Genomic DNA, 57260 nt, shown 5'->3' with positions numbered 1-57260 from the left:
TCGGCGAGGTGTAGCCGAGCCCGGCGGCGATGGTCACCCCGCCGATCCAAGCGCCCAGCGCGTTGCCGAGGTTGAACGCGGCGATGTTCGCGCCGGACGCCAGGGTCGGTGCCTGGTGCGCGTAGTGCATGATCCGCATCTGCAACGGCGGCACCGTGGCGAAGCCGAACCCGCCCATCAGCACCAGCGAGACGATGGTCAACACCGGGCTCGTCGCGGTCAGCGCGAAACCGACGAGCACGACGGTGAGCACCGCCAGGACGGTGACCAGGGTGCGCGACAGGGACCGGTCGGCGGCCCGGCCACCGAGCAGGTTGCCGGCGAAGAGTCCCACTCCGAAGAGGACGAGCAGCCACGGCACCGTGCTGCTGGCGAAGCCGCTGACCTCGGTCAGCGTGTAGGCGATGTAGGTGAACGCGCCGAACATGCCGCCGAAGCCCAGGACCGTGATCACCAGGGAGAGCCAGACCTGCGAGTGGGTGAAGGCGCGCAGCTCACCACGTAGCCCGGCGGCCGGGCGGTCGGCGCTGGCGGTGTCGCGACCCGGGATGAGCAGGGCCAGCCCGATCAGCGCGACGACGCCGATCGCGGTGATCGCCCAGAACGTCGATCGCCAGCCGAAGTGCTGCCCCAGGAAGGTGCCGAAGGGGACGCCGAGGACGTTCGCGATGGTCAGGCCGGCGAACATCATGGCGATGGCGCCCGCCCGGCGGGCCGGTGCGACCAGGCCGGCGGCCACCACGGCGCCGATGCCGAAGAACGCGCCGTGGCAGAGGGCGGCGACGATCCGGCCGGCCATCATCACGGCGTAGTCGCCGGCGACGGCGGAGAGCAGGTTGCCGATGATGAAGAGCACCATCAGGCCGAGCAGCACCGGCTTGCGGGGCAGTCGGGTGACCGCCGCGGTGAGGGCCACCCCGCCGACGGCCACGCTGAGCGCGTAGCCGGAGATCAGCCAGCCGGCCACCGGCTCGGTGACCGCGAAGTCGGCGGCCACCTCGGGCAGCAGGCCCATGATCACGAATTCGGTGAGCCCGATGCCGAAGGCGCCGATGGCCAGCGCGATCAGGCCGGGCGGCAGGGACTGTTGGCGTACGGACATGGTCTTCCCATCGGGGAGGGGTCAGATAAACGGCGCGTGCAACTACACGCGTCAGCAACGAAATACTTGCACGCGCTTTATGTCAGCGCAAGCGTGGTAGCCTGGGGCCGTCCAGATCACACCCGAGGAGGGCCGCATGGGCATCGCCGACGACGCCGTCGAGATCCGCGCGCAGGGTTGGCGCACCCTCGCCGCCCTGCACGGGCTGATCGAGGCTTCCCTGGAGCGGGCGTTGCAGGCCGGTCACGAGCTGTCCGTCGTCGAATACACGGTCCTCGACGCGCTCTCGCGCCAGCACGGTTGGCACATGCGGATGAGTCAGCTCGCCCGCGCCGCCGCGCTCTCCGGCAGCGCCACCACCCGACTGGTCACCCGCCTGGAGCAACGCGGCCTGCTCACCCGCATCCTCTGCGCCGACGACCGGCGCGGCATCTACACCGAACTGACCCCGGCCGGCTCCGAGCTGCTCGGCCAGGCCCGGCCCACCCACGACCGGGTGCTCGGCGACGCGCTCGCCGAGGCCGAGGCCACCCCCGAGCTGGCCCCGCTGGTCGACGCCCTGCACCGGCTGCCCGCCGCCCGCTGACCGCCGGACGCGGTGCAGCGGTCGATGGGCAAGATGCGCCGTATCGTCGACCAACGACCGGCGGCGGTCTGACGGACGGCGACCGCGACGGTTCGGCGATGTCCCCTGTGGAGCGGTGCCGGCCCGCTCAGGTGTGCGTGCGAGGGCCCGCCTCGACGGCGGTGAAGACATAGGATGCGGCCCATGCGCGTGCTGGTGGTCTCCGCCCCTCTCGTCGGGCACGTCTTCCCGTTGGTGCCGCTCGCGGTCGCGCTGCGCGACGCCGGCCACGACGTGCTGCTGGCCACCGGCGGCGATGGTCTGGCCGCCGCCGACGCCGGGCTGGCCGTCCACGACATCGCACCGGGCTTCGACTTCGGCCGGATCGCGCTGCGCGTCTTTCCCCGCCACCCGCTGATCGCCCGCGCCGAACTGGCCGGCACCGCCGGCACCCGGGGCGCCGGCCTGCTCTTCGGCGCGCTCAACGACCAGCTCACCGATCCGGTGGTCGCACTGGCCGCCCGCTGGCGGCCGGACCTGGTGCTGTACGAGCCGTTCGCGGTCGCCGGCGCGGTGGCCGCCGCTCGCCTCGACGTGCCGGCCGTACGCCAGGAGAACGCCCTCTTCGACGGCCGCGACCTGGTCCGCGCGACCACCGCCCGGCTCGGCGCCGCACTGCGCCGGCACGGTCTGACCGAACTACCGCCACCTGCCGCCGCCCTCGCCGTGGCGCCTCCCAGCGTCACCACCCAGGCCGGTTGGCCGATGCGGTACGACTCCTACATCGGCGGCGGCGAGCTGCCGGCCTGGCTGCGCGAGCCGGGCGAGCGTCGGCGGATCCTGGTCACCCGCAGCACCCTGACCGGCCCCGGCGACCGAGGGCCGATGCCCGCCGTGGTGGCCGCCGCCGCCCAGGTGGACGCCGAGATCGTGCTGGTCCGACCCGACGAGCGGTCGGCCCGTTCGCTGCCCGGCAACGTGCGGGTGGTCGACTGGATCCCGCTCGACGCGGCGCTGCCGGCGAGCGCCGCGCTGGTCCACCACGGTGGGGCGGGCAGCGTCTTCGGCGCCCTCGCCGCAGGTCTGCCCCAGCTCGCCACCACCGGTCCGGGGGACCGGCGGCACAACGCCGAGCTGGTCGCCCGCCGCGGCGCCGGTCTGGCGCTGCGCCCCCGGGACATCACCGCGCAGGCGCTGACCCGCCTGCTCACCGACGACGCCCTGCGTACCGCCGCCGGTCAGGTCAGCCGGGAGATCGCCGCGATGCCGCCGCCGGCCGACCTCGTCGCGCGGCTGGCGGCGTTGGTCTGACCGCCGCCCCGCGTGGCCACCCTTGTTGCTCGGCCGGTTGCGGCAGGATGACGTGATGCGACACGTCGTGCTGTTCCACTCCGTGTACGGGCTGCGGCCCGCCGTGCGCGCCGCCGCCGACCGGTTGCGCGCCGCCGGGCACCAGGTCAGCACCCCTGACCTGTACGGCGTTCCGAGCGCCGACACCGTCGAGGAGGGATTCGCGCTGCTCGACAAGGTCGGTCACGAGGTGGTGCTCGACCGGGCCCGGAACGCGCTCGACGACCTGCCACCCGAGACGGTTCTCGCCGGCTTCTCGATGGGCGCCGGCGTGGCCGGGGCGCTGCTGGCCGAGCGACCCCACGCGGGCGGGCTGCTCCTGCTGCACGGCACCGGCGGCGCGCCGGACGCGGTCCGGCCCGGGTTGCCGGTGCAGCTGCACATCGCCGACCCCGACCCGTACGACACCCCGGACGAGGTCGACGAGTGGCAGCAGGCGATGACCGACGCCGGAGCCGACCTGACGGTCTTCCAGTACCCCGGCGTGGGTCATCTGTTCACCGACCCGGAAGCCGGTGAGTATTCGCCCGATGCCAGCGCGACGACCTGGCCGCGCGTGCTGGAGTTCCTGGCCACCCGGTGAGCATCAAGGCCCGCGGAGCACCACGACCGTCGATGGTTGCCGCGCCTGCCTAGCCTGAGGACAGGCTCCCCTCCTCGAAGGGCACAGGCGTGAACGAGACGGTCCTGAACGTCATCGGTCTGATGCTGGTCGCGATATCGCTGTGCTTCTCCGCGCTGCAGACCCGAGAGGTGGCGAGGCAGAGCCGGATCAACAACGGCATCGGCTCGGCCACCGCGCTCGTCGAGGTCAACAACCTCATCCGTTCCTGGCACGAACGCCTGCTCCAGGACCCGTCGGCGCGGCCGTACTTCTTCGACGGGAAGCCCTGCGCGCCGGACGACGCGGAGCGGCCGAGGGTGTTGATCTTCGCGGAACTCCTCGGCGACGTGCTCGAGTGCAATCTTCAGATGGCCTCGCTGCTGCCCGCCTTCGACTTCGCCCACTCGTGGCATCACTGGCCGGCCGAGATGCTGCGGCAGAGCCCGATCCTCGACGAGGTGGTGGCGAGTCACCCCGAGTGGTGGCCGACGCTCCACCTGCTCCGGCAACAGATTCGCGCCGGCGTACCGCAGGCCCATCCCCTCCTGCGCGCGCCCACATCCCGGTGGCGACCGTCGCGCGCCCGTGCCGGGGCAGGCGGCCGTCTGGACCGCGACGCCCTCGCCGGGACGGCCGTCCCGGTGGGCGACGAGGCCGCGATCCCACCGCAACGATGAGGCCCGGGGCCGGGCTCCCGCGCGATCTGCGACAGCGCCGCCCCCACGGGGTACCCGAGCCCGGCAGGCCCGACGTCGGGTCGGATCGCCGGGCCTGACGGGTCGGTCGTTGACCGCGCTCAGCGGGCCCCGGCGCCGATGCGTGGGGGAGTGGCGGTGCCGTGCACCCGCTTGGCGTGGCTGGCGAACAGCCGGGGTCCGATGATCGGCATGAGCAGCCGGGCCGGCAGCGGGGCGTGCGCCAGCACCGCCTTGATCACCTCCGGGTCGCCCTCGTACATGGCGAGGCCGAAGGCCAGCGGCAGCTGCTTCTTTGGGGACTGGCTCATGCCGTGCTCGCCGAGTTGCATCCACTCTCGGGCGGTGACGTACCGGGCTGCCAGGGGCAGGATCTCGGCCTCCTCCATGGCCATGTGCTCGATCAGCGCGACGCGCAGGTGCTCGAACGCGTCAGCGAGCTGGTCACCGCCGAGACCGGTACGACGCCAGGCGGGCAGCAGGGCGACCACCGCCGTGTGGGCCTCCTCGATGGCGTGGTGCTGCTTCTCCATGGTGGGCACGATGGCCGCGGCCGCCTCCCCGCCGCGCTCGACGAGCCGCGGCCACAGCAGCAGATCCTCGCCCTCGTGGTGCACGTGCAGCAGGTGGCAGAGCAGTTCGGCGTGGGCGCCGACGATCTCCGCCCGCTGGACGTCACCCGGTGTGACGTCGCGGACGAGCTGCGGCAGCAGGGTGAACTCGCGACGGAACGTCGCGTGGGCCATGTACATGTCGCGCACGTCCGCCATGGCTTCGCGGTGGTTCTGGTTCACGGTGACCTTTCCGAGGATCAACTGGCACAGATCTGTTGATCATTCTTGGTGCCACTTGGAACCGGCTTGGAATCCACCAACCGCGACCGTCAGCCGGCCAGCGCCGCCGTGGCCGCGGCCAGCCAGTGCGGCGACTCCCACCGGCGGGCCACCCCGGCCGCCAGCGTGAAGTGCCGCGCCGCCTCCTCGGTGTGCCCCAGCAGCTGGAACAGTTCCCCGAGCGTCAACGCGACCGGACGCACCACGGCGGCGGTGGTGGCGAAACCGGCCAGCTGGTCACGTACCGGCAGCAGGGCGTCGATCACCGGTGGGGCCAGATCCCGTCGACCCAGGGCCACGATGACCATCCCGCGCACGCTGAGCAGCGCCGACTCGAAGTAGTCGGGGCGGTAGGTGTGCCTCCCGAGTGGCATGGCCCGCGCCTCGTCCACCCGTCCGCTCCCGATCAGCGCCAGCGCCAGCAGGTCGTCAACGATCGGTCCCAACGACTCGCGTACCCGCCGGGTGGCGTCCACGTGCTCGCCGATGCGTCCCTGGCTGATCAGCAGGGTCGCCACGGAGAAGTAGTGGAAGGCCTCGGCGTGCAGCGAACCCTGCCGCCGCATCTGCACGGCGACCTCGTCGTAGTGTCGCCGCGCCGCGACGAAGTCACCGGCGACGTGGGCGAGGGCGCCCAGGGCACACAGGTGGATCACCTGAGCCTCGTTGAGCTGGTACGTCCCGGCCAGCCAGCCGTGTCGGGCGACGCTGGCGCGCAGTTCGTCCGGCTCGTTGAGCGCGGCGGCGCAGTGGCCGAGCACCTGTTCGGCGACCGAGCGGTAGGTCACCAGCCCGTTGTCGTCGGCGAGGTCACGCAGCTCCAGGGCCAGTTCCCGACGGTGCGTCGCGTCGCGTTCGTAGCTCATGGTGCGGACCCGCGCGGCCAGCCCGAGGGCACGCAGTTCCGGATCGCCCAGTCGCCGCGACAACGCCAGAGCCTCCCGCCCGGACGCCGCGCCCCGAGGGTCCGCCTCGCCGTCCAGCTCGGTGGCCAGCGCGTCGAGCAGGCGGCAGCGGGCGACCGGGTCCAGATCGTCGGTACGCAGGAGTCGGGTGAGCAGCTCCACGACCCGGTGGTCCACCACGCCGTACGCGTGCGTCAACCACGGTGTCGGGACGCTCCACGCGGTGAACGCCGCGACCAGCAGATCGTCGCGACCGGACGCGGCGGCGACGTCGATCGCCCGGGCGCGGGTCGCCCGGGCGGCGGCCACCGCACCGGCCCGGGCCTGGGCACGCAACAACCGGCCGAGCAGGTCGACCCGCAGCGCGTCCCGGTCCCCGGCGACCGTCGCGGCGGCGTCGAGCGCGTTGCCGAGCACCTCGATGGCGGTGTCGTACGCGTACCGCCGCTCGGCCAGCTCGGCGGCGCGGATGGCGTAGTCGACGGCGAGCGGAGCGGTGTCGGCCGACGCGGCGCGGGCGTAGTGGTAGGCCAGCGACGGGTAGTCGGCGGGTGCCAGTCGGCGGGTGGCGTCCGCGACCCGGGCGTGCAGGCGGGTCCGCCGTAGGTGGGACAGATCGGTGTAGATGGTGTCGCGGACCAGGCCGTGCACGAAGCGCACCCGCCCGGCGGCCGGTTCGGTGAGCAGGCCGGCGGTCAGTCCGACCTCCACGGCTTCGAGGGTGGACGCCTCGTCGACGTCGGCGGCGTCGACAAGTGTCGGTAGGTCCGCCTCCCGCCCCAGCGTGGCGGCGAGACGCAGCACCGAGACCGCGGACGACGGCAGGCGGGCCAGTCGGCGGCGCAACACGTCGCGTACCCCCTCCGGCACGTCGGAGGTGGCGACGAGCGTGCCCTCGGCGGCGAGCAGCCGCGCCGACTCCCGGACGTAGAACGGGTTCCCGCCGGTGCGTTCGGTCAGCGCGGCGACCGTGTCCGAGTCGAGGGTGGTCCGGGCCAGCGCGCCGAGCAGCCGTTCGACCTCGGCCGTGCTCAGGCCCCCCAACTGGATCCGGTGGGGTGACCGACGGGCCAGGACGGCCATCGTGTCGGCGAGCCGCTCGCGGTTGTCCGTCGGTCGCATCGCCGCGACGAACAGCACGGCGCCGGTGGTCAGCTCCGTGACGCTGTTCAGCAGGAGCAGCGTCTCGGCGTCCGCGGCGTGCAGGTCGTCGAGGACGACAGCCACCGGCCGGCGGTCCGCTGTCGCGTTCAACCACCCGCCGACGGCATGGTGCAACCGGAACCGGCCGGCGGCGACGTCACCACCCGACTCGCCGTCGCCGCCGCCGAGCAGCGGGGCGAGCGCCGACGCGAAACCCTCCGGCGGCGCCTCCTCGGCGAGCTGCCGCAACGCCTCGACCCACGGCCAGGCCGGCGGTGCGCCCTCGACCTCCGGGCAGCGACCGACGGTGACCAGCCAGCCGCGCGAGCTGAGTTCCTCCCGGAACCGGCTGACCACCGTCGTCTTGCCCGCGCCGGCCTCGCCGCTGATGATCGCGACCTGCGGCCCGCTGGCCAGGCACGTGGCGGCCGCCTGCCCGAGAGCCGCCAGTTCGGCCTCCCGTCCGACGAACACCTCCTCGGTCGTCGGTGGCGGTGCGACGATCCGTGCCGCCGTCGCGAGCACCGGCGGGAGCAGGTCGAGACGCTGGGCCAGGATCGCGGACTCCAGCTCCACCAGGACCGGGCCCGGATCCAGACCGAGCTGGTCGGCCAGCGTCGCCCGGGCCCGACGCAGCGCCGCGAGGGCGTCGCCCTGCCGGCCGGTACGCCACAACGCCAGCGCGAGCAGCCGCCAACTCTCCTCCCGCAGCGGCGCCTGCCGGGTCAGCGCCTCCGCCTCCGGCACCGCCTCGGCCGCGTCGCCCCCGCGCACTGTCGCGTCGAGCAGCAGCTCCCGGGCGGCGAGGCGCAACTCCTCCAACCGCAGCACCTCCGGCTGCGCCCACGGCTCCTCGACGAACTCGGCGTACGCGGGCCCGCGCCACAGGTCGAGCCCGGTGCCCAGCAGCCGGCGTGCCCGGCCCGGGTCGGCGGCGTTGACAGCGCGTGCGTCGGCGAGCAGCGCCTCGAAGCGACCGGCGTCGACGGCGTCGGTGGGCACCCGGATCGCGTAGCCGGGCGGGGCGGTGACCAGGACCCGCGCCGGCGCCCGGCGTTCGCGGGCCGGCTCCAACAGGCGGCGCAGGTGCGAGACGTACGCCTGGAGGGAGGCGATCGCCCGTGGCGGTGGGTCGCCCCGCCAGAGATCCTCGATCATCCGACCGACGGAGACGACCTCGCCTCGGGCCGCCAACAGCAGCGCGAGCACGGCGCGTTGGCGGGGGCCACCGAGGTCGACCGGTCCGCCTGTGTCGACCTCGACCTCGAGCGGCCCGAGCACCCGTAGCAGCATGACTGGGCCGATCCTAGTCGCCTGCGTACGGGCTCACCGGCTGCCGGTGGACAATCGACGCCCAGCTCACCGGGGGCCCTGCCCGGTGTCGCGTCGGTGCGGGGGCCGTCCGGAACGTGCCTCCTTCGATATCCTGACGCCGACATCATGATCTCCGTCGACGGGGTGGGGCGATGACGACGACTGCCTACGACGAGCACGTACGGTCGCACTGGTCCGGGCGCGCCGCCGCGTACGACAGCAGCCTCGCCGCGCTCTGCGCCCATCCGGCGTCATCGTTGTTGGACGCCGCACACGTCGGTACGGGCACCCGCGTGCTCGATGCCGGCACCGGTTCCGGGACGGTGGCCGGCTTGGCGAGCGCTCGTGGTGCTGTCGTCGTCGCCGTCGACGCCGAGCCGAGCATGGTGGAGTTGACGCGCCGCCGTGTCCCGTCGGCCGAGGAGGTGCGACTCGCGGCCCTGCCCCGCCTTCCGTTCACGTCCGGATCCTTCGACGCGGCCGTGGCGAACTTCGTGGTCAACCACGTGGGTGATCCGGGTGCGGCGATCGACGAGCTGCGCCGGGTCGTCCGGCCGGCCGGTCGGATCGCGGTGACGATCTGGCCCGACCCGCCGCCCGAGGCGCAGAGCCTGTGGGGGAAGGTCTTCGACGCCGCCGGGGTCGACCGTCCGACCGCGCCGACGGTGGACGCGGACCGGGACTTCGCCCGTACCCCGGATGGCCTCGGGGGTTTGCTCGACGCCGCCGGTCTCGCCGACGTGCGTTGCGAGACGGTCACCTGGGCCCATCGCACCGACGCCGAGGCGTGGTGGAGCGGCCCCGCCAACGGCATCAGCAAGCCCGGCCTGGTGCTGGTCGCCCAACCTCCGGACGTGCTGGCCCGCATCCGGGCCGCGTACGACGAGGTGACCGCTCCCTACCGGGACGCGGACGGTCTGCTCGCGCTGCCCACGGCGGCGCTGCTGGCCTCGGCCACAGTGCCCTGACACCGCCCGGCTGCCCGACGACGCTGCCGACGACCAGGAACGGAGCCTCAGGCCGAGGCGGCCAGGCCGTCCGCCCAGTGGGTCACCGGTGGGCGTGGCAGGGCGCGGACCACCCCGGATGGGCTCCCGACATCGACAGGCGCGGTGCGTTCGGTCGACCCCCGCACGGCGGGCACGACGCGGATCGCCACCGGGGCCCGGTCCGCGCCGGGCGTCCGAGCTCCGCCGGCTTGGGGAGGTGTCGTGGACCCTCGGGTCGGCGGCACGCCGTCCGTCGACGTGTGGGCCCGCAGCCGGCGGACCCTCGGGTCCGTTTCGCGAGTGGGCGCGGCCGGTGAGGTGGTCACTGTCGGGCTGCGGGGGCGGTGGCGCGACACGTCGGAGGCCGGCACCGCGAAGACGGCGTCGAGGCGGTTGGTGCGCGCGACGGCGACTCCGAGCCGGCTGTTCCGGCCACGAACGGAGTCGAGGGGCACGACCTGGGCGCGCGGTACGACCTGGGCGCGCGGTACGGCAGTGCCGCTGAGCGCGGCACGACCGGCGTCAGCCGGGTCGGCGCAGGCGCGGTCGGCATCGATGAGCACGACGTCCGGGTGGACGGTGTCGAGGCCCACGACGTCGGCGACGCGGCGACCGAAGACGGCCCGCAACGCGCGCGGCAGGCGCTCGGCGGCGACCTGACGCAGCGCGGGCGCGGCGAACGTGTACCCGCCGCTGCGGTGGGGGAGCAGGAGCCCGGCAGCGACCAACCCTCCTAGCGCGGGCGCGGACCGGCCGGGCGTCCAGCCGAGGGCCCGGTCGACGGCAGCACCGGAGATCACCCCGCCGAGGGTGCCGGCGGCCATCAGCACCGCCCGCCGCTCACCGTCGAGGTGGTCCAGCTCCGCCCCGACGACCCGGCGTAGCGCCTCGGGCAGGGGGAGCGTCGCCGGGTCCGCACCGTCCACGAGCGAAGCGACGTACGCGGCGGCGTGCCCGGGGCGACCCCCCACCAGCGGCAGCAACCGGTCGGCCAGGGTCACCGGCTGCCCGGCCCGGCTGAGCAGGTGGCGCAGCAGTCGACCGGACTGCACAGTGGCCAGTGGTCCGATCGTCATCCGACGCGCCGGGCTCGGCCGGGTGTCGGCCCACTGCGGTTGGTGCACCGTGATCAGGGCGAGTGGCAATCCGCGCGCCGTCGCCGCGCCGAACAGCGCGTGCAGGAAACGGCTCATCGCGGGCGCCGCCCGGTCCACGTCGTCCACGGCGACGATCAGCGGCTGGTCAGCGGCCAGGCGCAACAGGACGTCCCGGCAGATCGCCGCCCCCGCCAGCGCCGCCGACGAGCTGTCCGGGGTGGTCAGGAACCGCTGCAGGGCCGGGATCGCCGCCGCGACGCGCTCCGGCGGGAACAGCCAGGTCAGGGCGGCGACGAGTCGGTCGTGGACCACGGCCGGGCCGTCGCCGTGTCGCACGCCCGCGAGGCCGCGGAGCAGGTCGGCGGCCGGGGCCAGGACCTGATCGGGGTACGGCTGGCAGGTCGCCACACACCACCGCACCGACACCCCGTCCACCGTGGTCAGTCCCCGGGTCAACTCGTGCAGCAGGCGGCTGCGGCCACTGCCGGTCGGGCCGACCACCGACAGCCACCTCGGGCTGTGCTCGCGGATGGCCGCGCTCACCTGGTCACGGATGGTGGCCAGTTCGCGGCGACGGCCGATCAGCGGGCCGTCGTGGCGGTCGGTGCCGGGGCGTACCAGGCCGACGGCGTGCCAGACGGGCATGGGAGGCACCCGTCCGGCGACCGGTACCGCCGCCAGCTGACGCTGGGTGATCAGGCCGACGGTGGCCCGTGCGGTGGCCGCGCAGAGCGCCACCGAACCCGGCTCCGCGAACTCTTGGAGGCGGGCCGCTGTGGTGATCACCGCGCCGCTGGCCACGCCGTGCCCGCCACTGACGGCGCCGCCCAGGTCGACAACGACCTCACCGGTGGCGACACCGACGCGTACGCGCAGTCTGATGCCGCCGACCATCGGCCGACGGTCCAGCGCCGCCTGGATCTCGAGCCCGGCGCGCACCGCGCGGTACGCGTCGAAGCCGTCCGAGTGCCGCGCGCCGAAGAGGGCCATCACCGCGTCGCCGACGTACTTCTCCACGACTCCCTGCCAGCGGTGCAGCACGCCGGCGACGGTGTCGAAGTAGGCCCGTTGCAGGGCACGGACGTCCTCCGGGTCGAGTTGGTCCACCAGACCCGTGGAGCCGACGATGTCGGCGAACAGGACGGTCACTGTGCGTCTCTCCTCCGGCACCGGCCAGTGTCCGGTCCCGGTTCGCTGCGGGTCGATGACGACGATGCTGCTGGTCATGGGTATCGCACCGGCCCTTCTTCCCGCTTCTGCCTGATCACTCCGGAGATTGGCATCCCTAGGCCCACGGGGGATCTGCAGAACGACGTATGTCGGCCACCCGCAACCTTTAGTCGCAAAGTCGACGCGAGGAGTACCACAAGCGGCGGATGGCCATAGAACGGTGCGGGGCCCTGTGATTAGGCTGCGTGCCATGGCCAGCGATGTGGACACCGCACCGCTCGTGGGTCGGGCCGAGCTGGTGCGGACGGTCCGGTCCGCGTTGCTCGGTGACGCGGCGCACGGGCAGACCGCCGCCGTCTTCCTGACCGGCGAGAGCGGTGTGGGCAAGACCCGGTTGCTGGGCGAGATCGGTGACCGGTTGCGTGACCAGGGCGCCGTGGTGCTCACCGGCAGCTGCCTGGACATCGGCGACGCCTCCCCGCTGCACCCGCTGTTGCAGGCGCTGCGCCGCTACGACGCCGACCTGTCCGCCTCTCGCGCGCGCAGCTCGTCGGCGGTGCGCGGGCTGTTGCAGATGGTCGCCGACGAGACCGCCGGCCCGGACGGCGCGGGCGCGTTGCTGGAGCGGGTCTCGCGCGGGCTGCACCTGATCGCCGAGGGCAGACCACTGGTGCTGATCCTCGACGACCTGCAGTGGGTCGACCGCAGCACCCGCCAGTTGCTGCTCTACCTGTTGGCCGGTCTGGGCGACCTGCAGCTCTCGGTGTTGGCAGCGGTACGCGCCGAGTCGTTGCAGGGCGCGCACCCACTGCGCCGGGTGCTCACCGAGCTGCGTCGCCTGCGGACGGTGCGGGTGCTCGACCTGGCGCCGCTGGGCCGAACCGAGACTGAGGAGCTTGCCGCCGCGGTGGTCGGCCGGCCCCTGTCCGGGGACGCGGCCGACCAGGTGTGGCAGCGCAGCGGCGGCAACCCGTTCGTCATCGAGGAGTTGGCCCGCGACCTGCGCGACGGCCGCGACGGTCTGTCCGAGACACTGCGGGAGATCTTCCTCGACCGGGTCGACGCGCTGCCGCAGCACGCGCACGCTGTGGTGCACGCGGTGGCCGCCGGCGTCGAGCCGGTGCAGCACTGGCTGCTGGCCGAGGTGCTGCGGTTGCCCGAGGACGAGCTGATCGACGCGGCCCGCGCGGCCGTGGCGCACCGGCTGCTGGTCGGCGCCGACGACGGCTACCGGCTGCGGCACCGCCTCGTCGCCGAGGTGCTGGCGCACGAGCTGCTGCCGGCCGAGCGGTCCGGGTTGCACCGCCGCTACGCCGAGGCGCTGACCTCGGCGCCGGGTGAGCTGCACCAGGCCCGGCTGGCACACCACTGGCGACTGGCCGGTGACCCGGCGCGCGCGTTGCCGGCGGCGGTGGCCGCCGCGCAGGAGGCCGAGCGGCTGGGCGGCTACGCCGAGGCGCACCGGCACTGGTCGGCGGCGTTGCAGCTCGCCGCCGACTCGGGTCCGCTCGCGGTGGACCGGGTCGAGCTGCTCGGCAACGCCGCCGAGGCCGCCCACCACTGTGGGGAGCACGCCCGCGCGTTGGCCCTGCTGGAGGAGTTGGCCACGCTCCAGGGCGGCGAACCGAACTGCGCGCTGCACATCCGCCGGGCCCGCTACCTGGCCGCCGCCGGTCGCTCGGCGCTGGCCGAGGAGGAGTACCAGCGGGCGCTGAAGGCGGCGGACTGCTCCCCGCGCGACCGGGCCGCGGCCGCCGCCCGCCTGGCCGAGTTGTTGCTGCACCTGGGCCGGTACGCCGACGCCGGTGAGCGGGCGCGCGAGGCGCTGGCGCTGGCCGAGAACGTGGAGGGGTCCGCCACGGAGGTCGTGCTGGCCAGCTCGGCGCTGGGCTTCAGCGACGCCTTCCTGGAGGACCCGGACGCCGGCCTGGCGGTCATGCGCGACGCCCTCGACACCGCCGAGCGCGCCGGCCAGCCCGAGGACGTGGCCTGCGCGTACCTGCACCTGGCGGAGCTGCTCACCGGGCCGCTGAACATCCTCGAAGAGGGTGTGGTCGTGGCCCGGCGGGGCGCCGAGCGGGTGGCCGAGCTGGGGCTGGGCCGCACCTGGGGCACCCGGCTGCTGGCGATCGCCATCAACGGGTTGTTCCGGGTGGGCCAGTGGGCCGAGGCGGAGAAGGTGGTCGCGGCGGCCCTGCGGCACCGACCGTCCGGTGCGGACGCCGTCGAGTTGCTGCTCGCCCGGTGCCGGCTCTCGGTGGGCTACGGCGACATCGAGGCCGCCGGCCGGGACCTGGACGCCGTCGCGACCCTGCTCGCCGGCGGTGGGGCGCGGCACGTCATTCCGCTGCTCACCCTGCGCTCCGGGCTGGCCATGTGGGAGGGCCGGCACGACGTGGCGCGGGCGGCGGTGCAGCGCGGCCTCACCGAGATCCGCTCTGACGACGTGATGATCCTGTCCGCCCTGGTCTGGCACGGTCTGCGCGCCGAGGCGGAGGCGCACGCCAGCCGCACCGTGGAGGTGGACCCGACGGCCGTGCGCCGACTGCGCGACGTCGCCGACCGGATGGCGCGCAAGAGCGCCGGCGCGGCCCGACCGGTGCGCTCGGTGGTGGAGGGGTTCCTGGCGCTCTGCGCCGCCGAGGTCAGCCGCCTCGACGGCAGCGACCCGGAACTGTGGGCGGCGTCGGTCGCCGAGTGGGACCGGCGTAACCACCCCTATCCGGCGGCGTACTCGCGGCTGCGGCAGGCCGAGGCGCTGCTGGCCCGCCGCAGTCGTCTGGCGACCGCTGGCAAGCTGTTGCGCGAGGCGTACGAGGTGGCGCAGGGGTTGGGCGCGGTGCCGTTGACCTCGGAGATCCGCGAGCTGGCCGGGCGGGCCCGGGTGTCGCTGGAGGAGCGGGAGCCCACCGGCGCGACGCGGGGGGCGTCGACCCAGGCGTCCGACGACGAGCTGGCCGCGCTCACCGCGCGGGAGCGGGAAGTGCTCGCCTTGGTCGCGGAGGGGCTGACCAACAAGGAGATTGGGCAGCGGCTGTTCATCAGCGAGCGGACCATCGGCGTGCACGTTTCGCACATCTTCGACAAGTTGCAGGTCCGCACCCGCGTCCAGGCCAGCGCGATCCAGTTGCGCAACCACCGGGCCTGACCGACCACGACGTATCCCGGCGCGCCTGTGCGTGCCGGGATACGTCGTTCTACTGATCCGGCGCACGGGTGTGGGCTGAAAGGCTGAGCCGCGTCGACGACGGCACGGGGGATGCCGCCGACCACGATGGAGGAAAGATGATCGAACCGGTCTGGGGGCCCGTGCACCGGGACATCGTCGACCTGCTGGCCGACCACCCCGCTGACGTGCCGGCCGTGGTCGATCACCTCACCAAGCTCCAGGACCTGTTGGTGCGGCTGCCTCCGCTGGAGGACAGCTGCCCCCTCGCCGACTTCAACAAGCTCTACCTGACCATCACCAGCAGCGTGCTCGACGGGCTGTACGAGGACCGCTTCGTCGATCCGGCGTTCCTGTCCCGGCTCGACGTCGAGTTCGCCGCACGGTACTTCGACGCGATGCGGTTGTGGACCGACTCCAGCCCGGGCACCCCGAAGGCCTGGTCGTGTCTGTTCGAGCGGATGCGGGGGCCGGACGCCCGTCCGTTGCCCTCGGCGGCGGCCGGGGTGAACGCCCACATCAACTTCGACCTGCCGTTCGCGTTGGTGACGACGTTCGACCACCTGGAGTCGGAGCCGGTCGACGGCAGCGACCAGCACCACGACTACCTGGAGATCAACAACATCTTCGCCGACAAGATCCCCGGCCTGCGCCGGGGCTATCTGGAGCGGTGGCAGCTGCTCATCGACATGCTCAACGGCGACATCGACGACTGGTACCAGGGGGAACTGGTCGAGTACACCCGCGATGTCGCCTGGCGTAACGCACAGAAGATCTGGCGGTGCCGGCACGATCCGGACGCCCGCGAGTGTGAGCGCCTGCGGTTGGACGACAACGCCGCAGCGCTCGGCCGGCTGCTGCTCTCGCCCCTCGGGGCGTTCCTGCAGTAGTCGGGACGGGGGGTCCCCGCGCTCCGCCCCGTGGGGGGCGGCGGAGCGCGGGGGCGCATCCCACCAGCTCCACCCACCCCGCGGGGTCGGCCGAGGTCAGGTCGGCCCGGGGGTACAGCCGGTCGGCCCGGGGGGTGTCGACCGTCTGCCACCGTCGGCCGGCCCGGGGGGTGTCGGCCGGCGGTGGGGCGGGGGCGTCGACGGCGCGGAATTTCCGGGGTGTCGGCGGCCGCGTAACGGGTACGCCCGCGCCATGACCGTCCTGGCCCGGCGGCGGCCCGCCGCCCGACCCCGGCCCGCGCGGCCCGGGCCCCTTCGCCCGGGTGGCCCGGTGTCCCGACCCACCGCCCGGCCGGGTGCCCGGTGACCGACGTCGCGACGCGGTTCCCGTTCCGCTTCGATCCGGTGTTCCGTCCGGTGCTGGCGCTGGTGGGTGTCCGCCCGGCGACGGCCTGGGTCGCCGTGACCGACCGGGACCTGGTGATCCGGTACGGGCCGTGGCGGCTGCGCACCGCCCGGGCCAACGTGATCGCCGTCGAGCTGAGCGGCCCGTACCGCTGGTGGCGGGTGATCGGCCCGCACGTGTCGATGGTCGACCGGGGCGCGAGCTTCGGCAGCAGCACGGCGGGCGGCATCTGTCTGCGCTTCGGCGCGCCGGTGCCGGCCCTGGTGCCCGGCGGGCGCGTACGGCACCCGGCGGTGACGGTGACCGTCGCCGACCCGCCGGCGCTGGCTCGCCTGCTCGCCGTGCCGGACCTGTCCTGAGCAGCGCGTTCACGTCCCCGGTTCGCCCGGCCGGGTGCCCGGCCACCGCCTACCGTCGGGTCAGGACCGGTGAGGGTGGGGACTGACGATGGGTGACGAGCAGCGGGCGAGAGCCCGACGCTGGGGTGGACGCCGCCACGCGCCGACCGGGCCGGACCCGGCGCTGCGGGCGGCCCGTGACCCGGCCCGCCCGCACCCGGGCGGCCGGCCCGGGGTGGTGGTGCCCGAACGCGTGGCCACCCCGGCCCGTTCGGCGCCGCCGCCCAGCCCGTTGCGCCGGTGGCTCTTCCAGCACCAGGTGCAGCCGCCCGGGCCGGAGACGAGCGAGGGGCAGAACCGCCGGCACGCGTGGTGGCAGGTGATGTGCCTGACCGGGGTGGACTACTTCTCCACGCTGTCGTACCTCCCGGGCATCGCCGCGGTGGCGGCCGGCGCGCTCTCCCCGCTGGCAACGCTCCTGATCGTGGCGCTCACCCTGTTCGGCATGTTGCCGATGTACCGGCGGGTGGCCCACGAGAGCCCGCACGGTCAGGGTTCGGTGGCGATGTTGGAGCGGTTGCTGCCGTTCTGGCGGGGCAAGATCTTCGTCCTCGTGCTGCTCGGCTTCGTGGCGACCTCCTGGATCATCACGATCACGCTCTCGTCCGCCGACGCGACGGTGCACCTGTTGGAGAACCCGTACCTGCCGGACGCCCCGGGGGGTGCCCTGGTGCCGGTCGCGGTCACCGTCGTGCTGCTGCTCATCCTCGGCGGGGTGTTCCTGCTCGGGTTCCGCGAGGCGGTGGTCGTCGCCATCCCCCTCGTCGCCATCTTCCTGGCGCTCAACGCGGTGATCGTCGGGGTGGCGGTGACCCGGATCGTCGAGGATCCGGGCATCGTGTCGGACTGGAAGGCCGCGTTGACCACCACCGGCGGCGGACCGGGGCACGTGCTGCTCACCGCCGTGTTGGCCTTCCCGCTGCTGGTGCTGGGGTTGTCCGGTTTCGAGACCGGGGTCAGCATGATGCCGCTGGTGGCGGCCGACGGGCCGGACAAGGAGGCCCGCCTGGCCGCCCGGATCCGCAACACTCGCCGGCTGCTCACCACCGCGGCCCTGATCATGTCGGTGTACCTGATCTCGACGACGTTCGTGACCACGGCGCTCATCCCGGAGGAAGAGTTCCGACCGGGTGGCGGCGCGAATGGGCGGGCGTTGGCGTTCCTGGCGCACACCTATCTGGGCGAGGCCTTCGGCAGCGTCTACGACGTGAGCAGCGTGCTCATTCTCTGGTTCGCCGGTGCGTCGGCAATGGCCGGGTTGATCAACATCGTGCCGCGCTACCTGCCCTCGTACGGCATGGCACCGGAGTGGGCGAGGGCGGTGCGCCCGGTGGTGATCGTCTACACCGTCGTCAGCGTCGGCCTCACGATCGCCTTCCGGGCCGACGTCAATGCACAGGCCGGGGCGTACGCCACGGGCATCCTGGCGATGATGGTCTCCGGCGCGGTGGCGGTGACGATCGCGGCGGCGCGCCGCCACCAGCGCGTGGGCGCGATCGGCTTCACGGTGCTGACGCTGGTGCTGCTGTACGCGCTGTTCGAGAACGTCCTCGAGCAGCCGGACGGGATCACCATCTCGGCGTTGTTCATCCTCGGCATCATCGCCGTCTCGCTGGTGTCCCGGGTCACCCGCACCACCGAGCTGCGGGCCGAGCGGATCGAGTTCGACGAACCGGCCCGCCGGTTCATCACCGAGTCGCTGGCCCATGACGGGCAGCTGCACCTGATCGCGAACAAGCGGCAGAAGGGCTCGGTGAAGGAGTACACGGTCAAGGAACGGGCGCAGCGCGGGATGAATCCGGTCCCCGGGGCCGCCGACGTGCTGTTCCTGGAGATCGACGTGGTCGACCCGTCGGAGTTCAGTCAGGTGCTGCAGGTGCACGGCATCGAGGTGAGTGGCTTCCGGGTGCTGCGGGCCAGCAGCCCGGCCGCGCCCAACGCGATCGCCGCGATCCTGCTGGCCCTGCGGGACGCGACCGGCGTGCGGCCGCACGCGCACTTCGAGTGGTCGGAGGGGAGTCCGATCGCGCACCTGGCGCGCTATCTCATTCTCGGTCGTGGGGACACCCCGCCGGTGGTAAGGGAGATCATCCGCCGGACCGAGCGGGACCCGCTACGACGCCCCGGCATCCACGTCGGCGGCTGATCGGGGTGCCCGTTTAGTGGGTTCTGAAGATGAATAAGGGCACTATTCACGTTCACACCTTCCTGTCCGTATTGCGGATTTATCGTGACGTTTGGTGGTCGACGGTACGTCGAGCGCCCCGCGCCCTGATCGGCGCGCGGTCACGGCAGTACGGCAGGAAGGTAGGCATTCTTGATGTCCACGTACCCAGGAGGAGACCGCGCGACCCGACCCAGGCGGCGGTCCCGATGGTTCCTGGCCAGCGGTTTTCTGGCGGGGAGCCTGGTCGTGGGAGCGGCCGGAGCAGCAGGCGTGGCCGCCGCCGCCGACCGGGCCCTCGCCCTTCCCGGTCTGGGCCGGCTCACCACGGCCGGTAGCGACGACGACCGGCGGGCCGACGACCGGCGCGGCGAGGACCGCGAGCGGGGCGACGGCGAGCGGGACCGACCGAGCACACCCGGCACCGGCAAGCGCGGCGTGGTGTCGGTCCCCTGCGACGCCGCGAAGCTGGTGGCGGCGCTGGTGACGGCCAACGCCGAGGGCGGGGCGGAACTGCGCCTCGCGCCCAAGTGCCGCTACGTCCTCACCGAGGCGTTCCACGAGACCGACCAGTACGACGGCGGGATCCGCGACGCCCGGGAGGCCGCCGACGCCGCCGAGACCCCCGGTGACGCCGAGGCGCCCCCGCACAACCCGGCCGACGACACCGCCGGCCTGCCGGTGATCTACCAGCCCATCACCATCGACGGCGCCGGGGCCACCATCGCCCGCGACGCCCAGGCCGCCGCGTTCCGGTTCTTCACGGTGCGCGACGGCGGGGAGTTGACCCTGCGGGACGTGGAGTTGCACAACGGCCGGTCGGCGATCGAGGGCGGCAGCGTGCACGTGGTGCACGGCGCCACCGCCGTGATCGAGCGGGTCACGGTCTCCCAGAGCACGTCGCTGTCGCCCGAGGGCGGCGGCGGGGGCATCTTCAACGACGGGAACATGGTGGTCACCGACTCCACGTTCGTCGGCAACAGCGCCTCCGGCGCCGCGGGCAAGGGCGGGGGCCTGCTCAACGGTGGCGTCCTGACGCTGAAGCGCTCCGAGTTCCACCGCAACAGCGCCAACGCGTACGGCGGCGGGCTCGGCAACTATCGGGGCGCGGCCGAGGTGGAGAGCGTCTCCTTCACCCACAACAGCGCCGTGCAGGGTGGCGGGCTGGCCAGCTTCTCGGCCCGGACCAAGGTCTCCGACACCGAACTGCTGAACAACACCGCGCAGGTCGGCGGCGGTGCCGCGAACTCCGACGCGGTGCTGGTGATGCGCAAGATGACCATCCGTGGCAACACGTCCACCGTCAACGGCGGCGGCATCTCGACCGTCAAGGGCCTGACCCCGCTCGACGACAGCGTGGTCGACGGCAACACCACCCACGGCCTCGGCGCCGGCATCTACGCCGAGAAGGCGAACCTGCTGGTACGCGGTAGTGACGTGACGCGCAACGAGGCGGTCGGCGCCACGTCCACGGGTGGCGGCATCTACGCGACGGCCGGCTCGGTGGCGATCTACACCAGCAAGATCACCCACAACGCGTCGACGCTGAAGCCGGGCGGGGTCTTCGCCTCGCACGCTCAGGTCAAGATCGACGACGAGAGCGTCGTCGTCGAGAACGAGCCCACCAACTGCGAGGGCAGCCAGGTGCCCATCGCGCACTGCTTCCGCTGAGGAGACCGCGCACCCATCCCGAGCGCGCAGCCGGCCGCCCCGACGACCAGTCGGGGCGGCTCGGCACGTCCGGGTGTTCGCGTGCCGCCGGTGGTCAGCTCACCGCGCGCAGGCGACCGGAGAGGTCATTGGCGAAGAAGTCCAGGAAGCCGTCCGGGTCGGGACCGGCGTTCTGCAGGACGATGTGGTCGAAGCCGGCGTCGACGTACGACCGGACCTTGGCGACGTGCGGCTCCGGCTCGGGGCCGACGGCGAAGAGTTGACGGATGTGCTTCTCCTCGACGTGCGCGCTGGCCGCGTCGAAGTTGACCGGGTTCGGCAGCTCGCTCATCACCTTCCAGCCGGTGACCATCCACCGGCTGGTCTGCAACACCGCCTGCACCGCCTGCTGCTCGTCGGTGGCCCAGGCCAACGGCACCTCGGCGTAGCGGGGGCCCGAGCCGTGCGCGCGCCGGTAGTGCTCGACGATCGACGGGTCCGGGTCGGTGGCGAACAACCCGTCGCCCAGTTCGGCGGCGAGCCGGGCCGACGCCTCCCCGCTGGCCGCCACGGCGATCACCGGCGGGGTGTCCGGCAGGTCGAACACCCGGGCGTCCTCCAGTTGCAGGTGCCGGCCCTCGTACGACTGGTAGCCGCCCTGCCAGAGCAGCCGGATGATCTCCAGTGCCTCGCGGAGTCGCTCGTGGCGCCCTCGTACGCTGGGGAAGCCCTGCCCGACGACGTGCTCGTTGAGTCGCTCGCCGGCGCCCACCCCGAGGGTGAACCGTCCGTCGGAGACCAGCGCCATGGTCGCCGCGGCCTGCGCGATGATCGCCGGGTGGTAGCGGACGGTGGGGCAGGTGACGCCGGTGGCCAGGCGCAGGGTGGTGGTCCTGGCCGCGATGGCGCCGAGCACGCTCCAGGTGAACGACGAGTGGCCCTGCGCGTCGAGCCAGGGGTGGTAGTGGTCGCTCATCTCGACGAAGTCGAAGCCGGCCTGCTCGGCCAGGACGGCCTGCCGGATGATCTCCTGGGGGCCGTACCCCTCCGAGGCCAGCTTGTAGCCGATCTGCATGCCCTGCTCCCGACGCCGTGAGCGTGACTGACGCCGGGTCGTTCCCGACCGGAGCACCGACAAACGCCACCGCGACCGCAAACCAGCCTCCTAGGATGCCGTAGGGGTTGTGGCGGTCCAGTCTGTCGCCAGCAGGGGCTGGGCACCTCCGCGCTCACGCGACAGGGCTCTCGAACATCTCCGAACTGGCCCGTGACCAGGACGAACACCCGGCCGGCTGTTCGAAACAGCAGACACCTCTTCCGGCGGTCACCGGCGGGCCAACAGACTTCTCCTCGTCCGGCGGAGCCACCCGACCGAGGGCGGTCAGGAACCTGATGTCACTCCCGATCGTGGCCCGCCGGACGAGGTCAGGCGTGGATCAGTGTCGGCGGCCGTAGCGGTCGCGGCAGAGCCAACAGGGGAGTCAGGATGACCAACAGTGTGTTCCGTCGTGCCGCCGCCGTGCTCGTGGCGGCCGTCCTCGGGGGCGGAACAGCCCTCACCGGCGCGTCGCCGGCCTTCGCGGGCTGCCTCACGGGCAAGGGCGACGTGCCCAGCCCGACGGGCGGGGCTGGGGCGACAGCGACCGCGACCCTCTGCGTCAACAGCGCCGGCTACGCCTGGCTGGACACGAACCGGACCAACACCGTCACCGACCAGAAGGGCGACGGCTACGCCGCCCGGGTCTACGTCTACTGGAACCAGAGCTACAGCGGGGCGATCGCCGTAGACGACACCTCGTCGTCCGGGGGTACCCGGCTGTACTGGGAGTCCGGCGTGGGCACCCAGTACCGCTGGACCGAGGTCTTCGTCTGCCTGGGCTACTCGAGGCCCGACGACTACAACGGCCGCTGCGACTCGGTCGTCTACAACAGCTGAAGCACGCCGGCCCAGGCCCCCCTGAGGGCCTGGGCCGGAAAGCCTTCGTCCTACTTGGACGGCTCGGGCAGCTTGCAGTCGACCTTGGGGTTGGCGCCGATGTAGTTCAGGGGCCCGGCCACGATGGTGACCAGGATCGTACCGGCCTCCGCGCAGTTGGTGTCGTCGCCGCTGTAGTAACCGCGCTGGCCGGCGGCGACCGCGCCGATCAACAACCAGATCACGACGATGACTCCGAGTATCGAGGTGCCGCGCATCGCTGCCTCCTGAGGAATGTGGTGGATTGCTGAGGTGCAGGCGTTGTACCCAATCGGGTCACGCGGCTAACGGGCCCCGGCAACGACCCCGCGAATCGTCCGTCCGGCCGATGCGGTCCACCGTTGAGTACCGCTCGCGCATCGGCCACCCGCACCCTGTCACACGGGCGCGCTATCGGATCGCCGACCGACCTCGCCGTCGTACGGGCCGGTGGACGTAGAACTGCCTCACGGCCCCGCCGAGGAGGACTCATGGACGCCCCGACACCGCCCCTGTACATCGACCGCCCCGAAGACGTCGCGGTCGCGGCCCGCGCGCTCGCCGGCGGTGCGGTCGTCGCGGCGGCGTTCGCCAACTTCTACGCCATCGTCACCCGCCCCGACGCGGCCACCGTGCGCCGGGTCAACCTCGCCAAGGGCCGTCCGGCCCACCACGTCGGCAGCATCACCACCGCCATCGGACGCATCCCGGGCATGTACGACTGGACGCGGATCTCACCGCGTCTGCCGATCGGGCGGGTGCGGGCGTTGATGGACGCCCTCTACGGTGCGGGGCCGTTCGGCTTCCGGGGGCCGGCGGCGGAACGGATCCCCGAGCACCTCGTCCAGGTCGACAAGGGGTTGCGGACCACCCAGGTGATCGCACCCGGTCTCACCTGTCCGTCCAACGCCTTCTTCGAGCGGGCGCTCGCCGAGACCGGGTCGGACCACCTCTACATCACCTCGGCGAACCGGTCCCGGCACCTCACCGGGGCGGCCGAGGAGCCGGCGCACTGGAAGGCCGGGGCTCTCGCCGCCGACTTCGCCCACCTTGACGACCTGGTGGTGCTCTCGCACCGGGACGAGGCGGCGGCCCGCGCCGCGTACCCGGGATACCTCACCACCTCGGTCACCCTGCTCTCCTTCCACGCGCCGGAAGGCGAGCTCGAAGAGCCACCTGTGCTCACCGTGGACCGGCACGGATCGCTGCACCTCGACGACGTCCGCCGGGCCGCCGCGCCGCTCGGCCTGCAGGTGCGCCTGGCCGGCAGCGCCCGCCAGCGGTTGCAGGTCCGGGGGTACGCCGGGGCGCTGGTGTGAGCGGCGGGCGTCCCGCGTCGACGACTCCACGCCGACCGGGTCGCGCTCGGCCCCCGGCTCAGTGGGGTGGGCTGGGAATCTCCGGCGGCTTGCCGTGGCTTCGCCGGAAGTCCGCGTAGGCCACCGCGACCAGCACCACCAGGGCCCCCAGCGACGTGACCATGGGTGGCACGTACAGCGCGGCGGGCGCGATGGTCAGCAGCGCCAGAATGCCTCCCGGACGGGACCAGGACACCCGGCTGAACACCTCGTACTCGAAGGAGGCCCGGCCGGCCAGGAACAGCGCCGGGCCGCCGAGGATCACCGCCAGCCAGGCCGGCGGGGTCTCCCCGGTGGGTTCGTGCAGCACCAGGTGGAAGCCGGACGCCGTGGTCACCACCCCGGAAATCATCAACAGATGGGTGTACGGCGCGCTGAACAGGAACCTGCTCGGCGACTCGGACGCCTTGATGGCGCTCGGCAGCAGTTCGCCGGACTTGTGCACGTAGATCCGCCAGAGCAGCAGAGTGGTCAGGAACGCCACCGCGAAGGCCGCGAGGTTCTCGGCCTCGTTGTGCTCCAGGCTGAACATGGTGCCGATCGTCAGGATGCAGTCGCCGAGCGCGATGATGAAGAACTGCTGGTAACGCTCGGACAGATGCTCCGCCGTGACGTTGCGCTGCTTCTCCGGCACCACCCCGAGGCCCGGTACCGGGTACGCGAGCCGGAAACCGAGGTAGTCGATGGCGAGCGCGATCGTCCAGCAGATGATCCGGGCTTCCCCACTGACGAACGCGCCGACGAGCCACGGGATCGCCGACACCACGAACCAGATGAAGATTCGCGCCGCCCGACGTTGGGTCTGCGGTTGACGCCGCACCGCCGGCATCAGGAACAGCCCGCGCCCCAGGTGGATCGCCACGTAGGTGCCGGCGAAGACGAACCCACGGTCGCCGAACGCATCCGGAATCGCCGTCGTCATCAGCAGCGCGCCGAACATCACGGCGCTGATCAGCAGCTTGATCTCGGTGCGTTCCGGGTCGTACAGGTCGGTGACGAGGGTGGTGATCGCCCAGGTCCACCAGACGGCGGCCAGCATGATCAGGGCCTGACCGGCGCTGTGCCAGTCGAGTTGCTCGACCATCGTCCGGGAGATGAGCGCCAGCGCGACCACGTACACGAGGTCGAAGAAGAGTTCGAGGAGGGTCACCCGGCGCGGGCCCTCCGGGTCTCGCACCGGGGGGCCGCTGGCCTGCGGCGACGCAGGATCCGGCGCGGGGATGTGCACGGGTTGCTCCTGCGGAACCGGTCGACTCGACGGACCCGTCCGGCCCACCTCAACGGACGGTAACGACCGGCCGGCTGTCCGGCCCCGGAATTGCCGGGTCTTCCCCCGACCGGGTTGGTCGGTCCGGGTACCGGGACATCGGGCGCGTGCGGCCCGAATGGTTACCGCGGGCTTCGTACTGTCGAGTGGGTCGTCCATCCGCCAGCGACGAGCGAGCCCTCGGCCGGTCGTCGCTGCGGACGGCCGGCCGAGGGCTCCAGGTCAGGCGGGTCAGGCCTGGTTGTTGTTCGGCAGCACCGCGGCCATCTGGTCAGCGGCGCCGGCGAGCACGCGGGCCTGCTGCGGCCAGCTGGCCAGCCCGGGTGCGGCGCGCAGGCCGGCGGCCCGGATCAGGTCCCGCAGCGCCGGCTCGTCCAGGTCACCGAGCTGGCCGTACGTGCGCACGCCGGCGTCCTGCAACGCCGCCGCCATCTTCGGTCCGATTCCCTGGATGCGGCGGAAGTCGTCAGCCGGCCCCGTCGGGTCGCCCTCGTAGGCGGCGATCGAGGTGTCGTCGGCCGAACGGACCGGAGGGGTCGCGGTGTCGGTAGGCCGGACCGGAGGGGTCGCCACGGCCACACGCTCCGGCTCGGCGTCCACCGGCTCGGCGATAGTCGCGTCGCTGATCGTCGGGCCCGCGTCGGCGGGTCGGGTGTCCACCGGCTCCGCGTTCGCGGCATCGGTGGGCGCCGGCTCCGGGTCGATCGCCGAGGCCCTAGTCTCCGAGTCGTCGGCCGGGGCGTCCGCGACCGGCTCGTCGGCCGGGGTGACGGCGACCGGCTCCTCAGCGGGAGCGGTGTCGACCGGGGGAAGGTCGTCGGCAGGCTTGCGGGGGGCAACGACGGAGGCCGGGGCGGGCCGCTCGTCGACCGCGACCGGCTCGGGAGTGGACTCCGGCCGCAGCTCGTCCGCCTCGGCCTCGGCGACCGGTACGGGCGGCGGGGGCTCGGTCAGGGCCATGTCGGACGGGTCGACGGTGCTTGATGCGTCCGCCGGAACCGGTGTCGGGGTGGGGGCGTCCGCGTCGGTCACCGAAGCCGGCGCGCTGACCGTGTCCACCGGTACCGGCTCGTCGGCGACGGCGCTCGGCGCCGGGTCGACGGCGGCCGCGGGCCGCAGCTCGTCGGTCGTGGCAGCCGGTGCCGGAGTGGAGATCACGGCCAGTCCGGCGACGGGGTCACCCTCCACAATCGACCTGCCCTGCACGCCCCGCCGGCCGCGCAGCAGCCACCCGGCGGCCAGTCCCAGCAACAGTGCCAGTACCACTATCAGCGAGTGTCCGATAGACCACGCCACGGCGAACCTCCCTCTCACCTCGTTGGAAAAGTCACGAGAAAAACTCGCCGCAGCTTCGCACACGCCCATTACCGATGACAGAGAGGCTCGGCCAGGGGCGTTGTGGGCGGGTTTGCCACGTCAGCCGGTACCCGACGGGTGACACAGCGTCGTATCGGGAGCCGGGGAACCCGCCCGCGCCGCACCCGCACTGCTGCGACGCGGCCGGCACGACGAGACCCGGGCCCGGCGGGTGCGCCGAGCCCGGGTCGACGGGCCGTTGCCCGACTCAGTCCCGATCGCCCTCGTAGGTGTGGAAGTCGTCGACGAACCGTTGGCGCAGCCGCGGTACCCGGCTCGTCACTCCGAAGTAGCCGCGCGCGCCGAGCAGCGCGAGCCGGCCCACCACCGGCCGGTACATCCGGTCGTCGCCGCTGGTGCCGCTGCGGTTCAACGATTCGGCGACCCGCGCGAAGCCGTACGGCGCCATCGCCGCCTCGTAGTCCGCCACCGCCTGGAGCAGGGTCTTGTCACCCGCTGTGGCGCGGGTGAGCTGCTCGCAGAGCAGGCGGGCGTCGCGAAGCGCGGTGTTCGCGCCGACGCCGCGACCGGGGGTCATGGTGTGGATGGCGTCGCCGAGCAACGTGACGGTGCTGCTCTTCCAGGGAGGCACCGGCTCGGAGGTCGACACCTTGATCGGAAGGGCGCTGGCCGGCTCCGCTCGGGTCAGCAACTCCCGCAGGTGGGGGTGCCAGTTGGTGGTGAGGCCCAGAGCGACCTGGACGAGGTCCTCCCCGCGGCGCTCCATCACGTCGGTCGGAAACCGGCGGGCCGTACTCCAGATGATCAGGTTGATGTTGTCGGTGGTGGTGTCCTGCGACAGGCCGGGCCAGTTCCTCAGCAGGGCGGCGTCCGTGTCACTGACGCCGGGTTTGACGGCCCGCGTGGCGTCCCACTTGAACTCCATGACGTGCAGGACGCCCATGATGCCGCCGACGCCGAAGATCAGGGAGATGCCCTGACCGACGCGCTCGGGCACCAGGCCGCGGGTGTGCGCGGTCAACGGGATGCGGGTGGCGATGTTGATGGTGCCGGCGTCGCGGGTGACGGCGTGCGGAAGGTACTGCCGGCGTACCGCCGAGTGTGTGCCGTCCGCCCCGACCAGAAGGTCGCCCGTGGCGGTCGTGCCGTCCGAGAAGTGCGCGGTGACGGTGCCGTCGTCGCGTTGCTCGTACCGGGTGAAGGTCTTGTCGAAGTGCACCACGTCGTCGAGGCCGGTGAGCAGGACGTGGCGCAGCACCATCCGGGCCACCGAGTGTTCGGTGTGCACGGGGTCGGCGTTCGGCCGCAGGGGGAACGACGCGGTCTGACGGAGTCCCTGGGTGACCACGTTGAAGTAGTGCGGCGGTCGGGCGCAGGTCGCGAGGAAGGTCGCGAACAGCTCCGGCGGCAGGCACTCGCGCAGTGCTCGGCTGCCGGTCGGGCCGATGCCGACCCGGTAGCCGAGCAGCCCGTCGGCGCGGTCGCGGTGCCGTTCGTACACGGCGACGGTCATCCCGGCCCGGCGCAGGCCGTGCGCCAGGCACAGCCCGCCGGTGCCGGCGCCGATGATCAGGACGTGCGGTGGCGCGCCGGACATGTCAACCAGCCGGGTGCGCCGCTGGCGCGTCGGTCTCGGCCGGCCGTGCCGCCGGCACGGTGGGGGCGTCCCACCGGTAGAAGCAACCGGCGATCGCGTCGCGAGGGGAGCGCCAGGTCGGCAGGTACGGCGACGTGTGCGCGGAGAGCCGCTCGTTGACCTGCTGGAAGAGCGGGTGATTACGGGCCGCGGCCAGGGCGTCCGGGTCGACGTCCGATGTCTCCATCACGTGTACGCACAGGTCGTGCAGGCAGTAGAGGGACCGGTGCGTGACGCCGGTCAGGCCGGGCAGTTCGGTGGCGTCGGATTCGGCGAAGATCTGCGCGACCCGCCCCTCCGCGCCCGGGATGATCCGGCTGACGATCAGTAGACGACTCATGGGACCCCTTCCGCCGGTGGCCTTCCCGACCCTCGGATCGGCGCCACGTGCTCTGTGTGCCCACCGTGCCGCAGCGACTGTCACGTCACCGTCACGTGAACCGGACGGCCGGTGACGGGCGGTGCCGTCACGTACGCCGCCCGGCCGGTGACGGGCGACCGGCGACGGCTTCCCGGCTGGCCTGGCGGATCGGGGCGAGCGTGTCGTCGAGCAGGGCGCTCATCGCCGGACTGGGTTCCAGGCGCAACTCCCTGCGCAGCAGGTCCCGGTAGACGTAGAAGGCGTGCACGGCCTCGAAGGCGTTGCCCTCGGCCAGGTGGATGCGGACGACCAGCCGGTGCGGGGTCTCCCGTAACGGCTCGGCCGCCATCGCCTCCAGCGCGGCTTCGAGGGCCTCGCCGTGCCGCCCGGCGGCGAGGTGTTGCCCGGCCACCTGTTCCAGCATGTGCAGGCGGAGCTGGCGCAGTCTCTCCCGGTCCAGCAGCACCCAGTCGTCGTACCACCCGGGGAGGAGGTCGTGCCTTCCGGCGGCGAGCGCCCCGGCGGCGGTGCTCGCGTCGTCGCCGTCGCGGACCCGGGCCGCGGTGCCCACCAGGTCGTCGACGTCGAGGCGGACCGCCGGGTCGAGCCGTACGGTGTCGCCGGCCACTGTCATCGGGCAGCACGGGTCCTGGCGGAGCCGCCACAGCGCGGTACGCAGGGAGGACAGCGCCCGTTCCTCCGACGCGTCGGGCCAGAGCAGGCCGGCGAGTTGGCTGCGGGTGGCGCCGGGGCGCAGCCCGATCAGCGCGATCACCCGTTGCAGCCCGCGCGGCACCACGATCGGCGCGGAGTCGCGCAGCAGTCGGAAGCCGCCGAGCAGGTGGAGCGACACGCCCTCCTCGGGCGGGCCTCCGGCGGTTGGCACGGTCGGATCAGCGGCCACGGCGGCACCCCCTGCGGAACGCTCGTCCCGACTGTCTGCTGCGTCCTGGATCGGCTGCCCGTGACGCCTCTGTCGACCCCACCGGTGGACGCGCGACCCCGGCTGCCGGGCGCGGCCCCACCCGCCGAGGCCGCCGGGCTGACCACCGTGAAGATTATCAATAACGGTCACGTTGCGTCAATGTTGACGTGGACCTTCTATTGGCGACAGTCAACCTGAGATCGGTTCTGAACTGCATAAACGTCAGATCGATCGAGACCTTGGCGCGTGGCTGACGCATAGCTGATACACAGCTTGCGTCAACGCAGCGTCACGAAGGTGCGTCCACGGTGGGCCCTGCGTGGTGACGCCGCCGTGACGAGGACTGCCGCATCGTGTGGGCAGTCGTCCAGCGCGTCCGGGGACCACCCGTCGCCGGTCGGACGCCGTGGGGGGAGGCCCAGTATGGACCGATCGCTGATCGTCGCGAAGGTGGATCCGGCCGCTGCGGAGCGCGTCGCCGAGATCTTCGCCGAGTCGGACGCGACGGAGCTGCCGCGCCTGGTCGGCGTCCGGCACCGTTCGCTGTACCGCCTGCACGACCTCTACGTGCACCTGCTGGAGACCGAGCAGCCGACGGAGGGCGCGGTCGAGGCCGCCCGTGGACACCCCGAGTTCATCCGGGTCAGTGACCGCCTGCGCCCGTACGTCTCGCCGTACCTGTCGACCTGGCGCTCACCGCGTGACGCCATGGCGCAGTGCTTCTACCGGTTCGACGCCCCGGACACCGGAGGGCGGTCGTGACGGCCACCGCACCGCGTGAGGAGCAGCTCTGGTCCCGCTGCGCCGGCTGCGCCAGCCTGCTCTACCGCAAACGGTTACGCCGCAATCTGGACGTCTGCCCGGAGTGCGGCGAGCACACCCGACTCGGCGCACCGGAGCGCCTGCGCCAACTCGTCGACCCCGGATCGCTGCGCCCACTGGCCGACCGGCTGCCGGAGGCGGACCCGATCGACTTCGTCGACGTGCTGCCCTACCCGCACCGGCTCACCGCCGCGCGGGCCAGCACCGGCCTTGTCGAAGCCGTCGTCTGTGCCACGGCCACCATCGGCGGACACCCGGCCGCGATGGCGGTGATGGACTTCCGGTTCCTCGGCGGCAGCCTCGGTTGCGCCGTCGGTGAGCTGATCACCCGGACCGCCGAACGGGCGCTCGACGAGCGCATCCCGCTCGTCCTGGTGACCGCCTCCGGTGGAGCGCGGATGCAGGAGGGCGTGCTGTCGTTGATGCAGATGGCCACCGTCAGCCAGGCCATCGCCGCGCTGCGCGAGGCGGGTCTGCTCACGGTGAGCGTCCTGACCGACCCGACCTACGGTGGAGTGGCCGCGTCGTTCGCCACCAACACCGATCTGGTGATCGCCGAGAGCGGCGCGCGGATGGGCTTCGCCGGCCCCCGGGTGATCCGTCAGGTGACCGGCCGGGCGCTGCCGGAGGGCTTCCAGACCGCCGACTTCCTGCTCCGGCACGGGCAGGTCGACATGGTAGTGCAGCGCCGGTCACTGCGCGGACGCCTGGTGGCGCTGCTCGCCGCGACCCACGCCGGCGCTCCGACCCGCCCGTGCGTACCCCGGCAGGAGCCGGCGCCGCACCGCGAGCGCCTCGCCGCCGACGAGGTCGCCGCGGTGCCGCCGGCGACCCCGGAAGCGGACGGAACCCCGGCGGTACGCGACGCGTGGGACACCGTCCGGATGGCCCGGCACCCGGGCCGGCCGACCACACTGGACTACCTCGACTCCGTCTTCGACGGCTTCGTGGAGCTGCACGGCGACCGGCTCGGCGCGGACTGCCCGGCCATCGTGGGCGGCCTGGCGCGGCTGGCCGGCCGACACGTGATGGTCATCGGACACCAGAAGGGGCACACCACCGCCGAACTGGTGGCCCGCAACTTCGGCATGGCCAGCCCGGCCGGGCACCGCAAGGCGCTGCGGTTGATGCGCCTGGCCGCCCGGCTCGGCCTACCGGTGGTGACCCTGGTGGACACCCCCGGCGCCGACCCGGGGGTGAGCGCCGAGGAACACGGCCAGGCGGCGGCCATCGCGGAGAACATCCTCGCCCTCACCGTGCTGCCCACCCCCGTGCTCGCGGTCATCACCGGTGAGGGCGGCAGCGGCGGCGCGCTGGCCCTCGCCGTCGCCGACCGGGTGCTGATGCTGGAGAACGCGGTCTACTCGGTGATCAGCCCCGAGGGCTGCGCGGCGATCCTCTGGCCGGACCGGTCGGCGGCACCGCAGGCCGCCCGGGCGCTGCGGCTGAGCGCCCCCGACCTGCGCCGGCTCGGCGTGGTCGACGAGGTCGTACCGGAGCCGCCCGCCGCCGCGCACGACGACCCGGCGGAGACCGCGCTGCGGTTGCGGGCCGCCCTGCTGGCGAATCTGCTGCCCCTGCTCGACGTGCCGCCGGCCATGCTGGTCCGCCTCCGCCGGCAACGGTTCCGGCGGTTCGGCGCGACCCGTGCCGGTCAGCGGGCAGGTGTCCGGTGAGCGCCGAGAACGGGGCGGTGTCGACGGTCGAGGCGCCCGAGGGCACCGAGGTCGTCGAGGAGGAGGCGCTGGCCGGACTGCGCCGGCAGGCGCAGCACCTGATCGCCGAGCTGACCGGGCCGGTGCGGCGGATCCGGCTGCGCAGCGGACCGGCCGTCCTCGAGGTCGAGTGGCACCCGGAGAACGTGACCCGATCCGACGTACCCCCAACGCCTGCCATGGTGGAGGCACCGCCGGTGCCCGGCCCACCGGCGGCGTCGACCCCACCGTCGGCACCCGGACGCGCCGCGGTGCGGGCGCCGATCGTCGGCACGTTCTACCGGTCGCCGGAGCCCGGTGCGCGCCCGTTCGTCGCGGTGGGGGACCTGGTCCGGCCCGGCCAGCCGGTCGCCATCGTCGAGGCGATGAAGCTGATGAACGAGGTGACCGCCGACCGCGCCGGTCGGGTGGTCGCGATCCTCGTCGAGGACGGCCAGTCGGTGGAGTACGACCAGCCGCTGGTCGAACTGGACCCGGCGTGACGGCGCGGGGTGCGTGACGATGTTCGAGACCGTGTTGATCGCCAACCGGGGCGAGATCGCGCTGCGGGTGCTGCGCGCCTGCCGGGAGCTGGGCGTACGGACGGCCGTCGTCTACTCCGCCGCCGACGCCGACTCGGCGGCGGTCCGCCACGCCGACCAGGCGATCCGGATCGGGCCCGCGTCGAGCCGGCGCAGCTACCTCAACGCCGCGGCCATCGTGGAGGCCGCCCGGCAGGTGGGCGCGCAGGCAGTGCACCCCGGCTACGGTTTCCTCTCCGAGGACGCCGACTTCGCCGAGATCTGCGCGGACAACGGGCTGACCTTCATCGGCCCGCCGCCGGCGGTGATGGCCGCGTTGGCCGACAAGTCCTCGGCGCGGGCCCTGATGAGCCGCGCCGGCCTGCCGCTGTCGCCGGGCAGCGTCGCACCGGTGCCGACCGCCGCCGCGGCCGCCGAGATCGCCGAGGCCGTCGGCTACCCGGTGATCGTGAAGGCCGCCGCCGGGGGCGGCGGCCGGGGAATGACAGTGGTCCGCACCCCGGGCGAGCTGCGCCGGGCGTACACCCGGACCCGGGCCGCCGCGCAGGCCGCCTTCGGTGACGACCGGGTGTACGTCGAGCGCTACCTCACCGAGGCGCGGCACGTCGAGGTGCAGGTGCTCTGCGACTCCCACGGGAACGGGGTGCACCTGGGCACCCGGGACTGCTCGGTGCAACGCCGGCACCAGAAACTGGTGGAGGAGGCACCCGCCCCGGCGCTGCCCGCCGCCGTGCTCGACACCATCGCCGAGACGGCGCTGCGCGGTGCGCTGGAGGTCGGCTTCGTCGGCGCCGGCACGCTGGAGTTCCTGGTCGACGCCGAGGAACAGTTCCACTTCCTGGAGATCAACTGCCGGATCCAGGTGGAGCACCCGGTGACCGAGATGGTGACCGGGATCGACCTGGTGCACGAGCAGCTGCACATCGCCGCCGGGGTGCCGCTGCGCTGGCGGCAGGAGGAGATCCGCCTGCGTGGCGTCGCTGTGGAGTGCCGGGTCAACACCGAGGACCCGGGGCGTGGCTTCGCCCCCACCCCCGGCCGGTTGGACCGTTTCACCCCACCCGGCGGCCCGTTCACCCGGGTCGACACCCACGCCAGTGCCGGCTACGTGATCGGCCCCTGGTACGACTCGCTGCTGGCGAAGGTCATCGTCTGGGCACCCGACCGGGAGTTGGCCCTCAACCGGCTGGAACGCGCCCTCGACGAGTTCGACATCGCCGGCCCGGGTGTGCACACCACCATCCCGTTCGTCCGGCGGGTGCTCGACGACGCCGCGTTCCGCAAAGGCCGCTACACCACGCGCCTGGTCGACCGTCTGCTCGGTGTGCCCGGTGCGGCGCCCGCACAGCGGCCGACGGCCACCCCCGCACCGCGCCCCGCGTCCGCCGCGACGCCCGACGTACCCAACAGGAGGACCCGATGACCGTCACCCATGGTCGCCCGATGACCGCCGAGATCACCGACATCCTGGTGGCGCACTGCGGGCTGGACGCCGACGCCGCGGCCCGGGCGCCCGCCGCGTCCCTGGAGGAGCTGGGCATGGACTCACTCGCCCTGCTGGAACTTTCCGCGGTCGTCGCCGACAGGTGGCAGGTGAGCATCCCCGAGCAGGCCGGGCAGCTGAGCATCCCGGCGGTGGCCGACCTGGTCGCCAACCGCGCCGACCCGCCCGGGCACACCGAGAACAGCGTGGTCATCGACGCGCCGCTCGCGGTGGTCTGGGAGGTCACCAACGACGTGGCGAACTGGACGGAGCTGTTCACCGAGTACGCCGTGGTGGAGATCCTGCACCGCGACGGGCACACGGTGCGGTTCCGGCTCACCATGTACCCCGACGAGAACGGGGTGTCCTGGAGCTGGGTCAGTGAACGCACCTCCGACCCGGTGAGCCGCCAGGTGCGGGCGCACCGGGTGGAGACCGGGCCGTTCGAGTACATGCGGATCCACTGGCGCTACACCGAGGAGGACGGCGGCACCCGGATGACCTGGACGCAGGACTTCGCCATGAAGCCGACAGCACCCGTCGACAACGCCGCGATGACCGAGCGGATCAACACCAACAGCGTCATCCAACTCGCAGTGATCAAGGACCGGGTGGAGCGGATCGCCCGGCAACGCGCCGACCACTGCCACCCGGCGGCCGGCGACGAGTCGACGGAGGCCGACGATGAGTGACCTGAGCACGCGGCCGGTCGCCGCCCGGGACGTACCCGCCGACCGGCGGCGCGGCGGTGAGCTGCGGGTGCTGCTGGGCCCCCGCACCGTCGGCAGCACCTCGGGATTCCTCGGGGTGGCCACCCTCGCGCCGGGGGAGCGGATCGCCGAGCACTACCACCCGTACAGCGAGGAGTTCCTGTACCTGGTCCGCGGCGCGATCACCGTCGACCTGGACGACCAGCCGACGTTGCTGGCCACCGGCGAGGGCCTGTTCGTTCCGGTGAACGTCCGGCACCGGCTGCGCAACACCGGCGTCGAACCGGCCGAGGTGGTCTTCCACCTGGGTCCGCTCGCCCCGCGCCCCGAGTTGGGGCACGTCGACACCGAGCTCGTCGAACAGCGGGGCGGGTCATGACCAGGCGCCGCACGGTGGTGACCGGGGTCGGGGTGGTCGCCCCGGGCGGCGCGAGCCGGGACCGGTTCTGGAAGACCATCACCGAGGGGCGGACCGCCACCCGGCGGATCACCTTCTTCGACCCGTCGCCGTTCCGGTCGCAGATCGCCGCCGAGTGCGACTTCGACCCGGTCGCGGCGGGGCTCAGCGAGGCCGAGCGTCGCCGGGCCGACCGGTACGTCCAGTTCGCGCTGGCGTGTTCCGCCGAGGCGCTCGCCGACGCCCAGCTGGTGCTCACCGACGCGGAGCGGGACCGGGCCGGGGTGGTGCTGGGCACCGCCGTGGGCGGCACGATGGCGTTGGAGCAGGAGTACGTCACGGTCAGCGAGAACGGCCAGCGGTGGCTGGTCGACGCGGCGCGCGGTGGCCCGTACCTCTATCAGGCGTTGGTGCCCAGCAGCCTCGCTGCGGACGTGGCCTGCCGGCACGGGTGGCACGGCCCGGCGCAGGTGGTGTCGACCGGTTGCACCTCCGGCATCGACGCCATCGGGTACGCCCACCAGATGATCGTGGACGGTGAGGCGGACGTGATGCTGGCCGGGGCGTCGGACTCGCCGATCTCGCCGGTGACAGTGGCTTCGTTCGACGCGATCAAGGCGACCAGCCCGGACAACGACGACCCGGCGCACGCCTCGCGTCCGTTCGACGCGGACCGGCACGGGTTCGTGCTGGCCGAGGGTGGGGCGGTGCTGGTGTTGGAGGAGGCCGGGCACGCCCTGCGGCGGGGGGCGCACATCTACTGCGAGGTGGCCGGGTACGCCAGCCGCAGCAACGGTTACCACATGACCGGGTTGCGGCCGGACGGGTTGGAGATGAGCCTCGCCGTGACCGATGCGCTCACGCAGGGTCGGATCATCCCGGAGCAGGTGTCCTACATCAGCGCGCACGGTTCGGGTACCCGGCAGAACGACCGGCACGAGACGGCCGCGTTCAAGCGGGCGCTGGGTCAGCGCGCGTACCAGGTGCCGATCAGCTCGATCAAGTCGATGGTCGGGCACTCGCTGGGTGCGATCGGGTCGATCGAGATGGCCGCGTGTGCTCTCGCGATCGAGTTCGGTGTGGTGCCCCCGACGGCGAACTGGAGCACCCGGGACCCGGAGTGCGACCTGGACTACGTGCCGAACGAGGCGCGGGAGGTCCCGGTGGACGTGGCCCTGTCGGTGGGCAGCGGGTTCGGCGGTTTCCAGTCGGCGATGGTGTTCCGCCGACTGCCCGGGAGCGTGGCGGCGTGAGCGCCGCCGAGCAGGACGGGGGCGTGAGCGCCGCCGAGCAGGACGGGGGCGTGAGCGCCGCCGAGCAGGACAGGGGCGCTCGCGCCGCCGAGGAGGACGGCGGCGCGCGCGCCGTTGGGCACCGTGAGGGCGGGGGCGCTCCTCGGCAGCGGGACGGGGTCGGCGCCCCGTCGGCCCGGGCGGTGGTGACCGGCATCGGTGTGGTCGCGCCCAGTGGCATCGGCGCGGACGCGCATTGGCGTACGGTGCTGGCCGGCGTCCGGCGGACCGGTCCGATCACGTTGTTCGACCCGTCCGGCTACCCGACCCGCAACGGCGGGGAGGTGCCCGGCTTCACCCCGGACTCCTACGCGGACAGTCGGCAGTTGGTGCAGACCGACAGGTGGACGCACCTCGGCTTCGCGGCGACCCGGCTGGCGTTGGCCGACGCCGGCCTGCCCGAGCGGGCAGCCGACCCGTACGGGTACGCGGTGACGCTGGCCAGCTCGTCCGGCGGCAACCTGTTCGGCCAGCGGGAGCTGCAACGCCTCTGGGGAGGGGCGTCGCGGACGGTCGGGGCGTACCAGTCGATCGCCTGGTTCTACGCGGCCAGTGTCGGGCAGCTCTCCATCCACCACCAGTTCAAGGGCCCGAGCGGGGTGTTGGTCGCGGAGTCGGCCGGCGGGCTGGACAGCCTCGCGCACGCGGCCCGCGCGGTGCGCCGGGGCACCCCGGTGGTGATCGCCGGGGCGACCGAGTGTCCGCTGAGCCCGTACGCGTTGGCGTGCCAGTTGCGCTCCGGTCTGCTCAGTGAGGTGACCGACCCGCAGCGGGCGTACCTGCCGTTCGACGCTTCGGCCAGCGGCTACCTGCCGGCCGAGGGGGGAGCGGTGTTCGTGGTGGAGGAGTTGGGGCACGCCCTGGCCCGGGGCGCCCGGGTCTACGGCGAGGTCAGTGGTTGGGGTTCCACCCACGACGCCGCGCACACCACGGCGGACAGCGCGGGAGACCCGGCCCAGTACGCGCGGGCGATGCGGTTGGCCCTGGACCGGGCCGGCGTCGCGGCGGCCGGGATCGACGTGGTGCTGCCCGACGCGCTCGGGGTTCCCCGCTACGACCGCAGCGAGGCCGAGGCGCTGCGTGCGGTGTTCGGCGACCGGCCGCCTCCGGTGTCGACCCAGAAGCCGCTGACCGGGCGGGCGTATCAGGGTGGGTCGGCGTTGGACGTGGCGACCGCGCTGCTCGCGTTCGCCCACGACACGCTGCCGGCCTCGGCGGGCCCGGACGAGGTGGCCGACGGGTGCGAGCTGGACTTCCTGCGCGAGCACCGCCGGCCGCGCAACCGCCTCGCGCTGGTCTGCGCGCGGGGCTTCGACGGCTTCAACAGCGCGCTGGTCCTGCGGGGTGCCGCGCCGACGATGGGAGAAGCATCATGAGCGAGCAGCGGGCCCGGGTGGTCTTCCTGGTGCGGGTGCCGGCGTCGCGCACCGAGGCGTTCCTCGCCGCCTACGAGGAGGTGCGGCATCTGGTGGCCGGAGGGGTGCCGGGGCACCTGGTCGACCAGGTGTGCCGCTCGTCGACCGACCCGGAACAGTGGTTGATCACCAGTGAGTGGGCGAGCCTCGCCGACTTCGAGACCTGGGAACGCAGCCCGGAGCACCGGGACCTCGTCCGCCCGATGCGGGAGTGCTTCACCGACGCCCGTTCGCTGCGCTTCCACATTCACGCCCAGACACCCGCCCTGGCCTGACGGGTCCGCGCCCGCCGAGGCGCTGTTTCCATGATCAGGTGATGAAAAATAGTCGTCAGGACCGTCCCTGGCCTAGTTTTCATCACTTGATCATGGGCGTGGTTCAGGTCGACCCCGGTGGCGTCGCTGAGCGCGTAGGGTCCTGAACCCATGAAGGTACTGATCTCTGTGGACCTTGAGGGCATCTCGGGGATTGTGCATCCCACCGAGACGAACCCGGATCGGTACGACTACGAACGCGGCCGGGCGCTCATGACGGCCGAGACGAATGCGGTGATCGCCGGGGTGCTCGACGCCGAACCCGCCGCGGTGGTGTGGGTCGCCGACGCACATGGAACGTTTCGGAACCTCCTGCCGGAGGACCTCGACCGGCGTGCTCACCTCGTGCGAGGTAAACCCCGCCCGCTGGGCATGCTCGCCGGGTTGGACGAGCACACCGATGCCGTTCTGCTCGTCGGCTACCACGCCCGGGCCGGTGCCGGGCCCGCCGTGTTGGCCCACACGATAAGTGATGCCGTCCTCGACGTACGGGTGGCCGGACGGTCGCTGGGCGAGATAGGGCTCAATGTCGCCATGGCGGGCCACCTCGACGCGCCCGTCGTCCTGCTGAGCGGAGACGACACCGCCTGTGCGGAGTTCAGTGAGCTGGTGCCGTCGGCGGTCACCGTCGCCGTCAAGCAGACTCTGGGCCAGGCCGCTGCGGTGGCCCTGCATCCGCAGGAGGCACGGGAGCGGCTGCGCCACGCTGCCGCCGAGGCCATCGCACGGCGCGCCTCGATCGCCCCGGTGACGATGACGGGGCCGCTGGACGTCGAGGTCGACCTCTACGGCCCCTACATGGTCGATCTCGCCATCCTGGTGCCGGGCGTGGCCCGCGTCGGCGGCGGCCGGACGGTCGCCTTCCAGGCCGCCGACGTCGCCGAGGCGTACCGGCTGGTCCAGCTGCTCGTCCAACTCGCCAGCATCAAACCCAGCTAGCGCCGGTACGGGTCAGCGCGATCACCCGCTGGCCGAGTGGCCATCGGCCGTCCGGCTGAGGGCGCGCGACGGTGGTACGAGGCGTCATGCCTCGGTGACACTCTGCCGAGGCACGCGCCTGATCCTGCCCGCCGAACGGGCTGTCGGCAATCCGGCTGGCCGCTTCTTTTGATCCATCCATTTGCATCTAGCAATGGTCCTGTGCGCGTCGTATGGTTCCCCGCAGCACCCCGACAAGCGTACGCCATGGGCATATTTGCCCTAATTGATGCTGGGCGGTGAACGGCAGTGGCGGCAGAAGATCCTACGGCGACAGACCCCGGATGGGTGGACGAAATCCTGTTCGCGGGCCGTTCTACCGACATTTGTCTCCGTCTGCCCGAACCCGTCGATCGAGCCACCCTGCACCGGTTGGTCAGCACCGCGCAGGGGCGGCTCGTCGCGGCCGGACTGCGTCCCGGTGGGGCTGCCGCGCTGCGGCTGCCGCCGTCACTGGCGTACGTGGTGAACCTGCTCGCCACCTGGCGCGCCGGGGCGCAGGCGATCCTGCTCGACCACCGGCTGACCGACCACGAGGTGGACCGCGCCCTGGTCCGGCTCACCCCGCAGGTGGTGGTCGCGCCGATCCGCAGCGGCGGTGGCGCGTTGCGGATCTTCGTCGACGTCACCGAGGGCGTCACCCGGTACGCCGACAGCCCGGCGGTCAGCGGTCACGCCGTGATCCAACTCAGCTCCGGCTCCACCGGACCGTCCAAGGTGATCGGTCGCACGGCGGCGGACCTGGTCGCCGAGGTGCTCCGCTACACGCAGATCGACGGCGTCGCCCTGCCCGGCGAGCGGATCATCCTGCTGCCCTCGATGGTGCACGTGCTCGGCCTGGTCGGTGGCCTGCTCTACGGGCTGCACGCCGGGGTCGAGCTGGTGCCGCCGCAGCGGCTCAGTGGTGACGCCGTTCTCGCCGCGATCGCCGCCGACCCGACGCCGGCGACAGTGCTGGGTGTGCCCTTCCACATCGGACTGCTCGCGTCCACCCGGCCGGCCGGCCCGCTGCCGCAGCTACGGCGGATGACCACCGGTGGTGAGCTGGTGCCGGCCGCGGTCGCCCGTGCGTTCACCGACCGGTACGGCGTGCCGCTGGGCAACATGTACGGGATGACCGAGGTCGGGGTGATCGGCACCGACCTGCACGGGTCGCACCGACCGTCGATCGCACCGGCGCCCGGCATCGAGGTCCGCGAGTCCGGCGGTGAGCTGTGGGTGTCCTGCCCGGCGTCGCCGTACGTCGGTTTGAGTGACCCGACCCGCTGGGCCGACGGCTGGCTGCACACCCGCGACGCCGGCACCGTCGACCCCGACACCGGCCTGGTCACCGTGCGCGGTCGACTCGACTCGCAAGTCTCCGTGGGCGGCATGAAGGTCGACCTGACCGAGGTGGAGACGACAGTCGCCGAACTGCCCGGGGTGGCCGCCGCGGTGGTGGTGTGGGACGACGGCATCACCGCGTACGTCCAACCGGACGGGCCGCTGTCGGAGGAGACGCTCGACAAGCTCCTCGCTGAGCGGTTGGCCGGCTACAAGCGCCCTCGGGTGCTGCGCCTGCTCGACCAGTTGCCCCGCACCACCACCGGCAAGCTGGTCCGTTCCACCGACGCGCTGCGCTCGGCGGTCACGTCATGACCGGGCCACTGCACCACAGTGACCTCGACCTGGGCCGTCGCGTGCACCGCGACGGCGAGGACGAGGTCTCCGCCCAGCGGCGGGTGCCCGACCCACAGGGTCTCCGCGCCGGGCACCGGTCGGCACGGCCACCCCGGGGACGGCATCTCCCGGAGCAACCCGCCGCCGCGCAGCCCTCGCCCGAGCGCCTTGCCCACCGCCTCCTTCGCGGTCCACAGCCGCAGGAAGTCCATTGCCCGGCCGGCCTCGGGCCGATCGGCCAACCAGGCCGACTCGGCCGGCGGGAACCAGCGGCGGGCCAGCGCGAGCGCGGGCAGCGGACGGACCCGCTCCACGTCCACCCCGACCGCGCCCGCCGCGCGGGCGGCGACCACCACGATTCCGGCGGTACGGCTGACGCTGACCGGCAGCCGCTGCGACCGGGCCGTGCGGACCATCGGCCGCCCCGCGCGGTCGTGCGTCAGCAGCAGCTCGGCAGCCGGACGGTCGAGCAGCAGACCGCCCGCCTGACGCAGCAGATCAGCGGCGGGATCCGGCTGACCGCCGGTGTCCCGACCGACCCACACGTAGGCGGTGTCCCGACCGGACGCCGTCAGCTGGCCCACCCAGAGAGGTTATCCATGAGAGCCGAGGTCCGCGCCTTCGTCGTCGAGCAGCTCGCCGACATGAACTACGACGTCGAGGGACTCGACGACGACACCACGCTCGGCCCCGCCGGCGTCGACCTGGAGTCGCTCGCCCTGGCCGACCTGTCCGTCCGGGTCGAGGACCGCTACGGCGTGACGTTCGCCGACGACGAGTCGGAGCAGTTGGCCCTGATGACCGTGGGGGAATTCACCACAATGGTCGCCGACCGCGTCACCCAGGCGACGAGCGGCACAGCGGCGGCGAGCGGGGCAGCGGCGGCGAGCGGGACGGCGGCGACGACCGGCACGGCGGCGACGAGCGACAAAGCCTGATGGGCGGTCAGCCCGACCTGGGGCGAGCTGACCTGCTGACCATGCTCGCCGAACTCACCGCGAAACCGGCTGCCGAGGTGTCCGACCGGGTCGGCTCGATGGAGCTTGCCTGGCTGGTGCACCTCGTCGAGCAGCGTTACGACCGACGGCTCGACCTCACCGACGACGAGCTGGCCGGAATCCGTACCGTCGACGACGCCCTGGCGGTGTTCCGGGCGTCGCTGACGACCCCCGCAGATGGTTGAGTCGCGCGTCGCGCAGCTCACCGGCGTACACGCGGTCAGTGCCCTCGGTCGGGGTGCCGAGGCGCAGCTCGCCGGCGCGCTGGCCGGTGTGCCGGCGTTCGGAGCGGTACGCCGTTTCGACACCGCCGCCCGCCGGGTCACCGTGGCGGCCACCCTGCCCGAGGTCGGTGCGCTGCCCGACGAACTGACCGCCGCCGTCGACGCGGCCTGCCACGCGGCCGGCCTCACCGCCGCGCAGCGGGTCGGATGCGCCCTGCTGCTCGCGGTGCACGGCGGCCCGGTGGGTCCGAGCCCCGCCCCGGGCGCGCTCGCCGGCCAGCTCGCGGCCCGTTGTGGACTGTCCGGGCGCACCCGTGTCTACACCAGCGCGTGTGTGTCGGCGAGTACGGCGGTGGCCGACGCGGCGGCACTGATCGCCCGGGGTGACGTCGACCGGGTGGTGGTCGCCGCCGGATACCTGGTGGAGCCCGACCAGTTCGCGCTCTTCGACGCCGGTCGAGCCCTCGCGGCCGACGGTACGGTCCGCCCGTTCAGCGCCCACCGGCGGGGGTTGCTGCTCGGTGACGGGGTGGCCGCGGTGGTGCTGGAGTCCAGCGCCGGGCGTCGGCACGGGGCCGAACCGCTGGCCACCGTCGCCGGCTGGGGGAGGGCCGGGGACGCCTTCCACCCGTGCCAGCCGGACCCGACCGGCGCCGGGCTGGCCCGTGCCGTCGACGCCGCGCTGCGCCGGGCCGGTCTGCCAGCCCAGGCCGTCGGCTATGTGAACGCCAACGCCACCGGCACCCCACAGAGCGACGCCGCCGAGGCCGCCGCCCTGCACCGGGCGCTCGGCGACCACGCGGCGCACGTGCCGGTCAGCTCCACCAAGTCGGTGCACGGACACGCGTTGGAGGCGTCCGGGCTGCTCGAACTCGTGGTCACCGCGTTCGCGCTCCGGGACGGCGACCTGCCGGTCAACGCCGGTTGGCTGGCCCCGGACGAGGCCTGCCCGCTGGACGTCATCACCGAGCGGCCCCGCCGGACGACAGCCACCCACGCGTTGACACTCAACGCGGCGTTCGGCGGCGCCAACACGGCACTCCTGGTCGGCGCGCCGTGACCGCCCTCGGGTCCGAGCGATCCTCCGACCTCCGCACCCAGGAAGCCGGTTCGACGACAGGACCAGAGCCGGGCGTGTTGGCGTGGGCACGGTGGCCGGAGGCCGGCGACGACGGGCCGGCGCCGGGAGTCCCGGGGTTCGTGTCCTCGCAGTTCGCGCCCGTGGTGGTGGCGGTCGCGCAACGGTGCCTGCGGCGGCGGTACGGGGCGGCCGGGGTGCCCGTCGGGGTGCGGACCGGGGTCGTGCTGGTCAGCGCCAGTGGCGACCGCGTCAGCGCGGAGCACGTACGGGCGACCGTCGAGGACGGCGGACGGATCGGGCCGCTGTTCTTCTTCCAGTCCGTGCCCAACAGCGTCGCCGGGCACGTCGCGGCGCGCTGGGGCCTGCGCGGCCCGGTGGTCTGCCTGAGCCCGACCGGTGACCCGTACGCCGACGGCGTCGCCGAGGCGGACCTGATACGCGACGACGGCGACGCCGACGAGGTGTTGCTGATCCTGATCGAACAGGCACCCGACGCGCCCACCGAGGCGGTCGCGGTACTGCTGGGGGGAGAGGGACGACCATGAGGAAACGAGGACTACGCGCTGCCGTGGCCGCCGATCCCGAGGTGGGCGCGGGCAACGTCCTCGCCCGGGTGTTGGCGCACGGCGCCGACCCGGAGGGACCCGGGCTGACGTTCGACACCGCCGTCGACGGGCACCCGGCCGAGACACCGCTCACGCTGGGGCGGCTCGACGAGCGGGTCGCCGCCCGCGCCGCCTGGCTGCACGAGCGCGGGGTACGCCCCCGTGACCCGGTCGCCGTCTGGGCCACCGCCGCCGCCGACATGGTGCTCAGCTACCTGGCGCTGGCCCGGCTCGGCGCCATTCCGGCGCTGATGAACGGCAAGCTCCGCCCGGAGATCGCCGCCGAGTACATCCGCCGGCTGCGGGGCGTCGGTGTGCTCGCCGACGACGAGCACACCGCGCTGCTGGCCGGGCACGACCTCGGCGTACCGCTGCTCGGCACCCCCGCGCAGGCCGGCACCGGCGACCCGTCCGCCGCCCCGGCGCACTACCGGCACCACCCGGACGACCCGATCGTGATCACCCACACCTCCGGGACGACCGGGGTGCCCAAGGCGGTGCTGCACTCGCACGCCAGCCTCTTCGCCGCCACGCGGCACCTGCTCAGCATGCCCCAGGCGCAGGGCACCCACCGGATCCTCAACGCGTTGCCCGCCCCGCACACCGCGACGGTGTTGATGGTCAACCAGGCATTGGGCAACTCCGCGGAGATGCTGCTGCTGTCCGAACAGGACGGTGCGCGGGTGCTCGACGCCATCCAACGGTGGCGCCCGGACGGGGTGTTCGGCTTCTCGGTCACCTGGGCCGAGCTGGCCCGCTTCGACCTGTCCGGGTACGACCTGGACTCGGTGCGGCTGTGGTTCAACACCGGGGACGCCTCGCACGAGCCGCACATCCGTCGCCTCGTCGCAGTCGGCTGGCACGACACCGTCACCCGCGACGGGGTGGCGAAGGTGCCCGGTTCGGTCTTCATCGACGGGCTGGGCTCCAGCGAGATGGGGCACTCGATGTTCCACATCACCCACCGCGCCGACACCGACCGGTACGGCCGCTGCATCGGTCGCCCGTACCGGTTCGCCACCGTCGCGGTGCTCGACGCCGACGGTGAACCGGTGCCGACAGGTGAGGTGGGTTTCCTCGGCATCGACTCGCCGTCGCTGTTCCGTGGCTACTGGAACGACTCGGCCACCACGTACCGGTTCCGGCAGCGCGGCTGGTATCTGACCGGCGACCTGGTGCGCGCCGACGCCGACGGCCGTTACTACCACCTGGACCGGGCGGTGGACTCGGTGGAGACCGGTGACGGGCGACGCCTCTACACCGCGTTGAGCGAGGAGCGGATCCTCGCCGCCTGCCCGGACGTCACCGACTGCACCGTGGTGATCGTCGCCGAGGCCGGCCAGGTGGTCACCGACGTGTTGCTGGAGTTGGCCGCCGGCGCCGACGAGGCCGAGGACCGCACCGAGCGGGTCCGCGCGGCCCTCGGCCCGGACGTCGGCGGTACGTTGCGTCGGGTCGTGCCGGTGCGTTCCGCCGACATCCCGGTCACCGTGACCGGCAAGGTCCGCAAGGTGGTCCTGCGGGAGCGCTACCTCACCGAGGCTGTCTCGTGAGTGCCCTGATCACCGGGATGGGTCTGTTCACCCCGGTCGGGCGGGGTGTCGAGGAGACCTTCGAGGCGCTGACCACCGGGCGTTCCGGGCTGACCCGCCCGCCCGACGGGCACCCGGCGGCGCAGTCACTGGACGTCGCCGGTCTGCTGCCCGACATCGACCCGCGCACCGTCACCTCCGGGCCGGAGACCCGGGTGCTGGACCGGATCGTGGTGCTCGCCCTGCTCGCCGCCGCCGACGCGCTCGCCGACGCCGGCATCGAGGTGGGCCGCGACGTCGACCCCGAGCGGATCGGCGTGATCGTCGGAGGGGTCGGCGGGATGGCGACGCTGGAGGCGCAGGTGCTGGCCCGCGCCGCCCGGGGGCGGGCGGCCGTCAGCCCGTACCTGCTCACCGGGATCCTGCCGAACATGCCGGCGGCGCGGATCGCCATCGCGCACGGCATCCGGGGCTACAGCTCGTCGGTCGGCACCGCCTGCGCCTCGGGTGCGCAGGCGGTCGCCGACGCGGTCCGGCTGATCGCGACCGGGGAGGCCGACGTGGTGGTCTGCGGGGCCAGTGAGGCGCCGCTCTTCCCAACCTTCGCGGACACCTTCGGCAACGCGCGGGCCCTGGCCCGCGCCGGTGCCGACCCGGCCCGCGCCAGCCGGCCGTTCGACACCTCCCGCAGCGGTTTCGTGCTGGCCGAGGGCGCCGCGCTGCTGGTCCTGGAGAACGCCGAGCACGCCGCCGCGCGCGGGGTGACCGGGTACGCCGAGGTGGCCGGCTTCGGGGCGACCACCGACGCGTACCACCCGACCGCGCCCCGCCCGGACGGCGCCGGCGCGGCCGCCTGCATCCGCCGGGCGCTGCGCAGCTCCGGTGTGCCGGCGGCGGCCGTCGGTTACGTCAACGCGCACGGCACCGCCACGAAGCGCGGCGACATCGCGGAGACCACCGCCCTCGCGGACGTCTTCGGTGTCGACGGCGTGCCGGTCAGCTCCACCAAGGCGCTCACCGGGCACCTGCTCGGCGCGTCCGGTGTCCTGGAGACGGCGGCCACCGCGTTGGCGCTCGGCCGGGGGCTGCTGCCGCCGACGTACCACCTCGACGACCCGGACCCGGCCTGCCCGGCGGACCACATCCGTGGCACGCCCCGCAAGGCCGACCCGGAGTACGCGGTGACGAACTCGTTCGGGTTCGGCGGTCAGAACGTGAGCCTGCTGCTCGCGCGTGTCGCCGAGCCGAGGAGGTGATCGACGCGGCATCCCGGGCGGGCACGCCCGGACGGCAGTACGGGGGGAATTGTGTGGGAGGGGTTTCAGGGGACATGGACATCCGTGGTATCGACCACATCGAACTCTACGTGGGGGACGCCCGGCAGGCGGCCTTCTACTTCAGCACCGCCGTCGGCTTCGACATCTGCGGCCAGGGTGGCCCGGAGACCGGGCTGGAGGGGCAGCGCTCACTGCTGCTCTGCCACGGCGACATCAGGTTGCTGCTCACCTCCGGGCTGAGCGCCGAGCATCCGGCGGCACGGTACGTGCAGCGCCACGGTGACGGCATCGCCGTCGTCGGCGTCGAGGTCGACGACGTGGCGTCCGCGTACGCCGAGCTGGTGGCTCGCGGCGCGACCGGGGTGACGCCGCCGACCACCCGCACCGGAGCGGACGCCGAGGTGGTGTTCGCCGAGGTGGACGGTTTCGCCGACGTGCGGCACCGGTTGGTGCAGCGCCGTGGGGACCGGGCCGACTTCCTGCCCGGGGCCATCACACCGACGCCCTCGTCGGCGCAGGAGCATCCGCCGGTGCTCGCCGAGATCGACCACCTGGCGGTCTGCGTGCCACCCGGCCAGCTCGACGACACGGTGCGGCACTTCGAGTCGCTGTTCGACTTCGCGCAGATCTTCGAGGAGCACATCGAGGTCGACGGGCAGGGCATGAACTCGAAGGTGGTGCAGAGCGGATCCGGCCGGGTGACCGTGGTGCTGCTGGAACCGGACCGGGCCCGGCGTCCGGGGCAGATCGACGCGTTCCTCGACCAGCACGCCGGTGGGGGAGTGCAGCACCTGGGCCTGCGCACCGACGACATCCTCACCGCCGTCGAGGCGCTGGGCCGGCGCGGGGTGCGCTTCGCGGGCACCCCGGGCAGCTACTACGACTCCCTCGAAGCCCGGGTCGGTCGGGTGGACGCCCCGCTGGACCGGCTGCGTGAGTTGGGCGTCCTCGTCGACTCCGACCACGACGGCCAACTGTTGCAGATCTTCGCCGAGTCGATGCACGTGCGTCGCACGCTGTTCCTGGAGCTGATCGAGAGGCGCGGCGCCCGGGGCTTCGGCAGCGGCAACATCAAGGCGCTCTACGAGGCCAAGGAACGGGAACTCGCCACTGTGGCGGCCACCCCGCAGGGGGTGGGCGCATGACCGCGCTCACCGACGAGGAGCAGGCGCTGCTGCCCTCCGACGAGGACGTGCGCCACTACGCCGAGCACGGCTGGTACCTGTCGAAGAAGCTGTTCACCGACGACGAGGTGGACGCCCTCGCCGCCGCCACTCAGCGCTACTACGACGGTGAGCGGGACCGGCGGCTGCCGGTACGACCACCGAAGCTGGCCTACTGGGACCCGTCGAAGGGGCCGGTGCAGCGGCACAACGACTACGTCCACCACGAACACGACGGCCTCGGCGCGATCCTGCGCAAGCCGCTGATCGGCGCGGTCGCCGCCCGGCTCGCCGAGGCCGACGAGATCCGCGTCTTCCAGTCCACGCTGATCTACAAACCGCCGATCGACGGTGAGCCGACCAACATCGTGCCCTGGCACTTCGACAAGCACTACTGGGCGTCCTCGTCGTCGGAGAAGATGCTCACCGCCTTCATCCCGTTCCACGACTGCGGGGAGGAGATGGGCACCATCACGATGGTCGACGGTTCGCACCGGTGGACGGAGATCGGCGCGGACGACACAGTGGTGCGGCACTTCGCCGACCGGGACCGCAGCCAGCTGGAGGAGATGCTGGCGGAGAACGCCGCGTACAACGGCGCGGAGATCCGCAAGGTCCCCATGGTGATCCCCAAGGGGCACGTGAGCTTCCACCACTGCCGCACCTACCACGGCAGCGGCCCCAACGTCAGCGGTCGCCCCCGGCAGGCGATCTCGCTGCACCTGCAGGACGGCGACAACGCCTGGCGGGAGTATCAGCTCTCCGACGGCACGCTCGCCGCGTACAACCACGACGTGCTGGTCCGCCGCACCCACGAGGGGCGACCGGACTACGCCGACCCCGATTACTGCCCGGTCATCTGGCGCCACCGCGCCCCACAGGGAGGCTGACATGTCACGGTACGACTGGGGTAAGACGCACCCGGGCATCGAACGGTTGGAGCGGGCGGTGACCGACCGGCGCGACGCCGTGGTCAAGCACCCCCTCTACGCCAACCTGGACACCCACGAGGCGCTGGTCACCTTCATGGAGCACCACGTCTTCGCGGTGTGGGACTTCATGTCGCTGCTGAAGTCGTTGCAGCGGCAGCTGACCTGCGTCACCGTGCCGTGGATCCCGACCGGGCCCACCGGCAGCCGCCGCCTGATCAACGACATCGTCATGGTCGAGGAGAGTGACGAACTGGGCGGCGGCTTCATCAGCCACTTCGAGCTGTACGTGCGGGGCATGGGCGAGGCCGGCGCGGACACCACCGCCGTCAATGCCCTGATCGACCTGCTGCGCGCCGGCCGGCCGGTGCGCGACGCGCTCACCGAGGCCGGGGTGCCGGACGCGTCGGCGAGGTTCGCCGCGACCACCTGGCAGATCATCGAGTCGACCCCGGTGCACTGTCAGGCGGCGGCGTTCGCGTTCGGCCGGGAGGACCTGATCCCGGACATGTTCACCCAGGTCGTCTCGGTCAACGAGGTCAGCAACCGGCTGCACACGTTCGTCGACTACCTGGAACGGCACATCGAGGTCGACGGCGAGCAGCACACCCCGATGGCCATGCAGATGCTCGCCGACCTGTGCGGCGACGACGACACCAAGTGGCAGGAGTGCGCCGACACTGTCAACACCGCGCTCGCCGCCCGGGCCCGCCTCTGGGACGACATCCTCGCCGCCATCAAGGGCCCGGCGTGACCGACGCCGACCCGGTCCGGCTCTACCGCACGGTCCGGCTGATCCGCCGGTTCGAGGAACGGGCGGTGGAGCTGGTCCACGGCGGGCAGATCGTCGGCGGCATCCACCCGTACCTCGGTCAGGAGGGGATCGCCGCCGGCGTCTGCGCCGCCCTGGGCGCCGACGACGTGCTCGCCGGCACCCACCGCGGCCACGGGCACGTGCTGGCCCGGGGCGCGGACCCGGCCCGGATGCTCGCCGAGCTGTGCGGCCGGGTCACCGGCCTCAACGCCGGCCGGGGCGGGTCGATGCACGCCGCCGACCTGAGCATTGGCGTGCTCGGCGCGAACGCGATCGTCGGCGCGTCCGGGGCGATCATCACCGGCGCCGTGTGGGCGCACCGCCGCCGCGGCCGCGACACCGTGGGGGTGAGCTTCTTCGGCGACGGCGCCGTCAACGAGGGCATGCTGCTGGAGGCGTTCAACCTGGCCGCGTTGTGGCGGGTGCCGGTGCTGTTCGTCTGCGAGAACAACGGCTACGCCACCACCATGCCGGTCGCCGGCGCGGTGGCCGGCAGCATCGCCGACCGGGCCGCCGCGTTCGGCATCCCGGCCGTCGTGGTCGACGGCCAGGACCCGGAGACGGTACGCGCCGCCGCCTGCGCCGCCGTCGACCGGATGCGCGCCGGCGGCGGCCCCGAGCTGATCGAGGCCCGCACCTACCGCTTCGACGTCCACCACACCTTCGAACACGCGGTACGCCTCGACTACCGCACGCCCGACGAGGTGACCCGCGGTCGGGCCCGGGACCCGGTGGACATCCAGGGTTCCCGGCTCTCCGACGCCGACCGGGCGGCAGTGGACGCCGAGGTCGAGGCGACGCTCGACGCGGCGGTGGACTTCGCCCTGGCCAGCCCGCACCCCGACCCGGCCGACGCGATGGCCTACCTGTACGCCAGCGGCCTGACCGCCCGCTCCGGAGGTGGTTGAGGTGCCCCGACTGTCGTACCGGCGGGCGTTGACCCGGGCCCTCGCCGACGAGTTGGCCCGCGACGAGGCGGTGTTCCTGCTCGGCGAGGACGTCCAGGTCGGGGCGTCGATGGTGACCACCGGCCTGGCCAAGCGGTTCGGCGTCGACCGGGTCCGCGACACCCCGTTGTCCGAGCAGGCGTTCACCAGCTTCGCCACCGGGGCGGCGCTGGCCGGGCTGCGGCCGGTGATCGAGTTCCAGATCCCGTCGCTGCTGTTCCTGGTCTTCGAGCAGATCGTCAACCACGCGCACAAATTCCCGCTGATGACCGGTGGGCAGTGCGCGGTGCCGGTCACCTACCTGGTGCCCGGCTCCGGGTCGCGGACCGGCTGGGCCGGGCAGCACTCCGACCACCCGTACAGCCTCTTCGCGCACGTCGGCGTCGTCACTGTCGTCCCGGCCACCCCGGCCGACGCGTACGGGCTGCTGGTCACCGCGATCCGGCACGACGACCCGGTGGTGGTGTTCGCGCCCGCCGGCGCGATGGACCTACGCGACGACGTCGACGACCTGTCGCCGGTGCCGCTGGGCCGGGGGCGGATCCACCGCAACGGCTGCGACGTGACGGTGGTCGCGATCGGGCACCTGGTGCACGACGCGCTAGCGGTCGCCGACGAGCTGGCCGGCCAGGTCTCGGTGGAGGTGTTCGACCCGCGCACCCTGTACCCGTTCGACATCGACGGTCTCACCGAGTCGGTGGCCCGCACCGGACGCCTCGTCGTGGTCGACGACGGCAACCGGTCCTGCGGGATGGCCGCCGAGATCATCACCTCGGTGCTGGAGCGGGTGCGACTGCTCGCCCCGCCGCGCCGGGTCACCCGACCGGACGGCGCGGTGTTGCCGTTCGCGCCGGCCCTGGACCGGGCCGTGCAGCCCGGCCGGGACCAGCTCGCCACCGCCATCCACCTGACGATGAAGGACGCATGATGATCGACCCGAACTACGTGTGGCCGGCGGCCGACCGAGCGTGGGCCGAGCTGCCGGAGCCGGCCCGGCGGGCCATGGTGGCCAGTGGGGCGGCGGCCTGGGAGCAGGTCTTCCACGGCCGGGCCACCTACAACAAGCAGTGGCGGCTGGCCCGTCCCCCGGTGCTGGCCGCCGACGCGTGGCGGGAGCTGAACGAGGTCTGCGACCGGCTCGCCCAGCTCATCCTCGACGCCTGCCGCCGTCGGGCGGACACCGCCGGTGAGCTGCGTCGACTGCTCGGCGTACCGGCGGGCGAGACCCGCCTGCTGGACGAGTCGGAGCCGCTGACCGAGGCGCTGCTGGCCGCGTACCGCCCGGACGTGGTCTTCGCCGACGGGGTGCCGAAGTTCGTCGAGTACAACATCGACAGCAGCCTCGGCGGCGGGTTCGACGCCGACACCGTCATCCAGCGCTACGCGCGCCTGTACGAGGAGCAGGGCATCCTCGACGGCCTGCCGGCGCGGGCCGCGCCGTCCCTGCTGGACCAGCGGTTCGTGGCGATCCGGGAGGAACTTCGGCTGCCCGACGGTGCCCGGCTGGCGCTGCTGATGGACTTCGACGCGGACTACCCCGGCCTGGACGACCCGGAGACGTTCATCCGGATCCTCGACCCGCTCGCCGTCCGGGCCCGGGACTTCGGCATCGACCTGGTCATCGCGCCCCTCTCCACGGCCACTGTGGACGCCGACAACCGCCTGGTCGTCGGTGGTGGGCCGGTCGACGCGTTGTTCCGGTTGTTCGTGCCCAACCGGGTCACCCCGACCGCCGGCCTCGACGCGGTTGCCGGCGCTCTCGCGGCGGGCACCCTGCCGATGTTCGTGTCCGCGGCGGCCTGGCTGCTCGGCAACAAGACCACGTTCGCCTGGTTGTGGGAGGACGTGGACGGGCTACCCGCCGACGACCAGACGCTGATCCGGCGGCACGTGCCGTACACCGTGCCGTTGACCGCCGAGGTGCTCGACCGGGCCGTCGCCGAACAGGCGACCTTGGTGGCCAAACCCGCCGACGGCTCGGCCGGGCACGGCGTGTTGCTCGGCCCGGAGTTGAGCCCGACGGAGTGGGCGGCCGGCGTCCGGGCCGCCGTCGAGCAGGGCGGCGCGATCCTCCAGGAGTACCTGCCGACCGACCGGGTGCCGATGGACTTCGTGCAGATCGAGACGGGCGAGACGGTGACGGCAGACGTCCCGTACTCCCTGGCCCCGTACCTGTTCGGCCGAACGGCGTCCGGCGGCCTGGCGCGAGTCGGCTACCCCGGCTGCGACGGCGTCCTCAACCTGGCCCACGGCGTCCTCCTGACCGGAGTCCTCCTGACCGACTGAACCCCGCCCTCTCCCGGTGATCATGAGGTTAGCGGGGCTCTGGGCTGCTCCTGGCCCCGCCAACCTCATGATCACCGGGAGAGGGGAGTCGGGCGGAGGTGGGCGGAGAGGGCGCGGAGGGTTTCGGCCGTCGCTATGGCGTCGCTGCGGCCGCTGCCGTGCCGGCCGTCGGTGCTGTAGAGGGTTGGGTCGGCCGTCAGCGGGTGATCGGTGAGGTGCACGTGCAGGGTGCTTAGGCGCTCGGCTAGTCGCGCGGTGTGCGCGGACAGGCGGCGCATCCGCTCCCGCAGACCGGGCCGCGCCGCCTCCGGCACCGCCGGACTGTACGAGACGTCGAACATGCCCACCGTGATCACGTCCGCGCCGGCCTGCTGGAGGGCGACGATCATCTCGGTCAGTTCCCCGTCGACGCTGTCCGCGTCGTACCGGGACCGGAAGGCGTCGTTGCCGCCGCACACCACGAGCGCCAGGTCCGGACCGAACGCCAGAGCCGGGGCCAACTGGGTCGCCCGGACCTCGTGCGCGCGCAGCCCGCTGCGGCCGAGATTGAGGTACGCCAGACCCGGACGGGCAGCGTCCAGCTCGGCGGCGATCCGATCGGCCCACTGCTGGTCGGAGTAACCCGGGGTGGGTTCGCAACTGCCCTCGGCGACGCTGTCGCCGAGCACGACGAAGCGGCGCCACCCGTGCCCGCTCAGCAGTGCCGCGCTCTCGCCCTCCCGCAGGCAGTACGGATCCGTCGATTCGGCCAGCGTCGATGCCATGCCGGCAGGCTAATCGAGTGCTCCGGGGGTGCACAGCGGCCCGCGCTCAATCCGTTATCCGAACCTCGGCGAGGTACACGCAGGTCCGTCCCTCGTGGGAGGAGTAGTAGCTGACCCACAACAGGTCGTCCTGCCAGACCAGTCCGGGATAGCTGGTGTCACCGCCGGAGGGCAACACCACCAGCTCGGTCAGCTCGCCCCGGTCGGGGTCGACGGCGCAGATCGCGCTACGGACCTCGCCGTCGTGCAGCCGTACCCCGGCCAGCAGACGCCCGTCGGGCAGCCGCAGCAACGCCGGCCCGCCCACCTGGGTGCCCAGGTCGGTCCACCTCCAGTCCCGGTACGGGGGCAGTGCCCGACCGAGTAGCGCGGTGGCTTCGGCCCCGTCGCGGCGCAGCAGGCAGAAGGCGGTGCCGTCCGGGGCGACGACGAGCCCCGACTCGTTGGGGTACCCGCCCTCGACCAGCACCGGCACCCACGGCTGGAGGTCGACGCCGTCGGTGCTGCGGTAGAGCCGGGCGAACCTCGGCTCCCGGGTGGCGTAGCCGACGCCGTACATCGCGCCGTCGTGCCAGGCCGCCCGCCACACCCAGACACCCGGTTCCCCCACCGGGACCGGCTCGCCCCAGGCGCGCCCGTCGCCGGAGTGCCAGATCACCGTCTGGAACGTCTTGGTGGTCGCACCGGTGGCCGCCGCCGCCAGCAGTTGCAGTCGACCGTCCGGCCGGGTGACGAAGCGCGGGTCCCGTAGGTCGACGCCGACCTGCCGCAGGACGGCGGCGGACGTCCACGATCGCCCGTCGGTCGACGTCAGCACCCGGATCACGCCGTCGTCGCTCAGGTGGGTCCGCGCCTCCCGGAAGGCGCAGAACCAGTTCTCGGCGTACCGGACGAGGTCGGTGAACGCGCTGTGCGGCGCGCTGTCGCCGATCCGGCGGACAGCGGCGACCTCGGCGCTGGTGCGGCGGACGGGTGACGACGTCATGCGCGCGGCCTCCTGGATCGGGGAGAGCGCCGACGGTAACCGGCCCGACCGACGCCCGCGCGGCCACCAACCGAACACCCGACGAACACCGGTCGGGTGCGGCGGAGGCCCCTGTCGGCTAGCCGCCGGTGAGCCCCTGGTTGGCGCGGTGGGCGGCGGCGAGACGTTTCGGGGCGCGGGCATACCACGCCTCGGTGACCACCTCGGTCAGCTCGGCCAGGCTGATCCGGTCGAGCTGCACCAGCACCGCCGGGTAACCGTCGAGGTGCGGAGTGCTGAGGTAGATCGACGGGTCGTCGGCGAGCAGGGCCTCCTTGACGCCGAGATCGATCACCCGGACGCCGAGGAGAGGGCCGTCGGGGGCGGCGTCGCCGAGGGCGTCGAGGTCCGCGCGCCGCAGCGGTCGCTCCCAGACGAACATCTTGTCCCGAACGCGCCAGGAGGGCAGCCCGTCGTAGGACGGGCTTTCGGTGGTCTCCGGCAACGCGAGCGCGATGCGGCGTACGTCCTCCCAACCGGGCATGGCCACACCGTACGGGCTCAGTGCGACACGCTGTGCCCGGAGAGCAGTTCGCCGAGGACGTGCCGGGCCCCGCCGGCCCGCTCCGGATCCGGGTCGTCCAGCATAATCAACGCCTTCCACAGCGCCCAGCCACGCCCACGGGCCCAGGTGGCGTCGTCCACGCCGAGCGCGTCGCGGAAGGCGGCCCGGCTGGCGCCGCCCAGCAGGGTCCAGGCGATCACCGTGTCGCAGGCGGGGTCGCCGACGCCGCAGCAGCCGAAGTCGATGACGGCGGCGAGCCGGCCGTCGCGGACCAGCAGGTTGCCGTGCGCGATGTCGCCGTGGAACCACACCGGCGGCCCGGCCCAGGTGGCGTCGAGGGCGGCCTGCCACATGCCGGTCACCGTGTCGACGGGCAACCGGTCCCGGTGCGCCTCGATCGCGGCCCGGGTCTCGGCGTCGTAGGTGGACAGCGGGCCTCCCCGCCAGGCGCTGTGCGGGCCGGCGGCCGGGCCGCCGTCGATGTCGACGGCACGAAGGGCGCGCAGGAAGGCCGCGAGGTCCGTGGCGAAGCGGGTCAGGTCGTCGATCCGGTCGGGGCGGGCGGTCTGCCCGTCGATCCAGCCGTACACCGACCACGGGTACGGGTAGCCGGAACCGGGTCGACCGTGGGCCAGCGGGGTGGGGATCTCCAGCGGCAGCCGCGCCCCGAGCATTGGCAGGCACCGCTGTTCCTTGGCGACCTGGAGGACGTACCCCTCGTCGCTGGGCAGCCGCACTGTCATCGCGTCGCCCAGGTGGAAGGTGCGGTTGTCCCAGCCGCCGACCTCGACCGGCCGGACCGGCAGGTGCGCCCACCGGGGGAACTGGTCGGCGACCAGCTGACGCACCAGGTCGGTGCTGATGTCCGATACGCCCGTGCCAGGCTGTGCGCTCATTCGCCCGAGCCTGCGGGCGTCGGTCACAGGCCGCAACCGATTTGCGCTCTACGGCGTGGTGGCGGGGGCGGGACGCGACGGCGTGGTCGTCCGGGCCAGCAGGGGAGACACGGTGACCAGCAGGCAGAACGCGGCCATGAGCAGCAGTGCCGGGGTGAGGTCGAGCGCGTCCACGGACCAGCCGCCGAGCAGCGCGCCCACCGGCAACCCGACGAAGGCCAGGGACCCGGCGATGCCGATCACCCGGGTCTGGAGCTCCGCCGGTACCCGTTCGTAGAGTGCCACCCCGAGCAGTGGGTTGACCGCCGCGATGCCGATCCCGGACAGGAAGGTCACCACGAGCACCACCGGCAGGTCGTCGCTGACCGCCAGGGCGACCAGCCGGGGTGTGCCGGCGATCAGCGCACCGACCAGGAACGTCAACCGACGGGGCAGTCTCGGCCCGAGCGCGGTGAACACCACGTTGCCCAACAGCGCTCCCGCCGAGAACGCCGCGAGCACCAGGCCCAGCCCGCTCGGCCCGTGCAGTTCCCGGGCCACCCAGACCGGGATGTAGACGGCCACACTGGCGTTGGCCACCATGTTCAGGGCCGAGACGACCACCAGCATGCCGAGCAGTGGCCGGTCCCGGCCCAGGTAGCCGAACCCAGCGCGCAGCGCACGAAGGTAGTTCTCCGGCGGGCCCGGTGGCGACGGGGTGGCCGGCGGACGCACCAGGACACCGATCAGCAGCGCGCAGACCCCGAAGGTGGCCGCGTCGATGAGGATCGCCTCGGTCACCCCGAACGCGGCGATCAACACACCGCCCACCGCGGCGCCAAACAGGGTCACCACCCGGCTCAACCCGTCGTACGCCGAGGTCAGCCGGATCAGCGGCACCCCGGCGGCCTCGGCGACCGGTCGGAACATCACGTGCTTCACCCGGTCCCCGATGCCGCGCAGCGCGCCGGCCACCGCCACCAGGGCCACCAGTGGCGCGAAGCCCAGCCACGGGGTCAGCGCGACGACCACCATGGCCACCGCGCTGCCCGCGTCGCAGAGGATCGACGTACGACGTAGGCCGAACCGGTCCGCCCACGGCGTGCCCAACGCGCTGGACAGCAGGTACGGCAAGGTCTCGGCGAACGCGACCAGGCCCATCTTGGTCGGGCTGCCGGTGCTGACCAGCACCAGCCACGGGATCGTCACCACCGAGATGCGGGTGCCCAGGTTGGAGATGAGGTCCGCGCCGACCAGGACGACCAGTTGCCGCCGGGGCGTCACGTCCCGACCGCCGCCGCCCGCCGCGCCGCGTACCGCTCGCGTAACGCCCGCTTGTCCACCTTCACCGACCGGTTCACCGGCAGCCGGTCGACGACCTCGACCCCGGCCGGCGCCCACATCTCGTTGAGTTCCGCGGTCACCAGGTCGATCAGCTCCGCCCCGCTCACCGTCGCGTCCGGTGCGAGCACCACGAACGCGTACGGGACCTCGCCGACGGAGTCGTCCGGTACGCCGATGACGGCGGCGGCGCGTACCTGGGGGTGCCCGGCCAGCACGTCCTCGATCGGACGGCAGAAGATCGCCCAGTTCCGCCGGTGCGTGACGATCATGTCGTGCGCCCGGTCGACGAGGTAGAGGTAGCCGTCGTCGTCCAGGTGACCGATGTCG

52 protein-coding genes and 1 pseudogene (2 of these 53 only partly in view) are annotated in these 57260 nt (G+C 72.9%); 35 read left to right on the top strand and 18 right to left on the bottom strand.

The genetic code is table 11. The features are described from left to right. Positions 1–1102, bottom strand: partial view of an MFS transporter gene (locus O7631_RS23420; protein WP_278146188.1) — the 5' portion only. The gene continues 119 nt to the left of window position 1, outside the view; 1102 of the gene's 1221 nt are visible here — the first part of the coding sequence; it begins with the start codon at positions 1100–1102; its stop codon lies beyond the left edge, outside the window. A 136-nt stretch (positions 1103–1238) separates the two neighbouring features. Between O7631_RS23420 and O7631_RS23415 the strand changes: the two genes are divergently transcribed. The 4 genes from O7631_RS23415 to O7631_RS23400 all read left to right on the top strand — a co-directional run bounded on the left by O7631_RS23415 (position 1239) and on the right by O7631_RS23400 (position 4298). Next, complete coding sequence (locus O7631_RS23415) at positions 1239–1688, top strand: MarR family transcriptional regulator (protein WP_278146187.1); 450 nt, start codon at positions 1239–1241, stop codon at positions 1686–1688. A gap of 183 nt (positions 1689–1871) precedes the next feature. Continuing rightward, positions 1872–2978, top strand: coding sequence for a nucleotide disphospho-sugar-binding domain-containing protein (locus tag O7631_RS23410; RefSeq protein ID WP_278146186.1), 1107 nt, complete (start codon positions 1872–1874; stop codon positions 2976–2978). A 55-nt stretch (positions 2979–3033) separates the two neighbouring features. Beyond that, the gene (locus O7631_RS23405) at positions 3034–3600 is read left to right on the top strand and encodes a dienelactone hydrolase family protein (RefSeq protein WP_278146185.1); all 567 of its coding nucleotides are present in this window, start codon (positions 3034–3036) and stop codon (positions 3598–3600) included. 89 nt (positions 3601–3689) lie between these two features. Beyond that, positions 3690–4298, top strand: coding sequence for a hypothetical protein (locus O7631_RS23400; RefSeq protein ID WP_278146184.1), 609 nt, complete (start codon positions 3690–3692; stop codon positions 4296–4298). Positions 4299–4417: 119 nt separating this feature from the next. On the opposite strand, the gene O7631_RS23395 is transcribed toward O7631_RS23400, so the two are convergent. Both O7631_RS23395 and O7631_RS23390 read right to left on the bottom strand, forming a co-directional pair. Then, positions 4418–5110 carry a hemerythrin domain-containing protein gene (locus O7631_RS23395; protein ID WP_278146183.1) on the bottom strand — a complete coding sequence of 231 codons (693 nt, stop codon included), beginning with the start codon at positions 5108–5110 and terminating at the stop codon, positions 4418–4420. 89 nt (positions 5111–5199) lie between these two features. Continuing rightward, positions 5200–8490, bottom strand: a complete 3291-nt coding sequence (locus O7631_RS23390) for a BTAD domain-containing putative transcriptional regulator (protein ID WP_278146182.1) — start codon at positions 8488–8490, stop codon at positions 5200–5202. A gap of 173 nt (positions 8491–8663) precedes the next feature. On the opposite strand from O7631_RS23390, the gene O7631_RS23385 reads away from it, so the two are divergent. Next, entirely contained in the window at positions 8664–9479 is an 816-nt protein-coding gene (locus tag O7631_RS23385; RefSeq protein WP_278146181.1) for a class I SAM-dependent methyltransferase, read from the top strand. Positions 9480–9526: 47 nt separating this feature from the next. On the opposite strand, the gene O7631_RS23380 is transcribed toward O7631_RS23385, so the two are convergent. Beyond that, complete coding sequence (locus O7631_RS23380; protein ID WP_278146180.1) at positions 9527–11824, bottom strand: adenylate/guanylate cyclase domain-containing protein; 2298 nt, start codon at positions 11822–11824, stop codon at positions 9527–9529. A gap of 193 nt (positions 11825–12017) precedes the next feature. Here O7631_RS23380 and O7631_RS23375 point away from each other — a divergent pair, with 193 nt between their 5' ends. The 5 genes from O7631_RS23375 to O7631_RS23355 all read left to right on the top strand — a co-directional run bounded on the left by O7631_RS23375 (position 12018) and on the right by O7631_RS23355 (position 20462). Beyond that, positions 12018–14915 carry a LuxR family transcriptional regulator gene (locus O7631_RS23375; RefSeq protein ID WP_278146179.1) on the top strand — a complete coding sequence of 966 codons (2898 nt, stop codon included), beginning with the start codon at positions 12018–12020 and terminating at the stop codon, positions 14913–14915. A 137-nt stretch (positions 14916–15052) separates the two neighbouring features. After that, entirely contained in the window at positions 15053–15823 is a 771-nt protein-coding gene (locus O7631_RS23370) for a DUF5995 family protein (protein ID WP_269679051.1), read from the top strand. A gap of 363 nt (positions 15824–16186) precedes the next feature. Further along, positions 16187–16588, top strand: coding sequence for a hypothetical protein (locus O7631_RS23365; protein WP_278146178.1), 402 nt, complete (start codon positions 16187–16189; stop codon positions 16586–16588). Positions 16589–16676: 88 nt separating this feature from the next. Next, positions 16677–18773, top strand: a complete 2097-nt coding sequence (locus O7631_RS23360) for an amino acid transporter (RefSeq protein ID WP_278146177.1) — start codon at positions 16677–16679, stop codon at positions 18771–18773. Between the two features lie 174 nt (positions 18774–18947). Continuing rightward, positions 18948–20462 (top strand): hypothetical protein, encoded by a 1515-nt coding sequence (locus tag O7631_RS23355; RefSeq protein WP_278146176.1) that lies wholly within the window; start codon positions 18948–18950, stop codon positions 20460–20462. Between the two features lie 94 nt (positions 20463–20556). Here the strand turns inward: O7631_RS23355 and O7631_RS23350 are convergent, their stop codons facing one another. Beyond that, positions 20557–21516 (bottom strand): TIGR03557 family F420-dependent LLM class oxidoreductase, encoded by a 960-nt coding sequence (locus tag O7631_RS23350; RefSeq protein WP_278146175.1) that lies wholly within the window; start codon positions 21514–21516, stop codon positions 20557–20559. Between the two features lie 411 nt (positions 21517–21927). Between O7631_RS23350 and O7631_RS23345 the strand changes: the two genes are divergently transcribed. Then, entirely contained in the window at positions 21928–22377 is a 450-nt protein-coding gene (locus tag O7631_RS23345; RefSeq protein ID WP_278146174.1) for a hypothetical protein, read from the top strand. A gap of 50 nt (positions 22378–22427) precedes the next feature. On the opposite strand, the gene O7631_RS23340 is transcribed toward O7631_RS23345, so the two are convergent. Next, positions 22428–22634 (bottom strand): hypothetical protein, encoded by a 207-nt coding sequence (locus O7631_RS23340; protein WP_088989422.1) that lies wholly within the window; start codon positions 22632–22634, stop codon positions 22428–22430. A gap of 252 nt (positions 22635–22886) precedes the next feature. Here O7631_RS23340 and O7631_RS23335 point away from each other — a divergent pair, with 252 nt between their 5' ends. Next, positions 22887–23714: a hypothetical protein gene (locus O7631_RS23335; RefSeq protein ID WP_278146173.1), complete on the top strand. Its 828-nt coding sequence runs from the start codon at positions 22887–22889 to the stop codon at positions 23712–23714. 58 nt (positions 23715–23772) lie between these two features. Here O7631_RS23335 and O7631_RS23330 read toward each other — a convergent pair whose 3' ends face one another. From O7631_RS23330 to O7631_RS23310, 5 genes are all read right to left on the bottom strand, one after another. Continuing rightward, positions 23773–24981: a low temperature requirement protein A gene (locus O7631_RS23330; protein ID WP_278146172.1), complete on the bottom strand. Its 1209-nt coding sequence runs from the start codon at positions 24979–24981 to the stop codon at positions 23773–23775. A 270-nt stretch (positions 24982–25251) separates the two neighbouring features. Further along, positions 25252–26316 carry a hypothetical protein gene (locus O7631_RS23325; protein ID WP_278146171.1) on the bottom strand — a complete coding sequence of 355 codons (1065 nt, stop codon included), beginning with the start codon at positions 26314–26316 and terminating at the stop codon, positions 25252–25254. A 268-nt stretch (positions 26317–26584) separates the two neighbouring features. Then, entirely contained in the window at positions 26585–27934 is a 1350-nt protein-coding gene (locus tag O7631_RS23320; protein WP_278146170.1) for an NAD(P)/FAD-dependent oxidoreductase, read from the bottom strand. 1 nt (position 27935) lies between these two features. After that, positions 27936–28313: a TcmI family type II polyketide cyclase gene (locus tag O7631_RS23315; RefSeq protein WP_269679041.1), complete on the bottom strand. Its 378-nt coding sequence runs from the start codon at positions 28311–28313 to the stop codon at positions 27936–27938. A 127-nt stretch (positions 28314–28440) separates the two neighbouring features. Continuing rightward, positions 28441–29238 carry a BTAD domain-containing putative transcriptional regulator gene (locus tag O7631_RS23310; protein WP_278146169.1) on the bottom strand — a complete coding sequence of 266 codons (798 nt, stop codon included), beginning with the start codon at positions 29236–29238 and terminating at the stop codon, positions 28441–28443. A gap of 444 nt (positions 29239–29682) precedes the next feature. On the opposite strand from O7631_RS23310, the gene O7631_RS23305 reads away from it, so the two are divergent. The 11 genes from O7631_RS23305 (at position 29683) to O7631_RS23255 (ending at position 40544) form a co-directional block, all read left to right on the top strand. Further along, positions 29683–30021, top strand: a complete 339-nt coding sequence (locus O7631_RS23305; RefSeq protein WP_269679039.1) for a TcmI family type II polyketide cyclase — start codon at positions 29683–29685, stop codon at positions 30019–30021. Then, positions 30018–31757, top strand: coding sequence for an acetyl-CoA carboxylase carboxyltransferase subunit alpha (locus O7631_RS23300; protein WP_278146168.1), 1740 nt, complete (start codon positions 30018–30020; stop codon positions 31755–31757). Before O7631_RS23305 ends, O7631_RS23300 begins: the two co-directional genes overlap by 4 nt. Positions 31758–31774: 17 nt before the next feature. After that, on the top strand, positions 31775–32278 hold the full coding sequence (accB, locus tag O7631_RS23295; RefSeq protein ID WP_278148006.1) for an acetyl-CoA carboxylase biotin carboxyl carrier protein: 504 nt from the start codon (positions 31775–31777) through the stop codon (positions 32276–32278). Between the two features lie 19 nt (positions 32279–32297). Beyond that, positions 32298–33740: an acetyl-CoA carboxylase biotin carboxylase subunit gene (locus tag O7631_RS23290; protein WP_278146167.1), complete on the top strand. Its 1443-nt coding sequence runs from the start codon at positions 32298–32300 to the stop codon at positions 33738–33740. Next, positions 33737–34492 (top strand): SRPBCC family protein, encoded by a 756-nt coding sequence (locus O7631_RS23285; RefSeq protein ID WP_278146166.1) that lies wholly within the window; start codon positions 33737–33739, stop codon positions 34490–34492. Before O7631_RS23290 ends, O7631_RS23285 begins: the two co-directional genes overlap by 4 nt. Further along, positions 34485–34889, top strand: a complete 405-nt coding sequence (locus O7631_RS23280) for a cupin domain-containing protein (RefSeq protein ID WP_088989433.1) — start codon at positions 34485–34487, stop codon at positions 34887–34889. Before O7631_RS23285 ends, O7631_RS23280 begins: the two co-directional genes overlap by 8 nt. Next, complete coding sequence (locus tag O7631_RS23275) at positions 34886–36160, top strand: beta-ketoacyl-[acyl-carrier-protein] synthase family protein (protein WP_278146165.1); 1275 nt, start codon at positions 34886–34888, stop codon at positions 36158–36160. The genes O7631_RS23280 and O7631_RS23275 overlap by 4 nt, the downstream gene beginning before the upstream one ends. Before the next feature lie 182 nt (positions 36161–36342). Beyond that, a complete protein-coding gene (locus O7631_RS23270; RefSeq protein WP_278148005.1) occupies positions 36343–37575 on the top strand; it encodes a beta-ketoacyl synthase N-terminal-like domain-containing protein in 1233 nt (410 codons plus the stop codon). After that, entirely contained in the window at positions 37572–37889 is a 318-nt protein-coding gene (locus tag O7631_RS23265) for an antibiotic biosynthesis monooxygenase family protein (protein WP_278146164.1), read from the top strand. The genes O7631_RS23270 and O7631_RS23265 overlap by 4 nt, the downstream gene beginning before the upstream one ends. A 150-nt stretch (positions 37890–38039) precedes the next feature. Continuing rightward, on the top strand, positions 38040–38867 hold the full coding sequence (locus O7631_RS23260; RefSeq protein WP_278146163.1) for a M55 family metallopeptidase: 828 nt from the start codon (positions 38040–38042) through the stop codon (positions 38865–38867). Positions 38868–39155: 288 nt separating this feature from the next. Further along, complete coding sequence (locus O7631_RS23255) at positions 39156–40544, top strand: class I adenylate-forming enzyme family protein (protein WP_278146162.1); 1389 nt, start codon at positions 39156–39158, stop codon at positions 40542–40544. Here the strand turns inward: O7631_RS23255 and O7631_RS23250 are convergent. After that, positions 40439–41149 (bottom strand): 4'-phosphopantetheinyl transferase superfamily protein, encoded by a 711-nt coding sequence (locus O7631_RS23250; protein ID WP_278146161.1) that lies wholly within the window; start codon positions 41147–41149, stop codon positions 40439–40441. The two genes, O7631_RS23255 and O7631_RS23250, sit on opposite strands and share 106 nt — an antisense overlap. Positions 41150–41164: 15 nt before the next feature. On the opposite strand from O7631_RS23250, the pseudogene O7631_RS23245 reads away from it, so the two are divergent. From O7631_RS23245 to O7631_RS23190, 12 genes and pseudogenes are all read left to right on the top strand, one after another. Continuing rightward, positions 41165–41407: pseudogene (locus O7631_RS23245) on the top strand (acyl carrier protein); the annotation flags it as partial. A gap of 95 nt (positions 41408–41502) precedes the next feature. Then, the gene (locus tag O7631_RS23240) at positions 41503–41748 is read left to right on the top strand and encodes an acyl carrier protein (protein ID WP_269679030.1); all 246 of its coding nucleotides are present in this window, start codon (positions 41503–41505) and stop codon (positions 41746–41748) included. Continuing rightward, entirely contained in the window at positions 41741–42847 is a 1107-nt protein-coding gene (locus O7631_RS23235; RefSeq protein WP_278146160.1) for a beta-ketoacyl synthase N-terminal-like domain-containing protein, read from the top strand. The genes O7631_RS23240 and O7631_RS23235 overlap by 8 nt, the downstream gene beginning before the upstream one ends. Before the next feature lie 74 nt (positions 42848–42921). Further along, positions 42922–43413 carry a beta-ketoacyl synthase chain length factor gene (locus O7631_RS23230; protein WP_278146159.1) on the top strand — a complete coding sequence of 164 codons (492 nt, stop codon included), beginning with the start codon at positions 42922–42924 and terminating at the stop codon, positions 43411–43413. Further along, the gene (locus O7631_RS23225) at positions 43410–45026 is read left to right on the top strand and encodes a class I adenylate-forming enzyme family protein (protein WP_278146158.1); all 1617 of its coding nucleotides are present in this window, start codon (positions 43410–43412) and stop codon (positions 45024–45026) included. Before O7631_RS23230 ends, O7631_RS23225 begins: the two co-directional genes overlap by 4 nt. Continuing rightward, entirely contained in the window at positions 45023–46261 is a 1239-nt protein-coding gene (locus O7631_RS23220; RefSeq protein WP_278146157.1) for a beta-ketoacyl-[acyl-carrier-protein] synthase family protein, read from the top strand. The genes O7631_RS23225 and O7631_RS23220 overlap by 4 nt, the downstream gene beginning before the upstream one ends. Before the next feature lie 74 nt (positions 46262–46335). Beyond that, positions 46336–47427, top strand: coding sequence for a 4-hydroxyphenylpyruvate dioxygenase (hppD, locus tag O7631_RS23215; RefSeq protein ID WP_278146155.1), 1092 nt, complete (start codon positions 46336–46338; stop codon positions 47425–47427). Continuing rightward, positions 47424–48335 (top strand): phytanoyl-CoA dioxygenase family protein, encoded by a 912-nt coding sequence (locus O7631_RS23210; RefSeq protein WP_278146154.1) that lies wholly within the window; start codon positions 47424–47426, stop codon positions 48333–48335. The genes hppD and O7631_RS23210 overlap by 4 nt, the downstream gene beginning before the upstream one ends. Before the next feature lies 1 nt (position 48336). After that, positions 48337–49128, top strand: a complete 792-nt coding sequence (locus O7631_RS23205; RefSeq protein WP_278146153.1) for a DUF3050 domain-containing protein — start codon at positions 48337–48339, stop codon at positions 49126–49128. Beyond that, the gene (locus O7631_RS23200; protein WP_278146152.1) at positions 49125–50096 is read left to right on the top strand and encodes a thiamine pyrophosphate-dependent dehydrogenase E1 component subunit alpha; all 972 of its coding nucleotides are present in this window, start codon (positions 49125–49127) and stop codon (positions 50094–50096) included. Before O7631_RS23205 ends, O7631_RS23200 begins: the two co-directional genes overlap by 4 nt. A 1-nt stretch (position 50097) precedes the next feature. Continuing rightward, positions 50098–51063, top strand: a complete 966-nt coding sequence (locus O7631_RS23195; protein WP_278146151.1) for a transketolase C-terminal domain-containing protein — start codon at positions 50098–50100, stop codon at positions 51061–51063. Further along, positions 51063–52421: a hypothetical protein gene (locus tag O7631_RS23190; protein WP_278146150.1), complete on the top strand. Its 1359-nt coding sequence runs from the start codon at positions 51063–51065 to the stop codon at positions 52419–52421. The genes O7631_RS23195 and O7631_RS23190 overlap by 1 nt, the downstream gene beginning before the upstream one ends. Positions 52422–52492: 71 nt before the next feature. Here the strand turns inward: O7631_RS23190 and O7631_RS23185 are convergent, their stop codons facing one another. The 6 genes from O7631_RS23185 to O7631_RS23160 all read right to left on the bottom strand — a co-directional run. Then, positions 52493–53185 carry an SGNH/GDSL hydrolase family protein gene (locus tag O7631_RS23185; RefSeq protein ID WP_278146149.1) on the bottom strand — a complete coding sequence of 231 codons (693 nt, stop codon included), beginning with the start codon at positions 53183–53185 and terminating at the stop codon, positions 52493–52495. A 46-nt stretch (positions 53186–53231) separates the two neighbouring features. Then, the gene (locus tag O7631_RS23180) at positions 53232–54170 is read right to left on the bottom strand and encodes a sialidase family protein (protein ID WP_278146148.1); all 939 of its coding nucleotides are present in this window, start codon (positions 54168–54170) and stop codon (positions 53232–53234) included. Between the two features lie 118 nt (positions 54171–54288). Then, the gene (locus tag O7631_RS23175) at positions 54289–54693 is read right to left on the bottom strand and encodes an MmcQ/YjbR family DNA-binding protein (RefSeq protein WP_278146147.1); all 405 of its coding nucleotides are present in this window, start codon (positions 54691–54693) and stop codon (positions 54289–54291) included. A 17-nt stretch (positions 54694–54710) separates the two neighbouring features. Further along, positions 54711–55610, bottom strand: coding sequence for an aminoglycoside phosphotransferase family protein (locus O7631_RS23170; protein WP_278146146.1), 900 nt, complete (start codon positions 55608–55610; stop codon positions 54711–54713). A 48-nt stretch (positions 55611–55658) separates the two neighbouring features. After that, positions 55659–56873, bottom strand: a complete 1215-nt coding sequence (locus O7631_RS23165) for an MFS transporter (protein ID WP_278146145.1) — start codon at positions 56871–56873, stop codon at positions 55659–55661. Next, on the bottom strand, positions 56870–57260 hold the final stretch of the coding sequence (locus O7631_RS23160; RefSeq protein ID WP_278146144.1) for an AMP-binding protein. It continues 1166 nt past the right edge of the window; 391 of the gene's 1557 nt are visible here — the last part of the coding sequence; its start codon lies beyond the right edge, outside the window — the gene reads right to left on this strand; its stop codon occupies positions 56870–56872. Before O7631_RS23160 ends, O7631_RS23165 begins: the two co-directional genes overlap by 4 nt.

This window comes from Micromonospora sp. WMMD967 (assembly GCF_029626165.1).
GTDB lineage: Bacteria > Actinomycetota > Actinomycetes > Mycobacteriales > Micromonosporaceae > Micromonospora > Micromonospora taraxaci.
This window is presented reverse-complemented; position numbering and strand designations above follow the sequence as displayed.

Bases quoted from the DNA above. Each gene is read 5' to 3' on its own strand.
- O7631_RS23415 (WP_278146187.1), top strand. From the start codon at position 1,239: ATGGGCATCGCCGACGACGCCGTCGAGATCCGCGCGCAGGGTTGGCGC.
- O7631_RS23410 (WP_278146186.1), top strand. From the start codon at position 1,872: ATGCGCGTGCTGGTGGTCTCCGCCCCTCTCGTCGGGCACGTCTTCCCG.
- O7631_RS23405 (WP_278146185.1), top strand. From the start codon at position 3,034: ATGCGACACGTCGTGCTGTTCCACTCCGTGTACGGGCTGCGGCCCGCC.
- O7631_RS23390 (WP_278146182.1), bottom strand. From the start codon at position 8,490: ATGCTGCTACGGGTGCTCGGGCCGCTCGAGGTCGAGGTCGACACAGGC.
- O7631_RS23385 (WP_278146181.1), top strand. From the start codon at position 8,664: ATGACGACGACTGCCTACGACGAGCACGTACGGTCGCACTGGTCCGGG.
- O7631_RS23380 (WP_278146180.1), bottom strand. From the start codon at position 11,824: ATGACCAGCAGCATCGTCGTCATCGACCCGCAGCGAACCGGGACCGGA.
- O7631_RS23375 (WP_278146179.1), top strand. From the start codon at position 12,018: ATGGCCAGCGATGTGGACACCGCACCGCTCGTGGGTCGGGCCGAGCTG.
- O7631_RS23370 (WP_269679051.1), top strand. From the start codon at position 15,053: ATGATCGAACCGGTCTGGGGGCCCGTGCACCGGGACATCGTCGACCTG.
- O7631_RS23360 (WP_278146177.1), top strand. From the start codon at position 16,677: ATGGGTGACGAGCAGCGGGCGAGAGCCCGACGCTGGGGTGGACGCCGC.
- O7631_RS23355 (WP_278146176.1), top strand. From the start codon at position 18,948: ATGTCCACGTACCCAGGAGGAGACCGCGCGACCCGACCCAGGCGGCGG.
- O7631_RS23350 (WP_278146175.1), bottom strand. From the start codon at position 21,516: ATGCAGATCGGCTACAAGCTGGCCTCGGAGGGGTACGGCCCCCAGGAG.
- O7631_RS23345 (WP_278146174.1), top strand. From the start codon at position 21,928: ATGACCAACAGTGTGTTCCGTCGTGCCGCCGCCGTGCTCGTGGCGGCC.
- O7631_RS23340 (WP_088989422.1), bottom strand. From the start codon at position 22,634: ATGCGCGGCACCTCGATACTCGGAGTCATCGTCGTGATCTGGTTGTTG.
- O7631_RS23335 (WP_278146173.1), top strand. From the start codon at position 22,887: ATGGACGCCCCGACACCGCCCCTGTACATCGACCGCCCCGAAGACGTC.
- O7631_RS23320 (WP_278146170.1), bottom strand. From the start codon at position 27,934: ATGTCCGGCGCGCCACCGCACGTCCTGATCATCGGCGCCGGCACCGGC.
- O7631_RS23315 (WP_269679041.1), bottom strand. From the start codon at position 28,313: ATGAGTCGTCTACTGATCGTCAGCCGGATCATCCCGGGCGCGGAGGGG.
- O7631_RS23305 (WP_269679039.1), top strand. From the start codon at position 29,683: ATGGACCGATCGCTGATCGTCGCGAAGGTGGATCCGGCCGCTGCGGAG.
- O7631_RS23290 (WP_278146167.1), top strand. From the start codon at position 32,298: ATGTTCGAGACCGTGTTGATCGCCAACCGGGGCGAGATCGCGCTGCGG.
- O7631_RS23285 (WP_278146166.1), top strand. From the start codon at position 33,737: ATGACCGTCACCCATGGTCGCCCGATGACCGCCGAGATCACCGACATC.
- O7631_RS23280 (WP_088989433.1), top strand. From the start codon at position 34,485: ATGAGTGACCTGAGCACGCGGCCGGTCGCCGCCCGGGACGTACCCGCC.
- O7631_RS23275 (WP_278146165.1), top strand. From the start codon at position 34,886: ATGACCAGGCGCCGCACGGTGGTGACCGGGGTCGGGGTGGTCGCCCCG.
- O7631_RS23265 (WP_278146164.1), top strand. From the start codon at position 37,572: ATGAGCGAGCAGCGGGCCCGGGTGGTCTTCCTGGTGCGGGTGCCGGCG.
- O7631_RS23260 (WP_278146163.1), top strand. From the start codon at position 38,040: ATGAAGGTACTGATCTCTGTGGACCTTGAGGGCATCTCGGGGATTGTG.
- O7631_RS23240 (WP_269679030.1), top strand. From the start codon at position 41,503: ATGGGCGGTCAGCCCGACCTGGGGCGAGCTGACCTGCTGACCATGCTC.
- O7631_RS23235 (WP_278146160.1), top strand. From the start codon at position 41,741: ATGGTTGAGTCGCGCGTCGCGCAGCTCACCGGCGTACACGCGGTCAGT.
- O7631_RS23225 (WP_278146158.1), top strand. From the start codon at position 43,410: ATGAGGAAACGAGGACTACGCGCTGCCGTGGCCGCCGATCCCGAGGTG.
- hppD (WP_278146155.1), top strand. From the start codon at position 46,336: ATGGACATCCGTGGTATCGACCACATCGAACTCTACGTGGGGGACGCC.
- O7631_RS23210 (WP_278146154.1), top strand. From the start codon at position 47,424: ATGACCGCGCTCACCGACGAGGAGCAGGCGCTGCTGCCCTCCGACGAG.
- O7631_RS23205 (WP_278146153.1), top strand. From the start codon at position 48,337: ATGTCACGGTACGACTGGGGTAAGACGCACCCGGGCATCGAACGGTTG.
- O7631_RS23190 (WP_278146150.1), top strand. From the start codon at position 51,063: ATGATCGACCCGAACTACGTGTGGCCGGCGGCCGACCGAGCGTGGGCC.
- O7631_RS23185 (WP_278146149.1), bottom strand. From the start codon at position 53,185: ATGGCATCGACGCTGGCCGAATCGACGGATCCGTACTGCCTGCGGGAG.
- O7631_RS23180 (WP_278146148.1), bottom strand. From the start codon at position 54,170: ATGACGTCGTCACCCGTCCGCCGCACCAGCGCCGAGGTCGCCGCTGTC.
- O7631_RS23175 (WP_278146147.1), bottom strand. From the start codon at position 54,693: ATGCCCGGTTGGGAGGACGTACGCCGCATCGCGCTCGCGTTGCCGGAG.
- O7631_RS23170 (WP_278146146.1), bottom strand. From the start codon at position 55,610: ATGAGCGCACAGCCTGGCACGGGCGTATCGGACATCAGCACCGACCTG.